This is a genomic window from Faecalibacillus sp. MSK20_93, from assembly GCF_020589945.1.
Lineage (GTDB): Bacteria > Bacillota_I > Bacilli_A > Erysipelotrichales > Coprobacillaceae > Faecalibacillus > Faecalibacillus intestinalis.
The window spans coordinates 1-47,098 of sequence record NZ_JAJDKA010000018.1; the positions used below are offsets into that span (position 1 = coordinate 1).

The window sequence follows — 47,098 nt, forward strand, 5'->3', positions numbered from 1 at the left end:
GGACTAAGCACCAAAGTACTTTTTTTCTTGTGTCCGTTTTACAGGGTCCATTTTATTCTTCTCCTCTTTTTTATTTTTTGAATTCTATTTAAATTTTGACTTTATCTATATATTTTATAGATTTCCTACTTATTTCAAGAAAGTCTAATTTTATTTCTCGCTCGTTTGAAAATAAACTATATAAAGTTTTCCTTTGCATACACATTTATACCTTCATATAACCACTCTTCAAGATATATCTATCCACTATTTTCGTAAAATATTTGAAAATTTATAATTAAAATAACCAAGTATTCCAACAATACTTTTTTCATATACAATAATTTTAATTCAAGTACTACTAGTTTATATAGTTTGAATTAAAAAATAATAAATTATCGTTCTACCTTAATTTAGAGACTACTTACATAACAACTAAAAGTAGACTTCAAAATTATACGATGCTAACAAGTCATATTCTTATTTATTATTTTATAATATTACCTATTTTATATATGTGTTTATTGACAAAAATATTCTTTATGCTATATTTAAGATAGAAAACGTTTTCATTAATATTTATTTTATAGGAGGGGTGATTAAAATCAAAAAATATGTATCTTTATTTATCTTTTTATTAGTTCTATTAATACCTATCCAAGTTTTTGCAGAATATCAGCAGTTTGTTAGAAGATCAGATACTTTTAAAGTAGGACAATATGGTCAATTTGAACAATGTGTTGTTATTAATAAAGATCTCAGTACTAAGGTAATATCCTTTAATTCATGGGGAAATTATGCAGTTAAAAACAATAATGGATATAGCATCACAATGGTTTCAAGAAAACACGAAAAAAAGAATAATAAATTATACATTTACCTTACAGTAAAAGGTTATGACTTTAATACAAAAAAATATAGTTCAAATTATAATTTTAGTTTTACAATAAGTTCTTAAAATTAATAAAGTGACTGGATCTGTAACAAAATTCTCTGAAAAAAATAAAAAAAGAACAATGAAATAGTCAAAACTGTAACATTGTTCTTTTTGTTATATAATGAGCACATTACCCGCATAATTTTAATAGTCAACGATTAAGAGATGAATTTCTTAATACTATGAAAAATAATATTTTACGTATTAACTTTAAAAACTTCTAAAATATAATCTTACCAAAAAAATCATCTCAATTTTTTCCAAATGAAAAAGTGATTATAGAATATAACAATAAATAAATTAGTGACAGAAAATTTTTTTAAACTCCATACCCATAAATAGATTTGCTACTTAAATTATAACTTTTTTCTCTAACCTCATTTTTGCTATTACCTTCTATAGTGAATACTTTTCCATTTTCAACTTTTTCAACAATACCTACATGATCTGTATGACCATCCTGTTGCCAATCAAAAAATATAATATTTCCTGTCATTGGCACATAAGTTTTATCTTTCCATCTGTTATTTTTCTTATACCAATTTTCTCCATCTGTACATAGAGAAAACTTTGGTACTGAACTATCATCTAACATTCCACTTTCATTTGCACACCATGATACAAAAATGGCACACCAATTTACTTTTTTATTGAATCCATACCATGTCCAATATTTACTTCCACTTGTTGTTCCAACTTGTGACTTTGCAACTTCTACTATATTGTTATTTCCAATATGATAATACCTTAAAACATGTGCAACGTAATCAGGATCACCATAAACATTTGTTTTTAATTTTGCCTTCATTTCATCAGAAAACACCTTTGCATTTGCTCTAGTATATCCTCCAAAATGTTCATTTGCCCAACTTATATATCCGTTTCCATAATTATACCCTTGAAGGGCTAATGATATATGCTCGGTATCTCCACTTGAAGCTACTTTTGCATCGTTTAAGCAACTAGCTAAATGTTGTATTCCTACCTTAATGGAATAATCAGCATCTGTTATTCCATTATGAACCCTTGGATATTTTTCATTAAATCCACATTCTGATGACTGCATAGGGTCATTTCCCTTTCCTCCGCTTTCTTGCATCATTACTGCCTGTATCAAAGAAACATAATCATCAATTCCACTTTCCAACGCATATTTTTCAATCACTGGTGTATAAGCTATTACTTCTGAACTGAGTCCTTCTACAGACGTATTTACACTGGAATCATCTGACAAAGCAGAAAATACCCCAATAAATAAAACAATCACTATTAGAATAATCATTCCTGTTCCATAAGAAATCAAATGATTCATGATTGCTATTGGCTTTTTTACAAAACTTATCAGCTTTTTTATAAAATCTATAATTTTATTACCTGAATATTTCATTGTGGTTGTTCCATTAAACTTATTTAATGATTTTCTATATTTGTTCAACATTCTTGATTGACTTATTGTCTGATTCGACAAAGTTTGATTAATTGTGTTCGATAAATTACCACTTGTTCTGGAATTAATTTTATTCTTAGCTGTTGATAATTTTATGTTTTTTAATTTAATATTACCCTTTTTTGTACTGTTTTCCTTTATAAACTTTTCATTTTTTCTTTTTTGGTTTCGATATTTCTTTATTTTTATTCTAGCACTAACAAGTGTTTTTTCACTTGCACCTTTGATTTTATTTATTGCATAATTTGACTCTTTATTTTCCTTTTCATCCTGTACATTATTTTTTGTATTAATACTTTGCTTTTTATTAAAAGAATCTAGCATCTTTTTCTTATCAAGAGTCTTAATATCCTTAATTGTTTCTTTTGTCTTAATATTCTTTATCATAAACAGTTATCAAAACTCTTATCTTTTCTAGATTTATAATATTCAGGATATCTTAATTTTATTGACTCCATAAAAAAAGAACTGTATTCACATGAAAACAGTTCATAAGGTGTTGAAGCTTTTGCATTTTTTTCATCTACATAACCATTGAACAAATTGAAACCCATCAGCGTTGTATTAATTGATCCTGAAGTATGCCATGATTTACCTAGTCCTGACAGTTTAATACTGTTTCTATTAAAATCATAAAGATCATTAATATGCTCTCTGCAATCTTTATCAATGGTTAATGTATAAAATAGCGATTGATGATAAACATCATTAATTCCACTTTTTTCTATAGCTAAATGATATGCTTTTTTATGTTCATTGTTAAAATACTTCATTATATTCCCCTCACTATCTTATTTTTTTTTCTTTCATTTTATTTTTTATTGATTTTTCTGCCGTCTTGCTTTCTAAATATTTTATTTCACTTTTTACAGACTTTTTATCTATATTATCCACTCGATGAATCATCTTTGAAGTTTTTACAATCATTTTTTCTAAATTAGACAGCATTGAGCGTGATGTTCTTTGAATAAAATTCATTTTATTCACTTCTGGTCTTTTATTAACTGGTGGTTTTCCCATAATAATTGCTCCGATATTTTTAAAATTCATCTTTGTATTTCTTAATTCGTTAGTAACAGCATCACATTTATTTATAAGTAGATGTGTTTTATTAACACATTTAAAAAGTGACCTATGGAATTTTCCAAGAGCCACTTTAAAATGTGAAATTTCAATTGTTTTGATAACTGCCTGTTTACCATGTTGCTTAAACTGATTCACACATTCTTTTACTGAAGATAAAATATTTGATTTTATATCACTTAATTGTTTCTTTCCATTATCTACTGTCTTTTTTATATCTTCAGTTATACTTTTCATAATTTCTCGAATAGTTGGATTTTGTAATTGTTCTATTGTATTCTTTAATTCTAAGACTTCACTTGTCATATAATCTATCTTCTTTTCCATATTTGAAATATAATCGAGTAATTCTTTAGTTTCATTTATTTTATTCTCTTTATGTTCCTTATAAAGTATCTTAAAATATTCACTAATATAAGGATCATTGTATATTGCTGGTAATTGTTTATCCATATTGTTATTTCCTCCTATAAAAAAAGATATGCCTTTATCAAAAGCATATCCAAATATTTAAAATTCATCCTGTAAGTCAACTATGTCAACTACTTCTAATTTATTAATTTCTTTTAATGTATCCATTCCACTTAACAGATCAATTGTACTTGATTTACCATTTTCATGTTCTTGATAATTTTCACATCCAAAGAACAATTGTCCACTTGATTTATTCATTCTTAATTTCATATTACTTCCACAAATATTACATTTTAAATTTTTATATTTGATAGATGATTCCGTTAATTGATTAACTGATAATAATACAGCAATAACTTTCTTTGCACCTGCTTCATACAATATTTTTACTGCCTCAAGAATTGTTGAACCAGTAGAGAAAACATCATCAATTATAACAATTGTTTTATTTTCAACATCTTTTATTACTTCAAAAGCACCTTTTACTATTTCCCTTCTCACATATAAATCATTACCCTTTTGGGAAAAATCCTTTATGCATCTAAGAAAAGTATCTAATTGCATATTTTCTTTTTTTAATCCTATAAGTTTTAAATTATTGAATCTATCAAACTTACCTTCTTTTATATCTGCAGGCTTCAAAGGAATATAAGTAAAGCTATCTACATTTTCTATTTGAGCAATATATCGACAAGCTAAATCAAAAAACAAATCAACAACCTTAACATATCGAGATTTAAATTGTTTAACTATATGTGATAAAGGATCATTCAAAATATACATGTGTTTATTAGCATAGTATCTACCACCAAAATATAAATCCACAACTCTCTCACTTCCATCAGCTAAAGTAATAGATTCATTACAAAATAATAGTGACATAGTCTTTTTAGACGATTCATATGTTGCGAATATTTCTGCACAATATCCTTTCCTGTCATAATTAAGAACTTCCACAATCTGTTTTATAGTTAAAACATCATAATCTGGTATATTCTTTAAGAAATCATGTATTAAATTTCCAACCAGTATTGTTCCTATATGATATTCAATCATAGATTTTAAAAATAAAATATCTTTACTTATAGAAATAATTGCATAGGATTCACATTTTTCTTTTTCCATTACTTCCTGTATTAAATCATACAAGTCAAAATACATAATAGAATTTTCATAACTTATCAATTTATCAGTCTTTGTCACAATAATTTTTTTAATAATCTTACCATCTTTAGAATATGGATAAGTTAAAAATTCTTCTTCTAATGTATCGCCATCTAACATTAGTAACTGTATATTATCTGGTCTAGTCCATTTCCACATTACTTACTTCCTCCATATCATCGTTGTTAAACAAATTATAAAGAACTTCATTTTTATTTAATATTTCTAAAACCTCTTTTAGATTTTTAAAAGAATGTGCTCCTTTTTTTAGGTATTTCTTTGGCCATGATATAGAAGAATTATTAATAGCTGATTGTGGTATTAAAACATCTCTTCCTTGTTTTAGAGCGTAATCAGCTTGTTTTAAAGCTCCACTTGTTTCTCCTGCTTCCATGATAATCGTTGCTAATGAGATTCCACTCATTGTCCCATTTCTTGTTGGGAAGTTCCATCTATAAACTGGATTACATGGTGGAAATTGTGAAACCACTAACCCTTTTTCTTCAATAGCTAATTGCAATTCTTTATTTTCTTTTGGATAATATTGGTTAATTGGTGTTCCTATAACTGCAATTGTTCTTCCTCCATTTTGTAAGGCTGATTTATGAGTAGCTGTATCGATTCCTTTAGCAAGACCAGCATTAACAACAATATTTCTTTTGATAAGTGACTTTACGATTTTTTCTGTCTTCTTCATTGAATCTATTGAAGCATTTCTGCTTCCAACAACACATACAGACTTTTCATTCAATAAATGAACATTTCCTTTTAGAAATAGAAATGGTGGTGTTCCTTGAGTATCAGCTAATAACTTTGAATATATTCCATCACCTTTTTTTACTAAAATGACATCATCTGTTAATTTTGCAAAGCTATCTTTTACTTTCAGATAACAGTTATAAAACTCTTTTTCTGAAATATTTAATTTTGATGACAAATAGGGAATATTATTTTTTAATCCACTTCTAAAATCAAAATGGTCTATTTTTTCTAATTGATCTATATATTCACATGTCTTTTTATCATTGTTATTAAAATATTGTTGAATCGTATAATATAAAATAGCATCTCGAACATAAGCATTGTTAATATTAAACATTCCTGCTTTTGTTGTATTTTTATTATTAGATACATTTGTAATTTTTCTTTTTTCTAGATCCTCTTTTAAAAATAACATAATTGATTTACTTACCTTTATTGGCTCAATTTGTTTGTCATGAACTAATTGATTTAATCTTTGTGTGGAGATTTGTAAATACTCCGCTGCTTCGCTTGAGGTATATATATCATTCATTATTGCTTTTATTTGATTTCTATCCATAACCATCCTACTCCTTTATGGATATTTTACTATTGCTCTTGATGATTATCAAGAGCAATAAATTTGTTACTTATTCTTTTCTGATGGTTTTGTTGACATCAATTTATATAGCAATGTATTTTTTTGGAAATCTATTTATAAAAGGTACGATGTTTCCACCATATTTAATTAATCCACATCCTGATTGTGCATTAGTTATATAACTTAACTGTTCATCAGAAATATTCAGTAATTTTGCAAGCTTTTCTCTATCTTGATATGACTGATTTAACATAACAACAAATTCACTGTTAGAAAGCATCGTACTTGCCTGAACACTATCTAACAGATATTCAACATTCTGTGTAATTCCAATAGGATAGCCATCTCTTTTTCTAAATTGTCTCCATGCCGAGTTAAAGAAAGAAGCACTCTCTTCATTTTCAAAAACCACATGAAATTCATCAAGAATGATATGTGTCCTTTTACCTTTTCGCCAATTTTCATTAACACGGTTAATCATTGCGTCCGTGATTACTAATAGTCCCATTGTCTTTAACTGTTTTCCAAGTTTAAAAATATCATATGATACAATTCTGCTTGAAGTATTTACATTTGTTTGATGTGCAAATGCATCTAATGAGCCGTCCGTAAACAATTCAAGTTTCAATGCTAAACTTCTTGCTTCTATTTCAGGTTGTTCTAACAGCTTCTCTCTCAACGTAACAAGTGTAGGCATTTTCCTTGTTCGATAATAATCCTGAAATACCAAAGTTACACATCTATCAATGATCGACCTGTCTACTGGTTTAATTCCATCTCTATCCAACTGTTCAAATAAAGACATGATAAATTGTGACTTATCTCCAACTGGATTACCACTATCACCATAACCTTCCAGCATATCCATTGCATTAATATGATTTTCACTTCCTGCGGCAATCGCTATAACTTCTCCTCCCAACTCTTTAACTAAAAGTGAATACTCTGCTTCTGGATCACAGATAATAATATCATCTTGAGTTGCAAGAGCTAAAAATACGATTTGTTCCTTTGTCAAAAAGGATTTTCCAGAGCCGGGTACTCCTAACTGAAAGGCATTAGGATTCATTAATTTTTCTTTATTGCACATAATTAAATTATTTGTAATAGCATTTTGTCCAAACCAAATGCCACCATCATCAACAACTTCCTGTGCTCTAAAAGGGATAAAGACAGCCATACTTTCTGTAAGCAATGTTCTTACAATATTTAGTTTATTTGTTCCAATTGGTAAAACACTTGATAGGCCATCTAACTGTCTACTTGCAAAAAACAATATATCCAATTCACACATATACTTTCTAGCAACTGCCATAAGTGCTTCTGTATCGTTATCAAGTTCTTCTAGACTATCAGCTAAATGAACGATTGTCATACACCCCAACATCATACGTTGATCCCTTACTGTTAAATCATCTAAAAATTCTTTGCTCTCTTTTCTTTGAAGTTCCATATCATAAGGAATTACAGCACTGAAATTGTTATTTGCGTTCTGTCTTCTTTGCCAATTTGTAATATTAGTTTCAACACCAAGCCATTTCCTTTCGACCTCTTTTACTGCCTCGTCTGTTGGAACTGTAATAATATCCATTGAATACATAAGATTTTTATTTAATGAACAAAGTTCTGATATAAAACTATCCTTTACATATCTTGCATACTCACTTAAATACATAACTCTTCCATACTTATCTCCTAATTGAAAATATTTATCATGAAATTTTGGCATTTGTGGACAGATAGCATCTTTAAAATGATGTCCCTTTCTCATTGAAGCATCCATATCAAATGAAAACTGTTCTTCATGTCCGTTTCTATAAAAATCATGAAGAATTTTTAATCTTTCAATAGCATCAAGTTCTTCTAATTGAGAACCCAATTTAGAAAAATGAGATGATAATTCTACAGTTACCCTTGAAAAGAAATTTCTTGCTTCTTCTACATTCTTTTTAAAGGCAGTTATTGTTATATACTTTTCTTGAATAATTCCATCTGCTCCAGATACTTTCTCTAATAACATATCATTGTATTCTTTTCGATATTTATCAAGATGATCATTTCTTAATGGAATTAAAATCTTTTCTTTAAATTCTTTTATATTAATTTTTCTATTATTGATTGTAATCTTTGTCATTGTTGAACTGTCTAATGAATTAAGCAATTCACTATAATTTAAAAACAATCCAACCTTTTCATCCTTTGAAGCAATTGAATAATTAATATCCTTAAATCTATATGTTTTAGAATATTTGTTCTTAGAACAAAAAATACCATCTTTATAGAGAGTATCAATATCAATTAGATCCTGTGCGCTTTTGGGAACACTTATTTTTTCTTTGTTTTGTTTTTTCAATCTTTCGTAGCTTTTTATCATTTGGATCAATAGACTCCTTTCTTTTAATTTCTAAAAATTCTTTTAAATATTCGTAATATAAATTTTGTGGTTTAAATATCAAATTATGTTGTTTAATCAATAGTGAGCGTATCGCACATATAACAATCTGTTCAGCATTCATTCCTTGAAATCTAATGAATCCAAGTGCTGCAAATGGTGCAGCTGAAATCATACACAACCAACTTGTTATCTCCATTCCTAAATGATCAATGAATAAAAAATAAAATATAACTGCCATTACACACGCTAAAAAAGAAAAAAAGCATTGTCTTAGGGATAATCCTAAAAAAATGCCTTCTGTATATTCTCTTATCTCTTTATTAATTTTTACTTCCATATTACTCCTTCCTCTTTTTTCACAAATAAAAAGCAAGAGGAAATTTCTCTTGCCATTAACTCTTTACTTATCTAACCATTGATAATCTTTTCTATAATCAAGTATATAATCAACGTATACAACATCTTCTTGAATTTGATATAAAATCAAATACCATTTTTTTATAAACATTTTTCTATATTTGTTTGGTGGTATATATTCTTCGTTAAAAAAAGGATAGCGTTTGGGCATTTGCTCTAATGATCGTATACCATCAATAACCGCCTTTTTTTGTTTTGTTGCTGCATCAGCACTTACCTTAGCAATAAAAGCAATATTTGATGCAAGCATATTTTTTGCCTTTTCTGAAATAATTACTTTATATTTCTCATATTCCATTTTCTATACTCCTGAAATAATATCATCAAGGTATTTATCTAATTCATCAATTGTATAACCTTTATTTCCTGCCATTCTATCTTCTTCTACAGAAAGAAGTTGTTCACGTAAATCTAACATTTTTTCCCTACGACTAAATGTCTCCATATCCATAACAACTAAATCACCTTCACCGTTTCTTGTAAGATATACAGGTTCTTGACTTGTCCTACAAAGGTCTGCAATTTCATTATAATTTTGTCTAATTGCTGCAGATGGACGAATATTCATAATAAGCACCTCCAATATAGTAATATTCTAGTAATATTATACCCTTATAATACTATATATTCAATATTTTAGATTAAAGTATTACAATCCCATCATTTCTTTAACTATTCGATCTGACATTTTTACCGTACCAACTAAAATCAGCATATTGAAAATAAGTTCCCCAATATAGCTCCATAACATGGAAATTGCACTCACTTCACTATCTACAACTGGTGGTGAACCTGCAAATTGTGAAAAAATAATACAGGCTAAAACTATAATTGCTCCTTCTAGACATACACCCACATAAGACTTAATAAACGTTATCGCTACTGACTGTGTACTTTCTCCTGCAGCAGTAGAAAGCGGCACAGGAGAAATGGCCGTATACATATACAATTTAAAGAAACGACCATAAACAGTAAGTATGAGGACAAAGGACAAAATCGTAATGAAAATACCACCTAAAAGTGTTACCGCCCAAACAGGTATGCTTTCCAAAAATCCACATTCCTCTACTGCATCTATAATTTCTTGAGGAATAGTAGTAGATGTTGCTGTTCCAACACCTACTGTTGTCATAATTTGAGAGGTTATACCTTGCACAATCTCAAATAATTTTGTCATCAATTCCATTCCATAAACAACTAGCCCTCTTGCAATTGCAAACCTTAAAAACAAACGAATTGCCTGCTCGGGTCGCTTTATCTCGTTTAGATTACTGCATGTCTTTACCATTCCTACTGCAAAGAAAAGAACAAGAAGTGCTAGTCCAATGGCTTGCAAACCTCCATGTATCTTCACAATCACATTCCAAATATTTCCGCCTTTAAAGTTTTGAGGTGTCTGTGTTAATAACAGCCATATTTCTGCAAGTTTCTCATTCCATGTATTGATTGCATTTGTTAAGTTATCAATAATACTACCCAATATCTATCACCTGCCTTACCCATTTAAAATCGCTATCCTGTAATTGTATTTAAAATTTCTTTTGCAAAAGTAATAACGATACCACCTGCTACAGTTAAAAATCCATTTGCTCTTTGTGATGGATCATGACTTTTTAAACTCAATCCTAACTGTACAATTCCAAACCCTAAAATGATCATTCCAATAGCTCTAATTAAACTAAAAACAAAAGTTGAAAGATTATTAACAACTGTTAATGGATCTCCATCTGCATAAACTTGAATTACCTTGAAATTCATTAAAAAGATATTGAGTGCATAAACAAAAAATATCTTCATTGTTTTTTTGTATTTTTTTAAATATTTTCTCATCTGTTTTTCTCCCTTCAAAATAAAAACAGCTCTATTTCTAAAGCTGCTTTCCTATTTACTATTTAATTGTTTAAAGTAGTTGTCCATATCTTCATCACTTAATAATTCATACTCTCTATCGCTCAATAAAATATTTTGCCAGTCATCAATTGAATATTTGATTTTACCATGTAGATATGGTTTTGCATTTCCATCCGTAGTTTCATTTATTCTTGGATGTTTCAAAATATCATACTTCTTATCAAATACAGGTCTTTCTCCTCTAATAAAAAGCAATCCATAATCATTATCTAATAATCTAACCTCATCTGGTGTAAGTAATTCTCTTCCTGCCTGTTGATAATTTGTTGAATAATTTCCTGACCTCCCACTTGATTTACCGTAAGTATTTGTATCAAGTGTCTCTTTTCCCAAATATTCTGACATGAATTTGTGTGTACTCTGTTCATTTCCACCAAGATAGTATAATGTATCACAATTTCCTACGATACTTTCCCAACTATCTTTATAAAGTCCTTTGATTTGAGCAAGATTCTGTATAATGATTGAAACAAAAATAAGTCGTGATCTCATTGTAGAAAGCAATTTGTCAAATTCATCTGGTAAAGCCACATTCGCAAATTCGTCCATAAGAAAATGTACGGGCACTGGTAAAGCACCACCGTGAACAATATCCGCCTGATAATATAACATTTGAAAAAGCTGAGTATAAAGCATACCGATAAGAAAGTTGAATGTTGAATCATTGTCTGGAATAACCGCAAAGATTGCAGTTTTTCTTTCTCCCACCAAATCAAGTTCCAACTCATCTATTGCAGTTAAACTAGCAATACTTTCCAAGTTAAAAGCTGATAAACGCACACCTACAGAAATAAGAATCGATTTAGCAGTTTTCCCAGTAACAAAATGTCAATAGTTTTTTAATCATTTTTCTCAAAAAGGCAAAAAAATAGAACGTATAGTTTATTTCCATACGCTCTATCTCACATTTCATATTAAATTTTGAATTCTACAAACTGGAATTTATATAATTATCTCTCTAACTTTCCCCATTTTATAGGCTTTCCCGCCTGTCCATTAGTGAAATGATATGTAGTTTCCCTTATTTTTACCCTTATGAGATAATCACAAGGGAAATAAGGGAATTTTTTTAATCATTGCCTACCACTTTATCAAGAAGCCTAACTGATTTTCGTTTAGCATCTCTTGTGGAGTGAGCATAGACATTCATTGTGGTACTTACATCTGAGTGTCCTAACAGTTCCTGCACATCTTTTGGGGCAGCTCCATTTGCTAAAAGGTTGCTTGTATAGGTGTGACGTAACTGGTGGAAATGAAAGCCTTCAAATCCCTCTAATGTTTTTGCCACCTTTCTGCAAACAGTCCCCAAAGTAGTTGGAAGTTCCAGACAACCATCCGGTCTTAAACAGACGAAAGAAATTTCTTTATAATCTGCCGGGACTTCCTCTGTTCTGTCTAAGCAATAATATTCGTAGTACACTCTGTTTTTCTCTTTGACCGCTTTGTAGTAGTTCGTGTGATAAAGTTCTCCGTACTGCATTCGATTTTTTAACTGCTCTTTCCGGGCATTACGGAAAATCTCTACCAGCGTATCTCCAAAATCAACAATCCTCACTTTTTTCCGCTTGGTTGGTCCGATGATATATTTGCGCTTTGAGCCATCGTATCGGATGCTACGTCTTATGGTAAGGCATTGTTCTTCCAGATTTACGTCCTGCCACGCCAAACCGCAGGCTTCTCCAATACGAAGCCCGGCATAATAGGCTATCTGGATTGGAAGTATTGCGGCTGGGTTCTTTTTTTTCAGATAAGCAAGCAATCTTTCATAATCTTCTCGTGAAATTGGTTGGATATTTCCGTCCATGTCCTCGTCTGAAAACAAATCAACTTCATCCGTCTGATACCGCAGTTTAATATACTGCATGGGATTAAACGTAATATACTGCTTTGGAAATACTGCAAAACGGAAGGACTGCTGCATGACTGCGGAAAAAGAATGGATATAATCTTTGCTGTAACCCTTTCTCTCTTTTCCGTCGGGATGAACTCCCCCGAAGGAAAGCAAATCAAAAAAGGATTGCAAATGCTCAGAGGTTACATTTTTCAGTTTCCGTTCTGCCAATGGGTGTTTCTTGATATTTCGGATTGTTCCGAGGTAATTCTCCACCGTACCATTGCTGAGCGTACCTGTTTTTAATTCCTCCTCTGCCCACACATCCAAAAGCTGTCCGACTGTGAGATTTTCCGCTTTGGCAACAAATTTCTTTTTCTCATAATCATCCATTGCCTGACGGAGCAGCTTTTCAGTTTCACTTTTGCTTTCTGTTCCAACGCATTCTTTCTGAACAAGATTGCCGCTTGCGTCCTCTACATAGAAGCGGTAGTACCATTTCTTTCCTTTTTTTCTTACAGATCCTTTTGCCATAATCGTATGTCTCCTTTCGATATTAGACAATCGGAACTGATGAAATGCTTCGTGCGTGTAAGTATATCATAACTCCGGTTGTCTTACTATACCGATTCGGAATCTTCGTATAAGACTTCTGATAAAAGATTTGCAAGCCTTTGTTCTGCTGTTTTTGGTTTCTTGGAATAGAGCCTTACAACGTCTGCCATCTCATTAAAAGCATTGATGGTGTGAGTGATTTCCCTTAAGAACATAATCTCATTATATTCATCATTCGATTCAAACCCTATTGTTTTGGCAATATCCGTCTGACCAGCATTCCCCTTGAAGTTTTTGCAGGCGAACTGGAAGGAATCCAAAAACAGACCATATTGTTTTAACATCAGCAGTAATAAATCTTTTGAAAAAGCATCTTCTTCTTTGGTAAGGGCAAGCGGTAACTGTTCCAGAATATCTCCCATCGCATCACGAATCTGTAACTCTCTCTTATCCGTAATGTCGGTTTCATATTCATCTGTTTCCCCTTTGAGCCATTCCACAGATACATGGAGTGCTTCCGAAAGACCTTCCAGCACCATTTTTTTCGTATTGTCAATCGAACCATTCTCATAACGCAGGATTGTAGAAGCGGTAACACCCATCTTTTCTGCGACATAAGGCTGTGTCAGATTCAATTCCAGACGGCGCTGTTTTACTCTGCTGCCTATCAGCTTGCGTAGTTCTTTATCTTTCATGCTGACTGCCTCCTTTTTCGGTATGTATGAATTATAGCATTGTTTTTCTGTAATTGCAATATGCAACTTAAAAATTATTTTTAATATTTCGTAATGCTTGACAAAAAGATATGAAAAGGATATACTTACATCACAAGAATTGCATAATGCAATTTATAAGGAGGTGATTATATGACGCAAAGAAAAATTGCATTATCCATCGAAGAAGCTGCTGACTATACGGGAATCGGCAGAAACACCTTAAGACAGCTTGTAGAATGGAAGAAACTTCCAGTATTAAAGGTTGGTCGCAAAGTCCTGATTAAAACCGATATTCTGGAAATGTTTATGGAAGCGAATGAAGGTCGTGATTTGAGGGATAGAGGAAATGTAAAAGCCGTAACAAGAACTGCGGCAAATTAAAAAGGCGGCTTCCAAAGAAACCGCCAAGGGTTCTATCAGACCGAAGCCATGATATACCTACACGCAAGAAGATTATACCATGTGCTTCTTCTGATACGCAACCGAGAACTTATGTTTGTAAAAGAAAGGGGAATGTAATCATGGCAAAATCAACAAAAAGTTATGAAGAACGAATGCTTGAAATGGAAAAGAAGGAACAGGAAAGCCTTGAAAAAGCAAAACGATATGCAGCACAGAAGAAAGAACTTCTGAAACGAAAGAAAGCCGAAGAAAGTAAAAAACGAACCCATAGGCTCTGTCAGGTTGGCGGTGCGGTGGAATCCGTTCTCGGTGCGCCTATCGAGGAAGAGGACATCCCAAAGCTGATTGGTTTTCTGAAAAAGCAGGAAGCCAATGGGAAATTTTTTTCAAAGGCAATGCAGAAAGAAACACATACCGATATGGAGGAAGTGTAATGGCGGGGGGGGGATGAGTTTTTCATTCCCTTCATTGCTTTTTCATGAAGGGCGCACTTATGGACAACCAGAGGTCGTCCCAATAAGTTTGCCACAAGTGGCAACCGGTCTTCGCTCACGCTTGCCGGGCTCGTTCCGTCGGCGGGGCTTTCAGCCAGACCTGCTCATGCCGCAGGAGGCACTCTTCGCCAGAGGGGCGCATTCCATGCAGGCTGCTATGCGCAGGGCACTCTTACGCAGAGGGCGTTCCGGCAATACTGCTTTTTCTAAAACTGAAAGCAATGTTGCCGGAAATCTATGCCGGATGTGCAGAAAGGGGGAATCCAGACATGGCGATTTTTCATTACACAATCAAAATAGTCGGACGAAGTAAAGGGAAATCTGTTATCTCCGCTTCCGCATATCTCAATGGGGATGTGATGAAAAACGAGGAAACCGGGCGAATCAGTTATTACACTTCTAAAAAAGAAGTGGTCTACACCAGTCTGATGATGTGCGAAAACGCACCTCCTGAATGGCAGATAGTACCAGAAGAAAATATAAAACGCTTTCAAAAATCTGTCCGATACAAAAGGTCAGAAGATAAAGAAGCTGCTTTAGAAAAATTTAAAATCACATTTCAGAAACAACGGTTATGGAATGAGGTATTGAAGATTGAAAAAAGTGCAGATGCCCAACTTGGCAGGTCATTTGAATTTGCCCTCCCCAAAGAATGGAGCAGACAGGAACAAATTCAATATACAACCGACTATATCCAAAAAACTTTTGTAGATAGAGGAATGTGCGCTGATTGGAGTATCCACGACAAAGGGGATGGCAACCCCCATGTCCATCTGCTTCTAACTATGCGTCCTTTTAACCCGGATCATTCTTGGGGAAAGAAAGAAGTCAAGGATTGGGATTTTGTCAGAGATAAAAACGGAAATATCGTGATTGATGAATCCCATCCGAACTGGTGGCAGGATAAGAAAAACCCTGACCGTCATGGAATCCGTATCCCTGTATTAGACGAAAACGGAATTCAGAAGATTGGAGCAAGAAACCGCCTGCAATGGAAACGGGTGCTGACCGATGCTACTGGATGGAACAATCCAAAAAATTGTGAACTGTGGCGGAGTGAATGGGCAAAGGTATGTAATGAACATCTGCCTTTGCATAATCAAGTTGATCATCGTTCTTATGAAAAGCAGGGAAAACTCCAGATTCCTACCATCCATGAAGGAGCTGACGCAAGAAAGATTGAACAAAAGTTTTTTGCCGGGCAGGAAATAAAAGGCTCGTGGAAAGTAGCGGAAAATCAAATCATAAAACAACAAAACACGTTATTGCAAAAGATACTAAACACCTTTGGGAAAGTATCGGGTGCATTATCATTATGGAAGGAGCGATTAAATGACATTAGAAGAAAGCCGGGAAATTATACCCTTAATGGAATCCATGATTGGTCAAATCGAAGAACAGCAGAACCTAATGGCAGAAATGATTCTGGAAATGCAGAACCGGGACACTCAACTCTCTCTTATGCAAAAACAGAATCAGAAATTACAAAAATTAAACAACGAGTTATCCGAGCTGCTCAACATTTTGCCAAATACCGAGGAACTGCTTTCCAAGATGGAAGAACAGAAAACGAAGATAGAGCTTTTGGAAAACGAAAATCAGCAATGGCAGAAATTGGCACAGAAGCTGAACAGCGAAAACAGTTTATTACTGAAACAGAACACCGAATTGCTGAACTGGAACAGCAGATAGAGAAAGGACGTGATATAGATGAACGAATCCAGAGAATCAAAGAACGCCGAACAGTTGGAAGAACTTCTGCTCTTGACCGAGGAGATACAAGAAGAACTAGAACAGAAAGAACAGCTTATCGTGGAACTGAAGACGCAGCTCAGCGAATCTCTGACCTTGAACGAGAAATTAAACAAAGAGAACAGAGCCGGGAATATTCAAGCATTAAAGAACGACTTGAAGCTGGCAGACAGAGCATTGCGGATCGAGAAAGAGAAGTTGCGAAGCGCAAACGTCATGATAGAGGAATGTCAAGATAAAATATGCTATTTAACACAGGAACGGGATTATGCCCGGACACATCAGAAAATCGTAGAAATACCGGTAGAAAAGCCGGTACTCTATGAAAAATGTGAAGCCTGTAACCGGACAGCCTATCAGAATGCAAAAGCAAAATACGAAACACAAAAAGAGCGACTTGCAGGACAGTATAAAGCAAAAACGGTAATGTTCCAAACAACCTTGTTCCTTCTTGCATGGTATTCGTTGACAACCACTCTTTTTCAGGCAGTACAGTCAGATATGTTCCTTGTCGATTGTAAATCATTCTTCAATGATTTAGCATCATTCATACAAACCTTTGTCGGATGGACGATTGATGCCGGGCATTCTGCGGCACAGATTAGTACAAAAATTCCAAATGCTTTTATAGCCGGAATGGTATATTGGTTATTGCTAATATTGATTGTAGGAATATGTATGGCAGGAACAGGGATGCTGGCGATACTGATAGAAATAAAGGTTATAGAATTATATAAGAAAAACTGTTGGGATGTTATTACTCTACTAATGATACTGACAAGTGTTGCTATTGTCATTTATTTTGGAGAATCAATCAAAAAAGTACTGTCAGTAAATCTTCTATTGCTTTTCGTACTTTCGCAGGGCGCATATGTTGGAATTAGATGTTATCTTAAAGTTTGGTTAGAAAAAAGACCATATTAGTATTTTCAACTTACTGTATAGACAGTAAAATTACTCCATACCAGCCTAGTGAAAATTTACTGTATGAAAAGAAGTATTACAGAGAAAAAAGGCTGTAAAAACAGGAACAGCCAGCCCGAAAGAATTTACGGACTGGCTGTATCAGCAGAGTAATGTAATTGTGGAGCTGACCGAGATATGAAAAGCTTTCTATCATCAATTTCGCATTATTGCAATAACAGATTGCTTCTTCCATGAATGAATAAGCAATATTGTCATCAAACTTTCAAGCATAAACATAGCAACAGCAAAAAGAGTAAAAGCAACAACCGGAAATACAAATCCCGTAGACATGCCTGCATTTTTCAAAAATATACCGATTGCATATCCGCCGGGGATTCCAACAACAGCAGTTATAAGCAATGCAATCAAAGTAGTAAAAAGACCTTCCATCATAAATGCTTGCTTCAACTGCTTATTTGTCATACCAATAGATTTTAGTGTGCCCATTTCCTGTTTCTGTGATAAAAGATTTGTCACAGTAAGATTGATTTGATTGATGACCGCAAATATCCACAAGATGGCTGCAATCGCATAAGCTAATGTAAAACCTGCACGATTGTCTGATTGGTGTTCTACAATAAAATCTTGAAGGGTTTGTAAGCGAACATCCCTATTGTCAGAAACGAGTAATTTGAGTTCTTGCTCGATTATCTCCTGATATTCAGCTTCTGCTTGTATTTCGATTGCGTATGTACAGTCATAACCTGCAAGTTCTTTGAGCATATTTTCCGGCATTCTGAAAATATAGCCACCCATTCCATCATTGCTGGAAGTGATTGCACCAATTTTGAATGCTTTTGTTATTGTTTTACCACTATGATTTTTGAAATTAAAGGTCACAGTATCCCCAATTTGAGGTTTCCAATGGTAAACATCATAAATACGTTCGGGATCACTTACAACTAATTCTGTATCATCAGTAATATTTCCAGACAAAACCGCTGCATTTAGCGACGCCAAATCCTTTTCATTATAGCCGAGCATCAAGGTGCTATCTGAAATATCATTGTCTGTTGAGAAATCAACTGGTACGGTAGCATAAGTAAATATATTGCTAACTCCCTCTATATCTCCAACACGCTTTACATAATCAGAAAAATATTCTTTCTGCAAGAGAGCATCCAAATTTTCACTTTCGTTTTCTAAATCAATGCTGATTTTGAAATCTCCGTACTTCATATCCCAATAACGAGCCATACTCTCGGCATTAAAAGAACTCTGATAACTTGCTGCAAGGAAAAATATAACTCCGCACAGTCCCAATGATAAAATGGTCAATAGAGATTTTTTTCTGTTTCTGGAAAAGCTGATTTTCGCTAAATATACAGGCGTAATACGATGTCTTTTGTGAGTGCGGTAATTTACAATTCCCACTGGATTTTTCAGGGCGGAAATTGGAGAAGTATTCGCTGCAATTTTTGCTGGTTTACGAACACTAATATAAACAAGCAGTATTCCAAAAAGGCATGCGCCACATAGAGAAACAATAAATGCAAATACTGACCAGCCTTTTGATTGCAGACAATAGCTGATGATCGTTCCCATGATACAACCAATTAAAATCCCCGGAACTGCAAGCATATAACCCTGTTTAAGAACTATTTTATAAATTTGCTTTTTACTTGCCCCTATTGTCCGAAGCTGTCCGAACTCAGCAACTTTTTGTCCAACCGAAATATAGAAAATGCTGTAAATTACAAGTGCGGCAGCTAAAAACAAAATGGCAGCAACTACACCATATACCGCATAATTACTGAAGGACAAAGTTGTATTTACATAATCATAGTAACTGCTGACTGTCCAATTATTCAGTCCAGTCTCCTCTGAAATTTGAGATAATATTTCTGTTGCTTCGTCTTTTGTAAGGGTATCTGCATTTTCAAGCCAAACATATCCATTAAGCAGGTTATTTCCACGTAATTCCCGGCATTTTTCAAGTGAAACAAAAACAGGATAAGCGGTAGAAGTTTTATCATGATAAATACCAACAATAGTATAATTCTTCAAAGTACCATCCAGATTCAACTGAACTATGGCGTTGATTTCCGGAGACTTATTTTCACTGGCAAAAAAGGCATCTGTAACAGCAATTTCACTTGCTTTCTCTGGATATTTTCCGTCAAAGGCAGGAATCAAACTAAGCATGTCATCATCATAATAAATCAGAGACAGTTCTTTAGAATTTTCTTTCACTGTTTTGATATTACAGGAAAGTCCTACACTTTTTACTTCTTCGTTTGCTAACAACTTTTCTTTACTGTCCTGCGTAATGTCAAAGAAAATCCCTTGATGTAATCCTTCGATTTCTTTCTGATTTTGATAAATGATATTTTGCACTGTGAGCAACGACATCATTATCATAGCAACGGCTACAATAATTGCCGAAAGGCAAAATAAGTTTTTCTTCTTATCAAAACGCACACTTTTTCGTGCTAATTTTTTAATTACTGCACTGGTATCATTTTCAAAAGGATAATTCATAATTCCCACCTCCTTTAGCCAACAATTTTACCATCTTCAATCCGTACAATGCGGTCTGCGAGTTGAGCGATCTCGTTGTTGTGAGTAATCATTACAATGGTCTGATTAAATTCTCCGCTGGTATGCTTCAAAAGCCCTAACACATCTGCACTGGTCTTGCTATCAAGATTTCCGGTCGGTTCATCAGCAAGGATAATCGCAGGCTTCGTAATTAAAGCTCGTGCAATCGCTACACGTTGCTGTTGACCGCCTGAAAGATTGTTCGGCATATTTTCCAGTTTATCTTCTAAAGCCAACATATACACAACTTCGTCCATAAATTTCTGGTCTACTGTATCGCCATCCAGTTCCACAGGCAGGACGATATTTTCATATACATTCAAAATCGGAACCAGATTATAATTTTGGAAGATAAATCCGATGTTACGACGGCGGAAAATTGTCAATTCATCATCATTCTTTTTTGCGAGTTCTTCTCCCCGTACAATCACGCTGCCGGAAGTGGGGGTATCAAGTCCTCCCATCATGTGAAGCAATGTAGACTTACCGCTGCCGGAAGTTCCAACTACGGCAACAAATTCTCCCTGTTCCACAGTAAAATTTACACCATTAAGGGCACGAGTAATATTTGGTTCTGTGCCGTAATACTTCTTTAAGTCGATTGTTTGTAAAATGCTCATATTCAAATGCTCCTTTCAAGGCTTTCTATCTGTTGATAAAGCCATTGTAAACCACAAATGTTACACAAATGTCCGAGATAGAAAAAATTTTTATCGAAAATCAGAGTGAAATGTTACAACGCTCGGACATTTCAAAAAAAGTGGTTATATCTTACCTTACAGGAAGCATAATAGAAAATTCTGAGCCTTGCCTCAGCTCTGAAACAACCTTGATATAGCCCCCTTGCCTTGTTACAATCTCACGAGCCAAATACAAACCTATTCCCACACCCTGTTGATCGTGTACTTCTTCCTCACGATAGAAGCGCCGGAAGATGGCAGCCTGATTGCTTTCTGAAATGCCCTTGCCGGTGTCGGTCACTTTGACCTCTACGTACATTTCCCACTGAACCACTGATACAGAAATCTTTCCACCTGACGGAGTGTATTTTACTGCATTGTCCAGCAGATTGAAAAGGGCTTCGCTTGTCCACTTGCTGTCATGGGAGATTATCAAATTTTCCGGGCAATCCACGGATACAGCAATTTCTTTTTTCTCTGCGGCATATACAATACTGCTCATGGCTTGTGCAAGCGTATGGAATAAGCTGCTGTCTTTCTTTTCTAATCGTATTGCTCCGGTTTCCAACCGGGACGTTTTAACCAGTGCTTGGAACAGAAAATCCAGTTTATCAGTCTGACTACGTATGCCTTGTAAAAAGTCCATCCGTTCTTCTTCTGAAACAGGCTTTGTTAAAAGTGTGTCCGTTACCATTTGCAAATTGCTGACAGGCGTTTTAACTTGATGTGAAATATCAGAAATCAGCATTTGAAGCTCCTGTCGTTCCATGTCTACCTTGTGCCGGTTTTTCTGCATAATCTCATACAACCGAATTAAGCGGTGGTTGATACGGGCAAAAAGAGTTTCACTATCATTTGACTTTTGTAATTCCTCGTTTCCATCAATCATGTTGTCCAGCGTCCGGCACAAATTAGAAGTAAAATGAGAAAGGCGTTTTCCAAAAATCAGCACCAATAGCCAAATCCAGAAAAACGCACAGAGTGTCAATGTTCCACCCACTATAAAAATTCGTATATCCTGCATTATACCGCCGAAAATACCGGTAATTACCAGCATAGAGAAAACCATGCCAGCACTAACCAGTCTACAAATTTTCTTAGCAGAAAGGTTATTCAGATTCATTTCTTTTCGCCTCCTGTCCATTGATACCCCATACCATAAACCGTTTTGATATATGTGTCGCCATCCGCTTCAATCTTACTGCGAATACGGCTGATAGAAGTAGTAAGGGTATGTTCATCTACATATTTTTCATCAACATCCCACAGTTTTTCTAAAAATTGTTGGCGAGTAAGTACCTGCTTCGGATTTTTAAGAAATAGGTTCAACATTTTATATTCCATCGCAGAAAGTGCTAATGGTTTCCCGTTCAAACTTGCAAATTGTTCCGAAAAATCCAGAAACAAGCTACCATCCTCGTAAATATCCTTAGCTGGTTTGTGATGCTCCAACATAGCGAACATGGCTTTGATTTTTCGCTGCAAAGCACTAATCGAAAAAGGTTTCGTGATATAATCCACTGCACCAGCTTCATATCCCCGTATCTGATTGCTTTCCTGATCGTTGGCAGTTAGAAATATAACTACTGTATCAGGATGCTCTGGCTTGATAAGACGGCATAGGTCATAACCATTTCCGTCTGGTAAATTTATATCCAGCAATACCAAATCAAAAATGTTTGTTTTTAATGATTCAGCGGCTGTCCTTGCATTCAGAACAGAAGTTATTGTGTAACCGTCCAATTCCAAATTATAAGTAAGCGTTTTATTCAAAAGATTATCATCTTCGACAATTAAAATATGCTTCATATTATCACTTCCTTTTCTTTTTGCAGATAGTATAACAGGCAAATGTCCGAGAATTGTTACAAGGACAAATATATTTTTCATTTTACAGCTTTTTTCTGTGTACTGCAATTTTATAAAAGAAAGGACAGCAGTGTCAAATTGCTGTCCTTTCTTTTATCATAGCTGGTAGTGTAGAAGCGTGGGTTCATCATATCGGGTGTGGTATCTTTAACTACAGGAAACTCCCTACAACACTATCTCACTTCTTGCTTAATAAAGTTCTAATGAATCTTCTGTATCCACCCACATCTGTAAATTGCCATCAAGATATAATCTTGCATATTCCAAAGGCTCATCCACAGCCAATGAAGTAAGCGCACATTCTGATCCATATGTGGTTTTTAAATTTTTTTCAGCTTCCCAGCAATCAATGCGAAGCATATATCCAGCACTTGTGTAAACATCAATACTATCGTGGTTTATATTATATTCTGCATAAATTGTTCTCATCGTATCTTATCTCCATTTTCTTTTGATAATCAGTTACAGAGTTAAATATCGAAAACATTTCAATCAGTTCACCATGTCGTTATTGTTATATGTTATATTGTGTTATGAAATTTTCTTTCCCTTAATTTTTCCCATATTAAGGTTCATGAAAAGCAATGGGAAAATGTAACACAAGGGAAAGAGTAAGGGAAAGTTCACTTGCTACAAACTTAGTATTTTCAAGGGTTTGCGAAGAATTTGATAATCAAATATAACAGTTATTAAATTTCCTAAAATATGTGAAATATCAACTGGAATTTATTTTTTACTTGTGGTTATGCGAAGTAACAAGCATCCCATCAAAAATCCAATGAGAGTCCCACAAGTATTCATAATCACATCATCTAACTGTGCAAACCTTCCAATAAATGTTTGCAAAAATTCTATGCCAATCGAAAATACTGCTCCAAGTATAACGCCATTCCACCAATGCTTGTAGATATTCTTAAAAATAAATACTGGCAAAAATCCATATGGAACGAATAGACATATATTCAAAATAGTTGCCGCATTAAATCCATCTTCAAATAATTTAAAACTAATATAACTATCAAGAGGTGACGATATTCCAAAACTACCACCAATAATTCCTGTAATTTTTAATATTGATACAATTATCAAAATCCACAAGAATTGGCATAAACAATTTAAAATCCTAATTTCTATTTTCTTCTTTTGGATAAATTCAATACCCAGTTCGATAATCATAACACCTGCGAAAATAATAAGTGCCGTTGGAAGTAACCTCACTAATATCCATATTCCAGTCCATATTTCCATTGTAATATAACTCACTATCATTCCTCCATAAATTCTAATTTGTTGCTCAAATCATATCACATTTTCAAACATATCTCAATTCCAATTGTCTCTGCCCCCATCTATTGCATTGCCTTTCGGCTTGCTTCTGTAACCAGCATCCGGTTAATCTTTTCTTGCATGGTTTCCTTTGCATCTTCATTGAAATGATAGCGGACAACATATACTGTCTGCCCGATTTTCTTTGTAAATGTGTTTCCCTCTGTTTTTTTATTCATCATTTTTTCCATAATCATCTATTTCCTTTCTTTCCTGTGCCCGACAGAGAGAGGTTTGCTTCTGTCCCTGCCGGGAGTTTATCGGCACGCTGACAACACAAGTGTCAACATAGGGTTTGAAACTTTTTTCGGGTAGTTATTTCTGTTTTCCAAAATACTATTGAAAAGTTTTTTGAATGTTCTTGTTGACACCTGTTAAAAAGTAGCTGAAACACCGGTAAATACAAAGGATTTTGGTGTCAACAAAAATGTCAACAAGCAGTAAATTTCCGGGTAATCAGTAGCCTTTCGGCATCAAAATCAGCCTTTCTCTCTGTCGGGCAGATCAAATGGCAGCTCCAACTGTTCTGCTTTCGTCAGCTTTGTAAATCCATCTTTATCCGGTTCGTTGCCACCCTCTTCTTCTGCTCCTTCCCTGATCCAGCTTCTCTGTCTGCCATATCCTTCCTTTGAAAATCTGTGGACTCCGGCTCTCTTCCAGCCAGTGATCTGCGTATCCATAATGGAACAGATCTCATTTGTCTCGAATTTTTTCGGCTCCCGGTCAAAATGGTCAAAGGCTTCTTTCCAGATCTGGACGGAACATACATGACTACCTTTATAAGCGTCCAGCCAGCCTTGTATCATTCCTGCCATCGTATCTTCCTGTGTGAACTGTTTTCGGTATTCACTGATCTCCTGCTCCATTTCCTTTGAGAACTTCAACAGGCTGCTCTTATTCTCCGTTGACCAGTAGATTTCCATTACTTCTGCCCACAACTGGTCAAAATAGGATCTGGCTTCTTTTTCATCATCGAGGATATGCTTCTCTGCCTTACTGCTGTCTATAGCAATCGGCAGGAACCGTCTTGCCCCGGTACGGTCAAAAGGAATGAACTGCCTTGTGTTCGTTGAACCTGCAAAGATACACTGACGCTTCCGGTCTTCCTCATATTTATCATAAGGGTTCCGGTAAGTGTCTTTCTGTCTGGTCAGGAATGACTTGATTTCCTCATTGCTCTTTGCACTGATTGCAGCAATCATCTCCGACATTTCCATAATCCAGTGTCCCCGGAGATGCTCGTATATCTTACTGTCATTCAACTGCTTCAGATCATCAGAAAACCAGTCATCGTTCAATGCAAGAAAACGGAAAAATGTGGATTTTCCGGCTCCCTGCTGACCTACCAGACAAAGCATTTCATCTGCTTTACAACCGGGGCGGTAGATTCTGCTTAATGCTTCCATCAGGAAGTGCTTCACAACCTCATAGACAAAATCCGAAGCATCTGCCCCATATACCGTTGCAGAACATAACGGATTCTCTCCTGCCCGTCCCACTCCAGTTGTTCCAGATACTCACAGATCGGGTGGTATGCCCGGCTGTTGGCTTCTATGCGAAGTGCCTTATCCATACATTTTTCACTTGTGAGTTTGTAATAGCGTTCAAAGAAATAGTAGAAATAAGTCCTGCCATCATCATCCAGCTTGCAGACTTCCTCATTCCACCAGAGTTTTTTTACAATATCAATCCTGCCTGTCAGCTTGTTGTATTTCATACTCTCACGCACAAGCGGATCATTTCTCAGCACAACCATATAATTTCCAACCGTTGCTTTCGCAGTTCCTTTCTGTGTATATTCCAGCATCTGTTTCACTTCATCGACTTTGCTTTTATCTACCATCCGGAACATTTCTTTCATGGCATCTTTCTGTTCTTTTGTGGCGATCTCCTTTATCTTCTCTTTCGCATTGCTCAATCCGCTCCACCTCCTTCCATTTTTCTTTTACAAGTGCTTCCTTATCTGCCCTGTCCCCAAAGAGCAGGATATCCAGATAATACTCAACAACTGACAACTCCCTGAGAGCAGTCATAAACTTTTCATGCCATTCTTCTGTCCGTGTTTTTGGTGCATACTGTTCTTTCCATTCCAGAAGCAGGCTCAGATAATCCAGATAGGCTCTCAGGCATCTCAGATGTTTTTTCTGCCAAAGTTCTTCTGGTGTCGGCTCTGGCTTTTTTGCTGAAACGCTTCTCCTGTTCTGCGGTGATCCCCTGTCCCTGCCGGAATAAGGAATCCCAAAATCATCTGCCAGCTTCATGGCTGCATCTTTCAATCCAATGTCAAACAGTTGTGCCGTAAAATCAATGGCATCTCCTGTACAGCCACACCCGAAACAATAATATCTCCGGTCAACTTTCATGCTGGGTGATTTGTCATTATGGAAAATGCAGCGGATCAGTCCGCTCCTGTTGGGCTTTAACCCATACCTCTCCGCAGCCTGCCGGACGGTCACATTCTGTTTTACTTCATCAAATAATCCCAATTCGTTTCCTCTCTTTCTTAAATCTGCTTCCCAAATCTGGGAAGCAAGTTTTCACAAAAAACAAAAAAGCACTTTGTCCTGTCCTTACGGAATCAACAAAATGCCCTTATAGTTCCAGATCACTGGAATGTGATCTTCCTTTATTCAGTTGTTTTCTCTCTGCCTCTTCTCTTTGAATCTTTGCTACGTTCAATGCAAGTTTTTCTCTGATTGACGGCTTCACTTCTTTTTTGATTTCTTCTACAACGGCTTTTTTCTTCTCTGGCTGTTTTAACTGACGGACAACCCTCACAACAGCTTTTTCCATCGCATATTCGATTTTTTTAATCAGACCGTCCAGCCTGTTTATCGCATATTCCTTTTCTTTTCGTGATGCCTTACGTTCCGGACTCTGAATCCATCTCTTAGAATCTTCCGCAAGACGAATGTCATCTTTTCTGGTAGCCCGCATTGTTTCCTCTGCGACTTTATCCACAGCCTTGTCATAGGCTTCACTGGATACTTCGTCAAGCAAGGTTTCCACATCTTCAATACGGAGGGTAAGCTGTTGCAGTTCCTCTCTCTGTTCTTCAATCAGCTCGCCCTGACTTAGAATCCGGTCAGAATTGGAAATGAAATTTTCTTTAAATTCTTTTTCCTGCTGTTCTATTTTTTCTTTCTGTGACTGGATAACCTTTTCATTTGCCCTGACATGGTTTGACTGCCTTGCAAGTTCCAGATGATTCGCATTGACCTTATCCCTCTGCTGATTGAGCATTTCCTGCTGAACCGCAATCTCTTCTTTCTGCTTCATTCGGATATAGTCCTGTTTCTCCAGATACTGCCTTCCTCCATAGGACGGTTCTTCGTCAATTTCCAGTCCATGACGTTTACAGATATCCAGGAACATTGTCCGGCAGGCAGAATCAAAAACAACCTTACGGTTATTTGTCTTTGATCTTTTCTTTTCCGGATTCGGAAGTTCAAAGCCAAGTTCTTCCAGTGCCGCTTCCTGTTTCGGTTCAATCTCCCCATACCGGTTCGTAGCATCGAATACATGACGCTCATGAATATGCGGAGTCGCTTCGTCCATGTGCAGTGACCAGTCAATGATATGCACATTAGAACCAAACCGCTCATCGAACTCTTTCTTGAATTCATCAAAAACCAAAACCAGCGTTTCCACAGAAGCGTGTTCATCTATCGTCCCAAGCTGATAGATACTTTCTTCCGGACAGGTCTTTTTATTTTTCAGAACATCTTCCACCCCTTTACATCTGTCGGGGTGTCTTGCTTTCTCATGACGTTTATTCTGGTTAATCACATAATCGCTGTAATGATCCACATAGTATGCCATCTCAATCTGGTTAAAAGAAAAATTATCCTCTTTTCCCCGGTCTGCCATTGTGGTATATCCCTGATAGCAGTCCCAGTAAATATTCTGACGGACACGTTCATTGTCAATATGCTCACTGTGTTCCGGGTCAAATCTCCGGTCATTGTGAAGCGGATTGTAAACACCGTCTTTCCCAGATCTGCCGTTATGCCTTGTGCCTTTCAATTCACATCTCTCCTTTTTTCAAGTTGTTTCCCCGGAGGGGATTGCAGCGAAGCTTCCAAAAGTCTCTGTCCCCGTTACAGACAGTACCCAGTACCATATGGCGAAACGCCATATCACTGGGCAATGGCTGCCGCCCTTAACCTGCTAAGGGCTTTGCCCCTTAACCCCAGCAAGATGCTGCCGCTCTTTGCAATCTGGGCACAAAGGACTTCCAGCCCTCTGTACTCCCAGCAGACAAAACGTAACTCCTGCCGCTGTCCCTTCAGCAGGATCTCCGTTCCGTCTGTTTTTCAAAAATCCTCTGCATCGGATTTTGTGAAAATATAAAAATGGGTAAAACAAAGGGCACTAACTTTTTACGGTTAATGCCCTTTCCTTTACTCATTCACTTTTCAGATAATTCCTGTATGTATCATTCTGATAATTGCTTCAGAACCATTTTAACATTCTTCCTAAGTTTCATTCCGTCCCTCAGTCCCAACCGGTAGAAAAATTCTTCTGTCTCTGCTCCACTGTTAAATATCTGGTCGCAATATTTTGTAATGGCCTCTTCCTGTTTCTGTGGAAGTGTGGCAATCACTTTTTTATATTCTTCCTCAACTTCATCTGGTTCTGTCACAGACGGCTGGCTCAGTTTCCAGTCTGCATACTCTTTTCCCATATGCTCCGTTATGGTCAGGTTGATAAATTCTTCAATCTCTTTTGTAATCTTCATTTAAGAATCCTATTCCTTTCTCCAGTGGTCTACTTCATCAATCTGATTTTGATTGTTTCCAGCCACACCACTGCCCAGCCAGAAAGCACAGGCAGGATATAAAGTATAAAACCTGCCACAAGCATCCTGACCGCTTCTGTGCCTGTCTCCTGTCCGAATCCATACCCTAAAACTGCTGTAATGCAGATGATCCCCGACAGGATATGAAATACCGTTGCCGACAGCCATGTGAAGAACATAACCACCAGTTGTATCATTGTCAGGCATATACGCACTGGCAGTAATACGATTTTCACAATAATTCTTACAACAACCATGACTGTCCACCCCTTTCACTGTTTCAGATAACTACGATAGCTGTCTATCACAGAATCTGTCACACCGCTTTTGTAAATCTTTCGGATATCAACGATTTTTTCATCTTTCAAAAGTTTCAGCCAGTCCAGTAAATCTTTTCTGCTGTTTGCAAAATTACAACATCTTCCGTCTGCATATTCAATCCAGTATCTCATAAGTCCCTCCTACACATACACCAGTTCATTTAAAATAATTTCATCTACCCGGCTTCTTGCATTGTTTGCCCGGCGAACCCATTCCATCTGATCTCTGCTTTTCAATTCTTCCGTAATGCCTTCCTGCTCCATAATCTGTTCCATGAGGAAATCCCTGCGTTCCAAACACTGCTCATTCAGATCTGCGAGATACGTCCAGAGCTTACCACTCAATGTCAGATAGGAATACAAGCCACTCTTGTAATCTTTCAGATAGTTTCTGTGAAGACTTCCATAAAAACCAATCTCTCTTTTCTCTTCGGGTACTGCGATCAGTGGCAGATAGATTTCCCCGACAAGGATATAATCCAGACCATTACTGTTATCGTGAATGATTCTTTCTAATTTGCTCATGCTGATGCAACTCCTTTCTTCGGTTCTGCTGGGGGAAGCAGTGATAGCGGAATGAACACACCTTTTGCAATATCTTCCTGCCGGATCTCTTCTTTTTTTGCATCCAGTTCGGCTTTCTTTTTTGCCTTTGTCCGTTCATAGTATTCCTGCTGCTTTCCATTTGCTTTTCTTCTCAGGTAATTCTGGTGAAGCCTGTCTTTTCTGGCTTCCCGTTTTTCCATTTCTTCAATTTCTTCCGGTGTCATTTTCACCTCACCGAAATGTGGCGGTAAATATCTGCCGATGAAGTTAAAATAGATTTCCACTTCCTGTGTCGTCTCAACGCTTCCTTTCCGGTCACGCTCATGCACCACAATCTTTTCTACAAATTCATTCAGCATGTAAGTGGTCAATTCCTCAAAATTTTGGTATTTATCAACCAGAGCAATAAACTTCTCCGCTGATCTGCGACCTTCTTCATAGCCTGATAATTCAGCTTCCATATCTGCAATTTCTGCCGACAAATCTTTCTGTTCTTTAGAATACTGTCCATCAAGAATCGCATAGCGTTCATCTGGCAGCTTGCCAAGAATATTGTCCTCATAAATTCTGCAGATCAGTTTTTCCAGTTCCTGCACACGCTTTTTTGCCTCTGCCAATCTGCTTTTCAATCTTGTGATCTCACTGGACTGCTGTGAAGTCTGTGCCTTTTTTACTGTCTCCAAAAATTCTTCACGATTCAACTGTGAATACTCCGCAACAGCCTTTAAAAGTTCCTTAATCAGCTCCATAACCACATCAGCATTAATTCTGTGCTGTGTCTGGCAGAGTGTTCCAACCGGAACTTTAGAATATGCAGAACAAGTATATTGTGGTACTCGCTTGCCATTATTTACTCGATGGACATACATTTTGGAACCACAGTCTGCACAATACATCAGACCTGTCAAGGGGTGGGCTTCTCCCCATCCATCTGGATATCTTCTCACATTGCTTCGGATTCTCTGTACATTGTCAAAAGTTTCCTGATCTATAATGGCTTCCTGCGTGTTCTCAAACACCGTCCAATTATCTTCAGATACGTAATGGCTTTTCTTATCCTTGAAATGTTTTCTGGTCTTGAAGTTCACTGTATGACCAAGATACTCTCTTTTCTTCAGAATGCCTGCAACAGTAGAAGAGCCCCAGCCATAAGGATCTTTGATTTCTTTTACTCTGTCTTTCCATAATCCGGCATCTTTCTTTGCCATATGAATCGCTGGTATCTCAACCTTATCCTCTTTCAGTGCCTTGGCAATCTGATATGGTCCGTACCCATCCATTGTCATGTGAAAGATTCTCCGTACAACTACAGCTGCTTCTTCATCAACAATCCATACATTCGGGTCATCCTTGTCTTTCAGATACCCATATGGTGTTGTACTTGCCACATGCTTGCCGGATTTTCCTTTCGCCTTGAAAGTGGATTTTATCTTTTTACTGGTATCCCTTGCATACCATTCATTCATGATATTTCGGAATGGAGTAAAATCATCGTCCTCCCGGAAGCTGTCTACATTCTCGTTGACTGCAATCAGGCGGACATTCTTCTGTCGCAGCAATTTCATATATTGTCCGACTTTCAGATAATCTCTTCCCATTCGGCTCATATCTTTAATCAGAATCGTTCCGACTTTCCCCGACTCTACTTCTTTCATCATGGCAAGAAAGCCTGGGCGATCAAATCTTGTACCGGAGATACCATCATCAGTAAAATGAACAAGATTGGTAAATCCATGTTCTTTTGCATATTGTTCCAGCAGTTTCTTCTGGTTTGAAATACTGTTGGATTCCCCGTTTAATTCATCATCACGACTAAGACGTTCATACAACGCTGTCATGAATCCCTGTTTCTCTGTCATAGTCAGATGTCCTCCTTCCTTTGTTTATTAATTGCCTGTTCTCATCCCATATCCGTTCCTGTACCGGGTTCTGATGTTTCCGGGACGTATTAACCAAAAAAGACACGCTGAATGCCTATTCAGTTCTGGTATCACTACGGGCAGGCTGTTTCGTTTTCAAGGTTCGTGTAAGAAGTAAAAAAGATTCTTACACTAAACGAAATGCTCAGAGGTCTTTTTACAGCCCCCTTACTGCATCTTTTTTGATTTCGTGTCATCTTTTTAAAGTTCCTTACACAATCTCTGTACTGACGAAACAAAATACGGACATGTTTTGAAATTGTTTTTTACAAAATACAATTTTGTTCTTTAAGGTAAAAAAATAAGCCTCAAGAGACTTTTTAATCATTTTGGAGCTCCAACTCTTTAAATTTGATTGATTAAGAAGTCTCTTCAAACTTACTACACCTGCCGCCTGTTTATAAATCTTATATTGCTTGAGAGCTAATGAATTTGGATTTCTTATTTCCAATCTTTCAAACAATTCATCTAGCGGACTTTGATATTCTTCATCATCTTCTTTTACTTCAGCAGCTGCAATCATTTCCATGACCATCGTGAAATTTTGTTCTTCTTCTGGTGCTTCGTGTAAAAGGTAAAGACAAAGAGCTTCTAATAAAGCCGTTTCCGATTTTTCCCAAAAGGGGTCATTTGTCTGACTACCTTTAGGTGTAGTATTTCTAATAAGATTGGTTATAAGCTTTAAAACATCCTTATCATCCTTGATATAACGAAATGGATTATAACAATGTGATCTATTCATATTGATAAGATCAACAACTTTGATAACATATCCTTCTTTTTCTAAAAGATTTCCTACATCTCTGAGCTGTTCACCTTTTGGGTCAAGAACCACAAAAGATGTATTGCATTGCATCAAATTAGGCTTACCAAAAAAGCGAGTTTTCCCTGCTCCACTTCCACCAATAACTAAAGTATTTAGGTTTCTTCTATGTCGTCTGCCATCTAAACCAATACGAACATTCTGCGAAAGTATCTTATTAGAATAGTAATCCTTTTCAGTATATTTTTTATTGACAGCTTTATTATTCGCCCATTTTGCTGAACCATACTCCTCATTTCTTCTGTAATTCTTCCTGTTATAGTAATAAGCCAAGTATGAAAAAGAATAGATTGACTCAAATATCAAGATACATTTAAGAGTATCCTGACATAATTCAAAAGAAAAAGGGCTATTCATTGCTTCATTTAAGTAAATGATTGCATCAAATAGTCCCTCATGGATGCAAGGAGCAACAAGAACTGAAAGCCACGCTATAAATACTGCTCCTACAAAATAAAAAACAAGTTCAACCTGTTTATCTTTCCTCATATGATTTTTTCGATTTGGATATGTCAGCTATTGCTGCCTTGTCCATAATCGATTCAATATAATCATAATCCTTATTTTCTTTTATTTGCTTGTCTCTTAAATTTCTTAAAGCAGTAATAATTATTCTTCTTTCAAAGTCCGTTACTCTAATCAAAACCGTTGGTTCTTTATTCTTAAATAACCCCATTAACGTTCTTCTCCTCTGCTTGCACTATCTCTTTCCTGCTGCAATCTATAGATTCCTCTTTCAGCTCGATTACTCACTTCATCTGCAATACTTTTAATGTTGCTCAATTCTTCTTTAGTATCTCGAGAATCCATTCCTTCAAAATAATTTTTTACTTCATTTGCGAAATCAACGTTTGAAACTGGAATGTTCAATTTTTTACAAAGAATATAGGCAGCACTTTTTACCATAAAGGCATCCTCTGTTCTGTCAACATTTCCATATTGACTTTCAAATTCTACATAGCAATATTCCCTTGCTAAACCCTCCATTAAATCTGTCGGACTCATCCCGTCTGCATAGTAGATCATTTGATTATCTGGCGAATATTGTACTAGCGAACCCTTTTCAGTATTATCAACCATCTGCATTTTAACAGGTGATTGATAAACTAGACCGCTGATGATTTCTCTAACAGACAAATTTTGTTTTTTCATTCTGTATGGTCTGTTTAATTGAGAAATATCAAAAACATATTTAACATCATAGTTGGTTCTTATCACGCCATCATTTCCTTGATATTCACCTTTAGGTTCTAATATTCCAATTCCTTTTACTCCTTTTTTTACATACTTTTTTTCTTCTACCCAACGATTATTATCTTTTAACAGTGTTGCCTGTGGACATTGTGCCATGACCAAGAGTGTATTGGTAACAGTATAACCAAATTTTGATTGCATTTCTAAATAGTTCAGATAATTTTGTGGAGAAGAAACAACTTCATGTGTTTGCTTCTCAGCCATATCATAAAGATTCTGTCTTTTTTGTTGTTTTTGTTTGGCATATTCCTCTGGAGAAATTCTAGGTTTTTCTTCAATTTTCTCATTAGTTGCATTGTTTAATAAATTATATATATCACTCATATTTTATCTTACCTTTCTTTTTATCTTTTTCTTACGTTGAGGCTGTTTATGACGTACCCTATTTCTTTGTCTAACTGTTTGTTTAGGTTTAGCCTTTTTATTTCTATTTTTTATCTCATCTAGTTCTTTTTTTACTGATGGTCTTTTATTGATACCTTCCTCCATTGAGATATGCTCGAACTGATTTTCGCCTCTCGTTTTCGTTCGAGCCATAGACGGGTTTTGTTCTTCTTTCATTGAGTCCAATAAAGAAGATACCAACTCATCATGTTCTTTTTCAGTTAATGGTTTGACATCTTTGAATTCATCAGGCTGTTTTGCAAGTGCTGCTTTTCTCATTGCTTCAGTATCAATAGTTGCAAGTTCATATTTATCTACGATCCTGCTGATTTTTGCTGCATCTTCAGCTCGTACCATAATGTCGCATATTCCATCCGTATTATTTCTTTCTTTTAATACAGAATAAAGAACACCATAACGTTTTGCTTCTTCACAAAACTTTTTCAAATCTGAATGATGTACAGCAAACACTTTAAGTTCCTTTCCAGATTTCAACATATTAGCAAGTCTTGTTTTTCCTTTAACCTTTTTCTTATCTGTTAAAATTGCATAAAGCGTTACTGCTAAAGATTTAGAAGCCATTCCACCTGCCTTTAAAGCTACATTAGCTGCCATTTCTATTCCCTGAAGTGTCATCCTCACTGCTTGATCGGCTGTTTCTCCGCCAGCATTCATAAAGTTCCTCCTTCCTTAATAATTTCTTTTTCGTTCTTTTGAACTTCTTTCTTGTACTTTATTTTCTTGTTCCTTAACTGTTTGCAATTTATCTTTAATCTTTAAGGAACGTTGTTTGATACCTTCACATAATTTCACCTCCTTTCGATAATCCTTTATTTCTTTTGAAATTGTTTCGATATCTTTTTGAATCATTTCTTTTCTTTCAAGATTTCGGCATCTTTTGACCTTGTTATAAAGGCATCTTCTTTCCTTAACTAACTTTTCAATTTTGTTGCTTATTTCACTTTCATAATTTTCCAAATCCTCGATCGTATTGATTTTCTTTTTGCATAGAAAAGTTGTTTCTTCAGTAATCCTGTCCATATATCTAAGATCCTCCTTAAAAATAAAATGTACCTTTCTTCTAGAAGGTACATTTTTAGGGATAATTCCCATTCGATACATATAATGGAAATACAATGCCTTTATTCCTGTTATCTTTTTTGCCTTTTTGATATTTCCATGATATTGATATTTACTTTTGATTCGTGTTCTTTTTTCAAAATACAGATCCTGTTCAATGATTCTTTTCTTGATATTTTCTTCACTATATGTTCCATCATCTCTTACTTTATAAAGTCTAAAAAAACGAGGTGCTCCGGGTGGTTTGACTGCAATATGTTTTACATTTGTTTTCACATCATATCCAACAGACTTGAGATATTGTAAAAACTGTGTGAATGTTCTTGATGATGCAATAGCACGTTCAAGATCATCTTCTATAAGCGTTCTTCGTGTAGGCTTTTTCTGTTTTTTAGCCTGCCATTCAGAATAGTGCACTCCCTTTTTAGGATCTGTGATTACATTGAGTCTATACTTTTCACAAAGTGCATCCGACAATCTTCTCATTTTGTCATAGTCAGCGTGTTTGTTTAAAAATCTTTTGTACGTTGTCCATGAAACAGAATTTATAACAAAGTGATTATGAAAATGTTTCTTATCTGTATGTGTGCAAACCAATACCTCAAAATCATCTCCCCACATCTGATGGGCAAGTTCTAATCCAATTTGATGTGCTGTTTCAGCTGTAACCTCCCCTGGTAAAAAAGACTGATACGCATGAAATGCCAAAACACCATCCTCCTTGTGTGCATTCCTTTTTGTCTGTTCCATTTGCTGAAGAACAGTTGAGGGATGACAATTTAAACCACTGACATAAAGTTGTCTTTCAGTTTTATCATCATTGACAGCATAATCAATAACATTCCCAAGTCCTTCATATTCATAAACACTATCCGTTTCTTTTGTCTTAAGAGGATTAGAAGCATAATTTAAAACCCTGTCCAAATTATCCTTAACTGCCCATATACTTGTTGTAGCCATTTTACTTTTCCATCCTTGTAGGTTCAGTAACATTGCTTAATATTAATTGAACATTTTTTTCAAGTTCTGAACAGTTTCTCTTATATTTTAAAATATCAATTGTTCCAGTTTTATAACCAATAACTGCAATCTGATTTAAGTTATTACCTATCATTCTTAACTGCTTAATAATTTCTTTAACATCATCACTGATTCTTGGTGCTGGAACATATCCACTTATCAATGTACGAATATATTCTTCTCTTGACAGTCCTGTTTTCTTAACACATTTATTTAAATTTTCTAATTCAATCAAAGACAATCTTACTTTTATCTCTTTATTTCTTTTGATCTTGTTCAATTTTATCTACTCCATTTCCTGCAGGGTCTTAGGGATTGTCCCTAACAAGCTGACTTTGGGTACAAAAGTCCTTGCTTGCTACAAAAGTCATCAACAGGATAATACTTCTATTTAATGAATTTATTATCCTGCTGGAAAACTATCTTTCCCTGTCAAAAAGTTTTTTCTTGACTTCAAGAACATCAAATCTTAAATCCGTTATATTTTCATCATTAAGTATTACATCTTCATTTTTATACTTTTCTCTTACAACATTAATTGCCTCATTTTTGGAATGAGCTTTTACTGTTTCTTGATGCTGTAATACTTCTGTAATTTCAACAACATATTCTTTCATCATTTTCTCCTTGCATAATAAAAGGTCACGAATTTGATCCATGACCTTCCTATCTACTGTATTCTTCTTTTTGCTTAAATTTTCTTGTCAGAACTTCATTGACATCTTTCATTTTTTTAGGTCCTTTATCATAGATTTGATAGCTTTTACCTAAAAGATAATTGATCTTTGCAATACTGTTTTTTCCTGCCTTATCATTATCCAAATATAGATTTAAAACTTTAATTTGTGGATTGATTGCTAAAAATTTACCTAAGGCAATAGGCAATTCACTTTCCTCAATAGAATTACCTATTGCTGTTACTCCTGATAAAGAAAGATAATTGTTCTTTTTCCAATTCCTTTTATGCAACTTCTCTAAAGTTTGAAAAGACATAAGGTCAATTGCACTTTCAAAGATATTTAAAACATCACTTTCTTTATTTACCAATTGAAAACTATATTCCTTATTACTGTTAAATACGTCTACCTTCCAATCACCATCTGTTGCTCTTTTTGAAGCATAACGTTCTATTCCTTTTTCATCATATCCTACAAAGACAACAGAGTGATCATAACTGCATTCATAGATCATTCCCTTTTGATAATAAAATTGAATAACTTCTTTATCAATTTTTCTTTTATTTTTTAGATAGTACATCATTTTTTTATTATCTTTTGAAACGGTTGGCAATCTGAAAATACCATCGTTCTTTTTTGAACATTTGTTTACACGATAAACAGGCGGACTATCTCTTATACATTTATCAACATATTTTACAGCCTCATAATAGTTCATACCTTTAACATCCATTAAATAGCTGATTGCACTTACCCCACCTTTTCCTTGAGAAAACCAAATCCACTTACCATTAGAAATAACCAAAGAGGAATGCGTTGCCGTTCGGTATTCTTTTTTTCCAGATTTAACAAGTTCACTTGGTTCATAATTATACAGATAAGTAAACACATCCAACTTTTGTAGTTCTTGTGCCTCCTCATCTGTGTAAAACTTATTTGACATACTTATCGCATCCTATTTACTTTTGATTTACGACCAATACCTGTATCGTTTTTTTGAACAGAAGTATCTGGAATATTTTCTTTCTTATCTAAATCAAGTTCTTTATTGATTTTGGACAGTTTCTTTAAGGCATCATTCAATTCATCTTCTTTTTCAAATGGCTTTTCTACTTCAAGTTCAGCATTATGCAACTGTTGCAATGTATTTTGAAGAAGTTCCTTTTCCACTTTTAAACTTTTTGGAATATTTTCAATAGCATTATCAATTCTTGTAAGATTCCCATAAACATCATTTCCTAATTCAACAGGATAATAAAGTTCTTTCTTTAAAGACATGATGTAATATTGACTTAAACTGTTGAACTGAATGTACAAATCAAATCCTCTATACTCTCCAATGTATTTTTTATCCTGACCATCATATTCCTTACAGGCAAGAAGTATTGCATTTCCTGCCTGTTTTTTATCTACTATCAACATATCCTTGATTTTTATTTGTTGAAACTCTTTTTGAGGTTTCAAATCTTTTATATCATTTTCTAGCCCTTCAATCCTTGTCTTAATGGCTTTAATCTTCTGTGGATAATATTTAATAATTCTATCTTCTAAATCATATTTTTGAGAAAGATAGTTTGCTTTGGCAAGTTTTAATTTGGATACTTTCGTATCAAGCTCCATCTTTTCTTTCACTTTGGGATTTCCACTCGCTAGTGCCTTTATCTCTGCATAAGAAAGTGAAGCTTCATCTATATCTTCAGCACTTCTTACAGGAGATTTGCTTGTCATAATTTGTCCTATGAATTTTTGTTTATTTTCAACCAGCTGATATAGATAAGCATCAAATGTACCTTCTGTTACATAACGATAAATATAAACATCCTTATTTCTATTTCCTTGTCTTACGATTCTTCCTGCACGTTGCTCCAAGTCCGAAGGTCGCCAAGGGCAATCCAGATCATGTATTGCTATCAAGCATTCTTGTACATTTGTTCCAGCTCCCATTTTACCTGTCGAACCTATCAGAATTCTCACTTTACCTTCTCGAACCTTAGAAAAGAGTTCTTTCTTTTTAACATCTGTTTTTGCATTATGGATATATGCAATTTCACTTTCAAGAATTCCTTCTTCTAATAGTTTATTTCTAATTTCATCGTAGACATTGAATGCATCATTACGAGGAGTAGACATATCACAAAAGACAAGCTGTGTACTTTTTTCTACCACTGTTGCATGATATATCTTCAATATATTTTTAATACAGGCATTGACCTTGCTATTTTTATTTTCTGGTAAAAGTTCATTGATAAGCCTTTGATCAAGTGCCAATTTTCTTCCATCGTTCGTAATTTTAAGCATATTATCCTCATGAGGATCAACTGCTCCATCTCTAATTTTTTGAGCACGTTCACCTAAGCTTTCAACAAGTTCTTTTTGAATATCAGAAGGTTTAACTGCCACATTTTGGTAATGGGCATTAGGAACAGGAAGATTCAACATATCAGCAGTCTTAATATCTGCTACTTCCTTGAACATATTAATCAATTCAGGAAGATTAAAGAATTTAGAAAAACGAGTCTTCATCCTGTATCCAGAACCTTCAGGGGCAAGTTCGATACTCGTGCTTGTTTCTCCAAAAGTAGAAGCCCAACAATCAAAATGCTGAAGGTTATGCTTAACTAGAGTGGAATACTGCAAATAACGCTGCATCGTATACATTTCCGTCATCGAGTTGGAAATAGGTGTTCCCGTTGCGAAAACAACCCCTTTCCCTCCTGTAATTTCATCCAAATACCTACACTTCAAATAAAGATCTGAAGATTTTTGTGCATCTGTTGTAGAAAGTCCTGATACATTATTCATCTTAGTAAATAGAAAAAGATTTTTATAAAAATGTGCTTCATCAACAAAAAGACGATCCACTCCTATTTCTTCAAAAGTAATTAGATCGTCTTTTCTATCATTCTTATTCAGTTTTTCGAGTTTTGCTTTTAATCCCTTCTTGGTTCTTTCTAACTGTTTGATTGTAAATCTTTCTCCATTATTTGCTTTTAAAGAACTTATTCCATTTGTAATTTCTTCAATTTCATTTTCAATATTCATCTTCTGTCTTTCGATTGACATGGGTATTTTTTCAAATTGTGAGTGTCCTATGATAATAGCATCATATTCACCAGTTGCCATTTTAGAAAACAGTTTTTTTCTATTTTTCTTTTCAAAATCTCTTTTTGTTGCAACTAGAATGTTGGCACTTGGATAGAGTTGCAAAAATTCTGCTCCCCATTGCTCAACTAAATGGTTGGGAACAACAAACATTGGCTTTTGTGCTAAACCTAATCTTTTTAATTCCATACATGCTGCCGTCATTTCAAAAGTCTTCCCTGCCCCCACTACGTGAGCAAGAAGAACATTTTGACCATAAAGAATATGTGCTATGGCGTCTTTTTGATGTTTTCGTAAAGTAATTTCAGGATTCATTCCTGGAAACTCTAAATGATCACCATTATATTCACGGGGTCTTATGCTATTGAATAATCGATTGTAAATCTGTGTTAATTCTTCACGTCTTTGAGGATCTTTCCAAATCCAATTATTAAAACTTTCTTTGATTGTATCCTGTTTTTGTTGGGCAATCATCGTTTCCTTTTTATTAAGAATTGCTTGTTTATTACCGTCATCATCATATTCATAATCAAATATTTTTGTCTGTTTCAAATTAAGACAATCTTCCATCAATCTATATGCGTTTGCTCTTGAAGTTCCATAAGTCTTATCAGCTTTTACGCTTTCTTTATCCATATTCTTTGCACTGATATTCCAATTAGCATTATAAGAAGAATAAGAAAGCTTCGTATAGTTTCTTACCCAGCTAGGTGTATCAAGTAATTCATAAAGAAACTGCTGATAGATTTCTACTGGAATCCAAGTTGCCCCAAGTCTGACCTCAATTTCACTGGCTGTAAGTTCTTTAGGCATTGCCTTTTCTAAAGCATCCACATTCTTTTGATACTTTGGATCAATTGCTGCTGACATTTTGGCTACTTCTAATTTTTCTCTGATATTTCCACTAAGGTATTCATCAGCTGTTACATATTCTTCCTGTTCTTCATTTAAAACACTAGGGACTTTAAATATGATACCATCTAAATCTTCTTTGATTTTTTCATTACTTATGCCCGTCAATTCACTCATATAATTAATGTCGACTTTTGCTTTTTCACTTAAAGACACCATCAATGCCTCATTAGCTGTAGCAACATTGTTAAACTCTTTCTTTTTACGAATCGTTCTTTGAGTAAACATGGCTGCTTTAGATTTTAAAGTTCCATCTTCGTTTAAATTTTCTAAAGAACATAAAAGATAGAACGAACTGTCTTCTCTAAATGCAATGGTATTACCTCGACTGTTGAGCAAACCATATGCTTGAGTAAAAACATCATAGTAATCATTCAATTCTCTTTGTTTTTTAGCAATCATTTCCTCTGGATAATCTTCACTTTGATAGGTTATCAAATCTCTGACAGTATCACGTATTCTAATCATGCCTTTTATTCTTTTAAATGTTGTATCACCAACATCAACTTTATTCATTAAAGAATTTTCTCTATAATAGACCTTATCGCCTATAACAGTATAAGAATAATTTCTTACCTGTGGATCAGCAGGTATACTTTCAATCTCGTTTTCATTTTCTTCCACAATATCAACTTCATCTATGTGACCTTTGATATTATAGATAGCTTTTTCCAATGATTCATTGAGAGGTTCATCATATCCTACGACCGTTATATCCTCTCTGCCATACATTGCATGTGTTTTTTCAATTGTTCCTAAGATCATTTCAGGGTGATCAATATAATATTGATTGATGACATATCCTTCTTCTGTTATTCCTGTTGAAACCCAATCATCATCTTTTAAAACAGGACGCTCTCTTTTTTGAAGAAATAGAATATCACTGACCGCTTTTGTATCACCAAAAGCATCATTAGGTAAACGAATGGCACCTAAAAGTTCACATCTTTCATTGATATATCTTCTTACATTACTGTTTCTTTTATCCATTGTATAGCGTGATGTCACAAAAGCAATGATCCCATTTGGTCTTACCTTATCGATTGTTTTTGCAAAAAAGTAATCGTGGATATTGAAATTCAACCTATCATATTTTTTATCTACGACCTTAAAGTTTCCAAATGGCACATTTCCAACAGCTACATCGAAAAAACTATCTGGCAACTTAGTTTCCTCATAACATTCTATTGCAATATTTGAATTTTGATAAAGCTGTTTTGCAATACGACCACTGATTGAATCCAACTCCACACCATACATCTTTGAACCCTTCATTTCATCTGGAAGCATACCAAAGAAATTACCAATACCACATGATGGTTCTAAAATATTACCATGTCTGAATCCTAAATTGTTCAATGCCTTATAAATACTTTCAATAACAACAGGTGAAGTATAAAAAGAAGTCAATGTTGATTCTCTTGCACTTTTATATTCTTCCTCACTCAACAATGATTTGAGTTCAAAATATTCATTTGCCCAGTTCGATTTACTTTCATCAAAAGCATCTGCTAATCCTCCCCAGCCAACATAACGAGACAAAATATCCTGTTCTTCCTTTGTTGCGTTTCTTCCTTGTTTTTCTAAAGAAAAAAGCAGTCTGATAGCTGCTACATTATCGTTGTATCTTTCTTTTGAAGGTTTTTTACCTAAATCTTTATCCGTAATTTGATAATTTATCTTTTCAGATTGAACAGGATCAATTGAAACATCTTCTTTTTGGATCTTATCTGAAACAGTATAATTATAATTATCTGCGAACTCTTTTACTAAAGAATAAGGCATGTCACTATAAACAATAAAAGAGCTGTCATAATCTATATGATAAATGTCCCTTTTGTTAATGCTATCCTTAAATACTTGCTCGGATTCAACTATATAATTTTTTTCTAAAAGTTTATCAAGCCATTGATCTGCATAATTTTCTAAATCATCTTTGGTTGATAAAGCGTCTTTATTTTTATTATCAGAAGAAATTTCAATATCAATTGAGTCATTTTTATATGAAATCGGCTCTAACAGTTCTTTTGAAAAATCAACTTTAAAAGTCATATAAGGCTCACTTACTTCTATACCATTTACCTCATAATAGTGGAACATGTCTATTGTTTTTTCATCATGATCATATAAAATCATCAAAGGATCATCATTGTCACTTGCAGTTATCATGTTACAAAAACCAGAGACTTCATTCATAATACGTGGTACTATTTTTTTCATTTTTTCAAACAACTGACTATTTTCTTCATTTTCTTTATTGAAAATATCATTAGATATTGAATAATCTTCATAAGTTCTATCAATCAAATAATCAACAAGCGAATTTCTAAAATCATCATCATTAAGATATCTGTTATAAAAATCGGGATCCTTCGTTTCATAAGAAGGCATAATAGAAATCAATTCTTCTCGAATATAATCTTCTGCCTCTTCATCTGTTGTATCGCTATCACGTAATGCGGGATAAATCATAGAACGCTTGATTTGATCTTCAAGGTCAGAAAGGTACTTTTTAATGATTGTATGGTTTGAACTATCAATATTAATATCTTGAACCACCTGTGTTATTGGTTTTAACAAATGGTCATTTAATGGGTTTTCTTTTAACAATTTGAGAAAATCATCTTTAGAATAATATTCTAAAAGCAATGGAAAGCTTTCATCCTGTAAAGTTATTTCATTACCATTTTCAATAATTTTGTATTCCGTTGCTCCAACATATACGCTGTCTCCCAAGTTCCATTGATACTCTTTTGGAATATTTTCATTCTGTAAATCATCAGAAGATTCAGGGATAAGACTTTGATTAATACTTTTCCTTTCATATTCGAGTTGATGTTGAAGTTGATTGTGCAAGAATGTTGGATAATATTCTTTTTCTTTTTTATTAAGATATCTGTCAAGTTGAATAAGTTCATCTATCCTTTTAGCAACCTTATCCCATTTTAAAATGATTTTGATTTCATCTTTTCCAATCTCACGATAACGACTTAAACTCATTCCTTTAGCATCATAATTGACATTTATAAAACCTACTGCAGGAGAACTTCCACCCTCTCCATATTCTTTTTTTAGAAACTGAACCTTTTCTTTCAATGTATTATTTTTTGAAAACATTTGATTGATTCGGTATTTGCCTTCTTCAAATCCACTTCCACGAGTCAATACTCTATCTATTTCCTGTTGTGAAAAAAAGATTCCATTTTCAAAATTTTGAATATTCTCATATACTGATTTTTTTTGTTCCTCCAGTGATGGAATCTGTATATCTGGTGCAAAATATCGAGATAATATCATGCCATCAATTTCTTTAGCAACAAAATTCCATGAATAATCATAAGAAACAACTTGATTATCAAAAGTTCCTAAATAAATATGCAACCCATCATCTAATCTGTCATATCCAAGAATGACATCATCAACTTTCCATTCTCTTATACTGTCAGGATATATACGCTGAACATATTCACAACGTTCTTCATCATTGTCATGTATTTGAAAAAACTCAATGATTTTTCCTGCAGATTCTAAAAGTTCATCGTTATACTGAAAAACATGATAAAAGACATTCGCATTGATGATTTTGTTTTCATATGCCCTTTTTAATCCTGATTCATTTTCATAAGGCGATGTAAGATATTCATCTTTTTCAATAATTTTTGCAAGATAACTTTGAAGTTGAAAAAAAGATAAGTACGATTCGCTTTTCCGATTCAAGTAGTTACCACTCCATACGTCCAGTCCATCATTTCTTTTTTTATAGCCAAGATAACTATAGTCATAGTGTTCTGGACACCTGAATGTTTGAACAAGCGTATCATCATAACATTCTTTTAAATAATTTGCCCTTTCAATTTCATCTGTATGCTCATGAAAATACTGAATAATTTCTTCTTTGCTATGTTGCAATGAAACATCTTCTCTTAAGAGTTGAGGTAAATCACTTAAATCAAAGGGTGGTAATACATTATCGCCACCCTTTTCCTTATCAACTTCTTCAATTCCTAAATCTAATTGTAGATTATTTCCTTCAGAATGATTTCTTCCGCTGTTTTTTGAAGGTTGTTCATATGCTGTACCCATTCCATCTGATGTATCTCTTTGTTTGGTGCTGGATTTTTCGTTAACAATTCCTTCATCAACATTTCTATCATCTCGTTTGCTTTCTTCTCTGTTTCCATTAAGTAAGAGCTCAGTTGATTCCTTACTCGAAGTGAAAAGAGAATCTCTGGCTGCTGTTCCTTCAGATACTTTTTCTTCATCATTGCGTATTTTCCTAAAGGTATCTCCTTGTCTACTGTCAAATTGGGCATTTGATAATCTCCCACTGTTGAGTATGTGATTTGTTCCATTGATAACACTCCCTTCATTTTTTTCAATTTTATCATCTACTAAACGATTGTTATTTTCAAATGTGCGATTTTGAATTATCAATTCTTTTGTAATATGAGAAATCACATTTAAAAGTGAATTACTTTCTTCTTGAAAGGAATTACCTATCACTCCCAACATTTCAGGTGTATTAAAAAGTTCTATTGATATAAAATCATCCACTTCAAAATAAAATCTTGTTTCAATATCACATCTGCTCATTAAACTGTAGGCAACTGAATTTTCTAAAAGATTTCTATAAAGATTCTTTAGTTCATTTTCCCCATAGCTTTCTAGCAAAGAACCGTCTTTTAATTTCATCAACCTTTTAAAATAATCATCCACATAATAGCCTGTCTGTTCCTTTGCAATTTCTTTGATGAAACTTCCTAAATCCTCATCATTTGAAGTCATATCAAATTGTTTTGCAATTTTATCAATCAATTGTTTATGAAACGACTCTTGTACACTCCATAAATGAAGTTCTCTATTATGTGGACTCCTTGTATCAACAATATCAAAAACATATCTTATTTTTGTATATCGACCACCATCGTCTATAAGAGCTATACCTTTTGAACCTTTTTTGATCCACCTGTTCATCCTGTTGTTCCATGTTTCAAAGTCTGTACATGCTTTTGCATCAGGTCTTTGCTGATAGATCAATAGTTGGTTGGTAAAATTAAAATTATAAAGATAGCCGGATGTTTTTAAAAATGAAAGCCATGATTCCTCACTTTGAATAATATCATGACATGATTTTTCAAGTAGTTCATATAATGTATCTAGTTTATTCATTTCATCTCACCTACCTTTCTTGATTTATTTTATTTTTTCTTAAAAAGTTCCTTTTTCTACACAGATTCTGCTCAAGTAAATATTTTGAACGTTTCTCCATATCCTTATATGCTTCTTCATAATCATTAAAATAATGTCCTGTATAAAATCCATATTTTCTATTTCCATTTGTTTCCCAAGTAACAAATTTAGCTGGAGATGTAGGACTGTATCCTATAACAATCGAATCATCATTGATATGCATTTCCTGAATGATTTCATACGAGCCATTTTTTTCATGATAGAATTTTGAAATATCTATTTTATTAAGACTCAATAAGAACATTGTATTTTCTGTAATATCTTTCCGCTTACAAAAATCAAAATAAAGATTCATTCCTTTTTTATGAATAAGAGTTTCATGATTTTCTTTAGAATAGCGCCAAATATCGTAATGAACATTCAACGGTGCATAAAGCAATTCATATTCTCTTTCTAAATCACTAAACAAAAACAAATCTGGATTGAAGTTAAAATAATCAAGATTCTGTGTATGATTTCGACCATCGACAATATCAAGTTGGATAGTGCTTTTTGTATGTTTATTTACAGCAACTGCACGAACGATATCATCCTTATTTTTAAGGATATACTCAACTGAATAATTACATTTGGTCTGTTTATCGATTATTTCTTGGCAAATCTCTTTTATTTGTAATTCTTTCACTTTTTATCTTCCTGGTATATTGTAATTGACCCATCTAAGTAGTCATCTACAATATACGTTCCTTTCTATCAATCTTATTTATCCGTGATTGATTACGGTTTGTGTATTCTGTAATATTGAAATATGTGAATGTGGATTTGTATTTTCTTCCTTGTGGCTCGACT

At 34.6% G+C, this 47,098-nt stretch carries 44 protein-coding genes and 2 pseudogenes; 5 read left to right on the forward strand and 41 right to left on the reverse strand.

The window, feature by feature from the left end; all coding sequences use genetic code 11:
* Nucleotides 1-574 precede the first annotated feature (574 nt).
* Nucleotides 575-937, forward strand: coding sequence for a hypothetical protein (locus LJD34_RS06995; protein ID WP_032089845.1), 363 nt, complete (start codon nt 575-577; stop codon nt 935-937).
* A 298-nt stretch (nt 938-1,235) separates the two neighbouring features.
* On the opposite strand, the gene LJD34_RS07000 is transcribed toward LJD34_RS06995, so the two are convergent.
* The 14 genes and pseudogenes from LJD34_RS07000 to LJD34_RS07065 form a co-directional block, all read right to left on the reverse strand.
* Nucleotides 1,236-2,750, reverse strand: a complete 1,515-nt coding sequence (locus LJD34_RS07000) for a lysozyme family protein (protein WP_227359517.1) — start codon at nt 2,748-2,750, stop codon at nt 1,236-1,238.
* Entirely contained in the window at nt 2,747-3,136 is a 390-nt protein-coding gene (locus LJD34_RS07005) for a DUF6075 family protein (RefSeq protein WP_118662141.1), read from the reverse strand. The genes LJD34_RS07000 and LJD34_RS07005 overlap by 4 nt, the downstream gene beginning before the upstream one ends.
* Nucleotides 3,137-3,149: 13 nt before the next feature.
* Nucleotides 3,150-3,899 carry a DUF6674 family protein gene (locus tag LJD34_RS07010; RefSeq protein ID WP_227359518.1) on the reverse strand — a complete coding sequence of 250 codons (750 nt, stop codon included), beginning with the start codon at nt 3,897-3,899 and terminating at the stop codon, nt 3,150-3,152.
* A gap of 57 nt (nt 3,900-3,956) precedes the next feature.
* On the reverse strand, nt 3,957-5,183 hold the full coding sequence (locus tag LJD34_RS07015; RefSeq protein ID WP_227359519.1) for a ComF family protein: 1,227 nt from the start codon (nt 5,181-5,183) through the stop codon (nt 3,957-3,959).
* Complete coding sequence (locus LJD34_RS07020; protein ID WP_227359520.1) at nt 5,167-6,345, reverse strand: DNA-protecting protein DprA; 1,179 nt, start codon at nt 6,343-6,345, stop codon at nt 5,167-5,169. Before LJD34_RS07020 ends, LJD34_RS07015 begins: the two co-directional genes overlap by 17 nt.
* A 66-nt stretch (nt 6,346-6,411) precedes the next feature.
* Nucleotides 6,412-8,740: pseudogene (locus tag LJD34_RS07025) on the reverse strand (VirB4-like conjugal transfer ATPase, CD1110 family).
* Nucleotides 8,661-9,098 carry a PrgI family protein gene (locus tag LJD34_RS07030; RefSeq protein ID WP_227359521.1) on the reverse strand — a complete coding sequence of 146 codons (438 nt, stop codon included), beginning with the start codon at nt 9,096-9,098 and terminating at the stop codon, nt 8,661-8,663. Before LJD34_RS07030 ends, LJD34_RS07025 begins: the two are co-directional and overlap by 80 nt.
* Nucleotides 9,099-9,161: 63 nt before the next feature.
* The gene (locus LJD34_RS07035; RefSeq protein ID WP_032089839.1) at nt 9,162-9,476 is read right to left on the reverse strand and encodes a type II toxin-antitoxin system RelE/ParE family toxin; all 315 of its coding nucleotides are present in this window, start codon (nt 9,474-9,476) and stop codon (nt 9,162-9,164) included.
* Nucleotides 9,477-9,479: 3 nt separating this feature from the next.
* Nucleotides 9,480-9,746 (reverse strand): type II toxin-antitoxin system Phd/YefM family antitoxin, encoded by a 267-nt coding sequence (locus tag LJD34_RS07040; protein WP_032089838.1) that lies wholly within the window; start codon nt 9,744-9,746, stop codon nt 9,480-9,482.
* Between the two features lie 81 nt (nt 9,747-9,827).
* Nucleotides 9,828-10,658: a hypothetical protein gene (locus tag LJD34_RS07045; RefSeq protein WP_195941271.1), complete on the reverse strand. Its 831-nt coding sequence runs from the start codon at nt 10,656-10,658 to the stop codon at nt 9,828-9,830.
* 32 nt (nt 10,659-10,690) lie between these two features.
* The gene (locus LJD34_RS07050) at nt 10,691-10,936 is read right to left on the reverse strand and encodes a glutamyl-tRNA amidotransferase (RefSeq protein WP_227279869.1); all 246 of its coding nucleotides are present in this window, start codon (nt 10,934-10,936) and stop codon (nt 10,691-10,693) included.
* A 123-nt stretch (nt 10,937-11,059) separates the two neighbouring features.
* Nucleotides 11,060-11,905, reverse strand: a pseudogene (locus tag LJD34_RS07055) (VirD4-like conjugal transfer protein, CD1115 family); the annotation flags it as partial.
* A 253-nt stretch (nt 11,906-12,158) separates the two neighbouring features.
* On the reverse strand, nt 12,159-13,454 hold the full coding sequence (locus LJD34_RS07060; protein ID WP_009265517.1) for a tyrosine-type recombinase/integrase: 1,296 nt from the start codon (nt 13,452-13,454) through the stop codon (nt 12,159-12,161).
* An 86-nt stretch (nt 13,455-13,540) separates the two neighbouring features.
* Entirely contained in the window at nt 13,541-14,170 is a 630-nt protein-coding gene (locus LJD34_RS07065) for a helix-turn-helix domain-containing protein (protein ID WP_005608353.1), read from the reverse strand.
* Between the two features lie 171 nt (nt 14,171-14,341).
* Here LJD34_RS07065 and LJD34_RS07070 point away from each other — a divergent pair, with 171 nt between their 5' ends.
* The 4 genes from LJD34_RS07070 to LJD34_RS07085 all read left to right on the forward strand — a co-directional run bounded on the left by LJD34_RS07070 (nt 14,342) and on the right by LJD34_RS07085 (nt 17,763).
* Nucleotides 14,342-14,572: a helix-turn-helix domain-containing protein gene (locus tag LJD34_RS07070; protein ID WP_004843519.1), complete on the forward strand. Its 231-nt coding sequence runs from the start codon at nt 14,342-14,344 to the stop codon at nt 14,570-14,572.
* Between the two features lie 140 nt (nt 14,573-14,712).
* Nucleotides 14,713-15,027: a hypothetical protein gene (locus LJD34_RS07075; protein ID WP_005608351.1), complete on the forward strand. Its 315-nt coding sequence runs from the start codon at nt 14,713-14,715 to the stop codon at nt 15,025-15,027.
* A gap of 329 nt (nt 15,028-15,356) precedes the next feature.
* Nucleotides 15,357-17,078 carry a MobA/MobL family protein gene (locus tag LJD34_RS07080; protein WP_227359522.1) on the forward strand — a complete coding sequence of 574 codons (1,722 nt, stop codon included), beginning with the start codon at nt 15,357-15,359 and terminating at the stop codon, nt 17,076-17,078.
* Entirely contained in the window at nt 17,056-17,763 is a 708-nt protein-coding gene (locus LJD34_RS07085) for a DUF6040 family protein (RefSeq protein WP_008394183.1), read from the forward strand. Before LJD34_RS07080 ends, LJD34_RS07085 begins: the two co-directional genes overlap by 23 nt.
* 195 nt (nt 17,764-17,958) lie before the next feature.
* On the opposite strand, the gene LJD34_RS07090 is transcribed toward LJD34_RS07085, so the two are convergent.
* The 27 genes from LJD34_RS07090 to LJD34_RS07220 form a co-directional block, all read right to left on the reverse strand.
* Nucleotides 17,959-20,286: an ABC transporter permease gene (locus LJD34_RS07090; RefSeq protein WP_227359523.1), complete on the reverse strand. Its 2,328-nt coding sequence runs from the start codon at nt 20,284-20,286 to the stop codon at nt 17,959-17,961.
* 14 nt (nt 20,287-20,300) lie between these two features.
* A complete protein-coding gene (locus LJD34_RS07095) occupies nt 20,301-20,966 on the reverse strand; it encodes an ABC transporter ATP-binding protein (RefSeq protein ID WP_006859033.1) in 666 nt (221 codons plus the stop codon).
* Nucleotides 20,967-21,117: 151 nt separating this feature from the next.
* A complete protein-coding gene (locus LJD34_RS07100; RefSeq protein WP_006859034.1) occupies nt 21,118-22,149 on the reverse strand; it encodes a sensor histidine kinase in 1,032 nt (343 codons plus the stop codon).
* The gene (locus tag LJD34_RS07105) at nt 22,146-22,835 is read right to left on the reverse strand and encodes a response regulator transcription factor (RefSeq protein ID WP_009265522.1); all 690 of its coding nucleotides are present in this window, start codon (nt 22,833-22,835) and stop codon (nt 22,146-22,148) included. The genes LJD34_RS07100 and LJD34_RS07105 overlap by 4 nt, the downstream gene beginning before the upstream one ends.
* 249 nt (nt 22,836-23,084) lie before the next feature.
* Nucleotides 23,085-23,324, reverse strand: a complete 240-nt coding sequence (locus tag LJD34_RS07110; RefSeq protein WP_006859036.1) for a DUF6061 family protein — start codon at nt 23,322-23,324, stop codon at nt 23,085-23,087.
* Nucleotides 23,325-23,621: 297 nt separating this feature from the next.
* On the reverse strand, nt 23,622-24,158 hold the full coding sequence (locus LJD34_RS07115) for a VanZ family protein (protein ID WP_167622877.1): 537 nt from the start codon (nt 24,156-24,158) through the stop codon (nt 23,622-23,624).
* Between the two features lie 86 nt (nt 24,159-24,244).
* On the reverse strand, nt 24,245-24,418 hold the full coding sequence (locus tag LJD34_RS07120) for a transposon-encoded TnpW family protein (protein ID WP_021738882.1): 174 nt from the start codon (nt 24,416-24,418) through the stop codon (nt 24,245-24,247).
* Between the two features lie 282 nt (nt 24,419-24,700).
* Complete coding sequence (locus tag LJD34_RS07125) at nt 24,701-25,627, reverse strand: VapE domain-containing protein (RefSeq protein ID WP_195465136.1); 927 nt, start codon at nt 25,625-25,627, stop codon at nt 24,701-24,703.
* 11 nt (nt 25,628-25,638) lie between these two features.
* Entirely contained in the window at nt 25,639-26,082 is a 444-nt protein-coding gene (locus tag LJD34_RS16785) for a hypothetical protein (RefSeq protein WP_227359525.1), read from the reverse strand.
* Nucleotides 26,054-26,707, reverse strand: a complete 654-nt coding sequence (locus tag LJD34_RS07135) for a CHC2 zinc finger domain-containing protein (RefSeq protein WP_021738884.1) — start codon at nt 26,705-26,707, stop codon at nt 26,054-26,056. Before LJD34_RS07135 ends, LJD34_RS16785 begins: the two co-directional genes overlap by 29 nt.
* A 106-nt stretch (nt 26,708-26,813) precedes the next feature.
* Complete coding sequence (locus LJD34_RS07140) at nt 26,814-28,247, reverse strand: hypothetical protein (protein ID WP_021738885.1); 1,434 nt, start codon at nt 28,245-28,247, stop codon at nt 26,814-26,816.
* Between the two features lie 412 nt (nt 28,248-28,659).
* Nucleotides 28,660-28,962, reverse strand: coding sequence for a hypothetical protein (locus LJD34_RS07145; protein ID WP_021738887.1), 303 nt, complete (start codon nt 28,960-28,962; stop codon nt 28,660-28,662).
* A gap of 29 nt (nt 28,963-28,991) precedes the next feature.
* Nucleotides 28,992-29,279, reverse strand: coding sequence for a hypothetical protein (locus LJD34_RS07150; protein WP_138262904.1), 288 nt, complete (start codon nt 29,277-29,279; stop codon nt 28,992-28,994).
* A 15-nt stretch (nt 29,280-29,294) separates the two neighbouring features.
* Complete coding sequence (locus tag LJD34_RS07155) at nt 29,295-29,474, reverse strand: hypothetical protein (protein ID WP_021738889.1); 180 nt, start codon at nt 29,472-29,474, stop codon at nt 29,295-29,297.
* A 9-nt stretch (nt 29,475-29,483) separates the two neighbouring features.
* Complete coding sequence (locus LJD34_RS07160) at nt 29,484-29,867, reverse strand: TnpV protein (protein ID WP_021738890.1); 384 nt, start codon at nt 29,865-29,867, stop codon at nt 29,484-29,486.
* Nucleotides 29,864-31,747, reverse strand: a complete 1,884-nt coding sequence (locus LJD34_RS07165) for a recombinase family protein (RefSeq protein ID WP_227359526.1) — start codon at nt 31,745-31,747, stop codon at nt 29,864-29,866. The genes LJD34_RS07160 and LJD34_RS07165 overlap by 4 nt, the downstream gene beginning before the upstream one ends.
* 271 nt (nt 31,748-32,018) lie before the next feature.
* Nucleotides 32,019-33,119, reverse strand: a complete 1,101-nt coding sequence (locus LJD34_RS07170) for a type IV secretory system conjugative DNA transfer family protein (protein WP_227359527.1) — start codon at nt 33,117-33,119, stop codon at nt 32,019-32,021.
* Nucleotides 33,106-33,306: a hypothetical protein gene (locus LJD34_RS07175; RefSeq protein ID WP_032089834.1), complete on the reverse strand. Its 201-nt coding sequence runs from the start codon at nt 33,304-33,306 to the stop codon at nt 33,106-33,108. Before LJD34_RS07175 ends, LJD34_RS07170 begins: the two co-directional genes overlap by 14 nt.
* Nucleotides 33,306-34,208, reverse strand: a complete 903-nt coding sequence (locus LJD34_RS07180; protein ID WP_227359528.1) for a hypothetical protein — start codon at nt 34,206-34,208, stop codon at nt 33,306-33,308. Before LJD34_RS07180 ends, LJD34_RS07175 begins: the two co-directional genes overlap by 1 nt.
* Before the next feature lie 3 nt (nt 34,209-34,211).
* Nucleotides 34,212-34,943, reverse strand: a complete 732-nt coding sequence (locus LJD34_RS07185) for a PcfB family protein (RefSeq protein ID WP_117575957.1) — start codon at nt 34,941-34,943, stop codon at nt 34,212-34,214.
* Nucleotides 34,944-34,958: 15 nt separating this feature from the next.
* Nucleotides 34,959-36,308, reverse strand: coding sequence for a relaxase/mobilization nuclease domain-containing protein (locus tag LJD34_RS07190; RefSeq protein WP_227359529.1), 1,350 nt, complete (start codon nt 36,306-36,308; stop codon nt 34,959-34,961).
* A gap of 1 nt (nt 36,309) precedes the next feature.
* Nucleotides 36,310-36,648, reverse strand: a complete 339-nt coding sequence (locus LJD34_RS07195; RefSeq protein WP_227359530.1) for a plasmid mobilization protein — start codon at nt 36,646-36,648, stop codon at nt 36,310-36,312.
* Between the two features lie 139 nt (nt 36,649-36,787).
* Nucleotides 36,788-36,985, reverse strand: a complete 198-nt coding sequence (locus LJD34_RS07200) for a DpnD/PcfM family protein (protein ID WP_158556430.1) — start codon at nt 36,983-36,985, stop codon at nt 36,788-36,790.
* A 49-nt stretch (nt 36,986-37,034) separates the two neighbouring features.
* Entirely contained in the window at nt 37,035-37,988 is a 954-nt protein-coding gene (locus LJD34_RS07205; RefSeq protein WP_227359531.1) for a DUF3991 domain-containing protein, read from the reverse strand.
* Between the two features lie 2 nt (nt 37,989-37,990).
* On the reverse strand, nt 37,991-45,142 hold the full coding sequence (locus LJD34_RS16600) for a DUF6908 domain-containing protein (RefSeq protein ID WP_318532717.1): 7,152 nt from the start codon (nt 45,140-45,142) through the stop codon (nt 37,991-37,993).
* Complete coding sequence (locus tag LJD34_RS07215) at nt 45,070-45,447, reverse strand: TnpV protein (protein WP_318532718.1); 378 nt, start codon at nt 45,445-45,447, stop codon at nt 45,070-45,072. The genes LJD34_RS16600 and LJD34_RS07215 overlap by 73 nt, the downstream gene beginning before the upstream one ends.
* A 791-nt stretch (nt 45,448-46,238) precedes the next feature.
* The gene (locus LJD34_RS07220; RefSeq protein WP_117852038.1) at nt 46,239-46,934 is read right to left on the reverse strand and encodes a hypothetical protein; all 696 of its coding nucleotides are present in this window, start codon (nt 46,932-46,934) and stop codon (nt 46,239-46,241) included.
* Between the last annotated feature and the right edge of the window lie 164 nt (nt 46,935-47,098).

What these genes read in the sequence shown, in the direction of transcription:
- LJD34_RS07160 (WP_021738890.1), bottom strand. Translation starts at nt 29,867, where the DNA reads ATGAGCAAATTAGAAAGAATCATTCACGATAACAGTAATGGTCTGGAT.
- LJD34_RS07070 (WP_004843519.1), top strand. Translation starts at nt 14,342, where the DNA reads ATGACGCAAAGAAAAATTGCATTATCCATCGAAGAAGCTGCTGACTAT.
- LJD34_RS07060 (WP_009265517.1), bottom strand. Translation starts at nt 13,454, where the DNA reads ATGGCAAAAGGATCTGTAAGAAAAAAAGGAAAGAAATGGTACTACCGC.
- LJD34_RS07215 (WP_318532718.1), bottom strand. Translation starts at nt 45,447, where the DNA reads ATGATAAAATTGAAAAAAATGAAGGGAGTGTTATCAATGGAACAAATC.
- LJD34_RS07095 (WP_006859033.1), bottom strand. Translation starts at nt 20,966, where the DNA reads ATGAGCATTTTACAAACAATCGACTTAAAGAAGTATTACGGCACAGAA.
- LJD34_RS07170 (WP_227359527.1), bottom strand. Translation starts at nt 33,119, where the DNA reads ATGAGGAAAGATAAACAGGTTGAACTTGTTTTTTATTTTGTAGGAGCA.
- LJD34_RS07040 (WP_032089838.1), bottom strand. Translation starts at nt 9,746, where the DNA reads ATGAATATTCGTCCATCTGCAGCAATTAGACAAAATTATAATGAAATT.
- LJD34_RS07085 (WP_008394183.1), top strand. Translation starts at nt 17,056, where the DNA reads ATGATAGAGGAATGTCAAGATAAAATATGCTATTTAACACAGGAACGG.
- LJD34_RS16600 (WP_318532717.1), bottom strand. Translation starts at nt 45,142, where the DNA reads ATGGGTACAGCATATGAACAACCTTCAAAAAACAGCGGAAGAAATCAT.
- LJD34_RS07000 (WP_227359517.1), bottom strand. Translation starts at nt 2,750, where the DNA reads ATGATAAAGAATATTAAGACAAAAGAAACAATTAAGGATATTAAGACT.
- LJD34_RS07020 (WP_227359520.1), bottom strand. Translation starts at nt 6,345, where the DNA reads ATGGATAGAAATCAAATAAAAGCAATAATGAATGATATATATACCTCA.
- LJD34_RS07050 (WP_227279869.1), bottom strand. Translation starts at nt 10,936, where the DNA reads ATGAATTTCAAGGTAATTCAAGTTTATGCAGATGGAGATCCATTAACA.
- LJD34_RS07205 (WP_227359531.1), bottom strand. Translation starts at nt 37,988, where the DNA reads ATGTCAAATAAGTTTTACACAGATGAGGAGGCACAAGAACTACAAAAG.
- LJD34_RS07035 (WP_032089839.1), bottom strand. Translation starts at nt 9,476, where the DNA reads ATGGAATATGAGAAATATAAAGTAATTATTTCAGAAAAGGCAAAAAAT.
- LJD34_RS07155 (WP_021738889.1), bottom strand. Translation starts at nt 29,474, where the DNA reads ATGAGATACTGGATTGAATATGCAGACGGAAGATGTTGTAATTTTGCA.
- LJD34_RS07030 (WP_227359521.1), bottom strand. Translation starts at nt 9,098, where the DNA reads ATGGAAGTAAAAATTAATAAAGAGATAAGAGAATATACAGAAGGCATT.
- LJD34_RS07190 (WP_227359529.1), bottom strand. Translation starts at nt 36,308, where the DNA reads ATGGCTACAACAAGTATATGGGCAGTTAAGGATAATTTGGACAGGGTT.
- LJD34_RS07180 (WP_227359528.1), bottom strand. Translation starts at nt 34,208, where the DNA reads ATGAGTGATATATATAATTTATTAAACAATGCAACTAATGAGAAAATT.
- LJD34_RS07065 (WP_005608353.1), bottom strand. Translation starts at nt 14,170, where the DNA reads ATGAAAGATAAAGAACTACGCAAGCTGATAGGCAGCAGAGTAAAACAG.
- LJD34_RS07125 (WP_195465136.1), bottom strand. Translation starts at nt 25,627, where the DNA reads ATGGAAGCATTAAGCAGAATCTACCGCCCCGGTTGTAAAGCAGATGAA.
- LJD34_RS07175 (WP_032089834.1), bottom strand. Translation starts at nt 33,306, where the DNA reads ATGGGGTTATTTAAGAATAAAGAACCAACGGTTTTGATTAGAGTAACG.
- LJD34_RS07090 (WP_227359523.1), bottom strand. Translation starts at nt 20,286, where the DNA reads ATGAATTATCCTTTTGAAAATGATACCAGTGCAGTAATTAAAAAATTA.
- LJD34_RS07110 (WP_006859036.1), bottom strand. Translation starts at nt 23,324, where the DNA reads ATGAGAACAATTTATGCAGAATATAATATAAACCACGATAGTATTGAT.
- LJD34_RS07075 (WP_005608351.1), top strand. Translation starts at nt 14,713, where the DNA reads ATGGCAAAATCAACAAAAAGTTATGAAGAACGAATGCTTGAAATGGAA.
- LJD34_RS07100 (WP_006859034.1), bottom strand. Translation starts at nt 22,149, where the DNA reads ATGAATCTGAATAACCTTTCTGCTAAGAAAATTTGTAGACTGGTTAGT.
- LJD34_RS07150 (WP_138262904.1), bottom strand. Translation starts at nt 29,279, where the DNA reads ATGGTTGTTGTAAGAATTATTGTGAAAATCGTATTACTGCCAGTGCGT.
- LJD34_RS16785 (WP_227359525.1), bottom strand. Translation starts at nt 26,082, where the DNA reads ATGAAAGAAATGTTCCGGATGGTAGATAAAAGCAAAGTCGATGAAGTG.
- LJD34_RS07120 (WP_021738882.1), bottom strand. Translation starts at nt 24,418, where the DNA reads ATGATTATGGAAAAAATGATGAATAAAAAAACAGAGGGAAACACATTT.
- LJD34_RS07005 (WP_118662141.1), bottom strand. Translation starts at nt 3,136, where the DNA reads ATGAAGTATTTTAACAATGAACATAAAAAAGCATATCATTTAGCTATA.
- LJD34_RS07165 (WP_227359526.1), bottom strand. Translation starts at nt 31,747, where the DNA reads ATGACAGAGAAACAGGGATTCATGACAGCGTTGTATGAACGTCTTAGT.
- LJD34_RS07145 (WP_021738887.1), bottom strand. Translation starts at nt 28,962, where the DNA reads ATGAAGATTACAAAAGAGATTGAAGAATTTATCAACCTGACCATAACG.
- LJD34_RS07015 (WP_227359519.1), bottom strand. Translation starts at nt 5,183, where the DNA reads ATGTGGAAATGGACTAGACCAGATAATATACAGTTACTAATGTTAGAT.
- LJD34_RS07010 (WP_227359518.1), bottom strand. Translation starts at nt 3,899, where the DNA reads ATGGATAAACAATTACCAGCAATATACAATGATCCTTATATTAGTGAA.
- LJD34_RS07185 (WP_117575957.1), bottom strand. Translation starts at nt 34,943, where the DNA reads ATGAATGCTGGCGGAGAAACAGCCGATCAAGCAGTGAGGATGACACTT.
- LJD34_RS07105 (WP_009265522.1), bottom strand. Translation starts at nt 22,835, where the DNA reads ATGAAGCATATTTTAATTGTCGAAGATGATAATCTTTTGAATAAAACG.
- LJD34_RS07200 (WP_158556430.1), bottom strand. Translation starts at nt 36,985, where the DNA reads ATGAAAGAATATGTTGTTGAAATTACAGAAGTATTACAGCATCAAGAA.
- LJD34_RS07080 (WP_227359522.1), top strand. Translation starts at nt 15,357, where the DNA reads ATGGCGATTTTTCATTACACAATCAAAATAGTCGGACGAAGTAAAGGG.